Source organism: Parabacteroides sp. Y3-G-102 (assembly GCF_023656845.1).
GTDB classification, from domain to species: Bacteria; Bacteroidota; Bacteroidia; order Bacteroidales; family Tannerellaceae; genus Parabacteroides; species Parabacteroides distasonis.
The window spans coordinates 57,672-115,342 of record NZ_JAMOKU010000011.1; the positions used below are offsets into that span (position 1 = coordinate 57,672).

55 protein-coding genes and 1 pseudogene (2 of these 56 cut by a window edge) are annotated in these 57,671 nt (G+C 45.6%); 18 read left to right on the forward strand and 38 right to left on the reverse strand.

The features are described from left to right. From NBH16_RS07285 to NBH16_RS07435, 31 genes and pseudogenes are all read right to left on the reverse strand, one after another. On the reverse strand, positions 1–895 hold the 5' portion of the coding sequence (locus tag NBH16_RS07285; protein WP_250788303.1) for a dipeptidase. It extends 188 nt beyond the left edge of the window; the window shows 895 of its 1,083 coding nt (coding positions 1–895); it begins with the start codon at positions 893–895; its stop codon lies beyond the left edge, outside the window. Between the two features lie 47 nt (positions 896–942). After that, on the reverse strand, positions 943–2,046 hold the full coding sequence (locus NBH16_RS07290; protein ID WP_250788305.1) for a D-TA family PLP-dependent enzyme: 1,104 nt from the start codon (positions 2,044–2,046) through the stop codon (positions 943–945). Positions 2,047–2,049: 3 nt separating this feature from the next. Beyond that, on the reverse strand, positions 2,050–2,523 hold the full coding sequence (locus tag NBH16_RS07295) for a RidA family protein (RefSeq protein WP_005868303.1): 474 nt from the start codon (positions 2,521–2,523) through the stop codon (positions 2,050–2,052). Positions 2,524–2,563: 40 nt separating this feature from the next. After that, positions 2,564–3,085 carry a DUF4833 domain-containing protein gene (locus NBH16_RS07300; RefSeq protein ID WP_005856451.1) on the reverse strand — a complete coding sequence of 174 codons (522 nt, stop codon included), beginning with the start codon at positions 3,083–3,085 and terminating at the stop codon, positions 2,564–2,566. A gap of 18 nt (positions 3,086–3,103) precedes the next feature. Further along, complete coding sequence (locus tag NBH16_RS07305; protein WP_048927393.1) at positions 3,104–4,423, reverse strand: gluconate:H+ symporter; 1,320 nt, start codon at positions 4,421–4,423, stop codon at positions 3,104–3,106. Positions 4,424–4,486: 63 nt separating this feature from the next. Next, on the reverse strand, positions 4,487–5,578 hold the full coding sequence (locus NBH16_RS07310) for an ABC transporter permease (protein WP_250788307.1): 1,092 nt from the start codon (positions 5,576–5,578) through the stop codon (positions 4,487–4,489). A 3-nt stretch (positions 5,579–5,581) separates the two neighbouring features. Beyond that, the gene (locus tag NBH16_RS07315) at positions 5,582–6,667 is read right to left on the reverse strand and encodes an ABC transporter permease (protein WP_057326352.1); all 1,086 of its coding nucleotides are present in this window, start codon (positions 6,665–6,667) and stop codon (positions 5,582–5,584) included. Between the two features lie 3 nt (positions 6,668–6,670). After that, positions 6,671–7,405 carry an ABC transporter ATP-binding protein gene (locus tag NBH16_RS07320; RefSeq protein WP_005868299.1) on the reverse strand — a complete coding sequence of 245 codons (735 nt, stop codon included), beginning with the start codon at positions 7,403–7,405 and terminating at the stop codon, positions 6,671–6,673. A 268-nt stretch (positions 7,406–7,673) separates the two neighbouring features. After that, complete coding sequence (locus NBH16_RS07325) at positions 7,674–8,594, reverse strand: ABC transporter ATP-binding protein (RefSeq protein ID WP_008771941.1); 921 nt, start codon at positions 8,592–8,594, stop codon at positions 7,674–7,676. Next, positions 8,572–9,462 carry an HlyD family secretion protein gene (locus NBH16_RS07330; protein ID WP_005856439.1) on the reverse strand — a complete coding sequence of 297 codons (891 nt, stop codon included), beginning with the start codon at positions 9,460–9,462 and terminating at the stop codon, positions 8,572–8,574. Before NBH16_RS07330 ends, NBH16_RS07325 begins: the two co-directional genes overlap by 23 nt. A 27-nt stretch (positions 9,463–9,489) precedes the next feature. Next, positions 9,490–10,776, reverse strand: coding sequence for a TolC family protein (locus tag NBH16_RS07335; protein WP_122382958.1), 1,287 nt, complete (start codon positions 10,774–10,776; stop codon positions 9,490–9,492). 37 nt (positions 10,777–10,813) lie between these two features. Then, positions 10,814–11,443 (reverse strand): TetR/AcrR family transcriptional regulator, encoded by a 630-nt coding sequence (locus tag NBH16_RS07340; RefSeq protein ID WP_005856435.1) that lies wholly within the window; start codon positions 11,441–11,443, stop codon positions 10,814–10,816. Positions 11,444–11,575: 132 nt separating this feature from the next. After that, entirely contained in the window at positions 11,576–12,580 is a 1,005-nt protein-coding gene (locus NBH16_RS07345) for a glycoside hydrolase family 43 protein (protein WP_036614350.1), read from the reverse strand. 39 nt (positions 12,581–12,619) lie between these two features. Further along, positions 12,620–13,831: an L-serine ammonia-lyase gene (locus NBH16_RS07350; RefSeq protein WP_008771936.1), complete on the reverse strand. Its 1,212-nt coding sequence runs from the start codon at positions 13,829–13,831 to the stop codon at positions 12,620–12,622. A gap of 27 nt (positions 13,832–13,858) precedes the next feature. Then, the gene (locus NBH16_RS07355; RefSeq protein ID WP_195471104.1) at positions 13,859–14,995 is read right to left on the reverse strand and encodes an acyltransferase family protein; all 1,137 of its coding nucleotides are present in this window, start codon (positions 14,993–14,995) and stop codon (positions 13,859–13,861) included. Between the two features lie 7 nt (positions 14,996–15,002). Further along, a complete protein-coding gene (locus NBH16_RS07360; RefSeq protein WP_008780481.1) occupies positions 15,003–16,121 on the reverse strand; it encodes an acyltransferase family protein in 1,119 nt (372 codons plus the stop codon). Between the two features lie 185 nt (positions 16,122–16,306). Beyond that, positions 16,307–16,486, reverse strand: a pseudogene (locus tag NBH16_RS07365) (AAA family ATPase); the annotation flags it as partial. Positions 16,487–16,716: 230 nt separating this feature from the next. Further along, on the reverse strand, positions 16,717–17,469 hold the full coding sequence (locus NBH16_RS07370; RefSeq protein ID WP_121960909.1) for a glycosyltransferase family 2 protein: 753 nt from the start codon (positions 17,467–17,469) through the stop codon (positions 16,717–16,719). A 27-nt stretch (positions 17,470–17,496) separates the two neighbouring features. Beyond that, complete coding sequence (locus NBH16_RS07375) at positions 17,497–18,498, reverse strand: glycosyltransferase family 4 protein (protein ID WP_158556946.1); 1,002 nt, start codon at positions 18,496–18,498, stop codon at positions 17,497–17,499. A 95-nt stretch (positions 18,499–18,593) separates the two neighbouring features. Continuing rightward, entirely contained in the window at positions 18,594–19,685 is a 1,092-nt protein-coding gene (locus tag NBH16_RS07380) for a glycosyltransferase family 4 protein (protein WP_121960907.1), read from the reverse strand. A 22-nt stretch (positions 19,686–19,707) separates the two neighbouring features. Next, positions 19,708–20,967 carry an EpsG family protein gene (locus tag NBH16_RS07385; protein ID WP_121960906.1) on the reverse strand — a complete coding sequence of 420 codons (1,260 nt, stop codon included), beginning with the start codon at positions 20,965–20,967 and terminating at the stop codon, positions 19,708–19,710. A gap of 37 nt (positions 20,968–21,004) precedes the next feature. Next, positions 21,005–22,159: a glycosyltransferase gene (locus NBH16_RS07390; RefSeq protein ID WP_121960905.1), complete on the reverse strand. Its 1,155-nt coding sequence runs from the start codon at positions 22,157–22,159 to the stop codon at positions 21,005–21,007. Next, positions 22,156–23,169: a polysaccharide pyruvyl transferase family protein gene (locus NBH16_RS07395; RefSeq protein ID WP_121960904.1), complete on the reverse strand. Its 1,014-nt coding sequence runs from the start codon at positions 23,167–23,169 to the stop codon at positions 22,156–22,158. Before NBH16_RS07395 ends, NBH16_RS07390 begins: the two co-directional genes overlap by 4 nt. Then, entirely contained in the window at positions 23,169–24,359 is a 1,191-nt protein-coding gene (locus NBH16_RS07400; RefSeq protein ID WP_121960903.1) for a Coenzyme F420 hydrogenase/dehydrogenase, beta subunit C-terminal domain, read from the reverse strand. Before NBH16_RS07400 ends, NBH16_RS07395 begins: the two co-directional genes overlap by 1 nt. After that, the gene (locus tag NBH16_RS07405) at positions 24,356–25,891 is read right to left on the reverse strand and encodes an MATE family efflux transporter (RefSeq protein WP_121960902.1); all 1,536 of its coding nucleotides are present in this window, start codon (positions 25,889–25,891) and stop codon (positions 24,356–24,358) included. The genes NBH16_RS07400 and NBH16_RS07405 overlap by 4 nt, the downstream gene beginning before the upstream one ends. A gap of 158 nt (positions 25,892–26,049) precedes the next feature. Then, complete coding sequence (locus tag NBH16_RS07410; RefSeq protein WP_121960901.1) at positions 26,050–26,811, reverse strand: DNA-binding domain-containing protein; 762 nt, start codon at positions 26,809–26,811, stop codon at positions 26,050–26,052. 56 nt (positions 26,812–26,867) lie between these two features. Then, complete coding sequence (locus NBH16_RS07415) at positions 26,868–27,512, reverse strand: sugar transferase (protein ID WP_009276054.1); 645 nt, start codon at positions 27,510–27,512, stop codon at positions 26,868–26,870. Between the two features lie 72 nt (positions 27,513–27,584). After that, positions 27,585–27,731 carry a hypothetical protein gene (locus NBH16_RS07420; RefSeq protein ID WP_005856415.1) on the reverse strand — a complete coding sequence of 49 codons (147 nt, stop codon included), beginning with the start codon at positions 27,729–27,731 and terminating at the stop codon, positions 27,585–27,587. A 537-nt stretch (positions 27,732–28,268) separates the two neighbouring features. Then, positions 28,269–28,658, reverse strand: coding sequence for a hypothetical protein (locus NBH16_RS07425; protein ID WP_250788309.1), 390 nt, complete (start codon positions 28,656–28,658; stop codon positions 28,269–28,271). Positions 28,659–28,712: 54 nt separating this feature from the next. Next, positions 28,713–29,825, reverse strand: a complete 1,113-nt coding sequence (nusG, locus tag NBH16_RS07430) for a transcription termination/antitermination protein NusG (protein ID WP_250788311.1) — start codon at positions 29,823–29,825, stop codon at positions 28,713–28,715. A gap of 525 nt (positions 29,826–30,350) precedes the next feature. Next, positions 30,351–31,286 carry a tyrosine-type recombinase/integrase gene (locus NBH16_RS07435; RefSeq protein WP_250788313.1) on the reverse strand — a complete coding sequence of 312 codons (936 nt, stop codon included), beginning with the start codon at positions 31,284–31,286 and terminating at the stop codon, positions 30,351–30,353. A 66-nt stretch (positions 31,287–31,352) separates the two neighbouring features. On the opposite strand from NBH16_RS07435, the gene NBH16_RS07440 reads away from it, so the two are divergent. The 3 genes from NBH16_RS07440 to NBH16_RS07450 all read left to right on the forward strand — a co-directional run bounded on the left by NBH16_RS07440 (position 31,353) and on the right by NBH16_RS07450 (position 34,788). Further along, positions 31,353–32,843 (forward strand): cobyric acid synthase, encoded by a 1,491-nt coding sequence (locus NBH16_RS07440; protein WP_057328523.1) that lies wholly within the window; start codon positions 31,353–31,355, stop codon positions 32,841–32,843. A gap of 4 nt (positions 32,844–32,847) precedes the next feature. Beyond that, complete coding sequence (locus NBH16_RS07445; protein WP_008771916.1) at positions 32,848–34,170, forward strand: Gfo/Idh/MocA family protein; 1,323 nt, start codon at positions 32,848–32,850, stop codon at positions 34,168–34,170. Positions 34,171–34,278: 108 nt separating this feature from the next. After that, the gene (locus NBH16_RS07450) at positions 34,279–34,788 is read left to right on the forward strand and encodes a ferritin-like domain-containing protein (protein ID WP_005856408.1); all 510 of its coding nucleotides are present in this window, start codon (positions 34,279–34,281) and stop codon (positions 34,786–34,788) included. An 88-nt stretch (positions 34,789–34,876) separates the two neighbouring features. On the opposite strand, the gene NBH16_RS07455 is transcribed toward NBH16_RS07450, so the two are convergent. Further along, positions 34,877–35,449: a DJ-1 family glyoxalase III gene (locus NBH16_RS07455; RefSeq protein ID WP_005868262.1), complete on the reverse strand. Its 573-nt coding sequence runs from the start codon at positions 35,447–35,449 to the stop codon at positions 34,877–34,879. Between the two features lie 11 nt (positions 35,450–35,460). Then, positions 35,461–36,732, reverse strand: a complete 1,272-nt coding sequence (locus NBH16_RS07460; protein ID WP_005856401.1) for a PAS domain-containing sensor histidine kinase — start codon at positions 36,730–36,732, stop codon at positions 35,461–35,463. A 198-nt stretch (positions 36,733–36,930) separates the two neighbouring features. Between NBH16_RS07460 and NBH16_RS07465 the strand changes: the two genes are divergently transcribed. The 6 genes from NBH16_RS07465 to NBH16_RS07485 all read left to right on the forward strand — a co-directional run bounded on the left by NBH16_RS07465 (position 36,931) and on the right by NBH16_RS07485 (position 42,822). After that, positions 36,931–38,232 carry a phenylacetate--CoA ligase family protein gene (locus NBH16_RS07465; protein WP_005856399.1) on the forward strand — a complete coding sequence of 434 codons (1,302 nt, stop codon included), beginning with the start codon at positions 36,931–36,933 and terminating at the stop codon, positions 38,230–38,232. A gap of 23 nt (positions 38,233–38,255) precedes the next feature. Then, positions 38,256–38,681 carry an ACT domain-containing protein gene (locus tag NBH16_RS07470; RefSeq protein ID WP_005856397.1) on the forward strand — a complete coding sequence of 142 codons (426 nt, stop codon included), beginning with the start codon at positions 38,256–38,258 and terminating at the stop codon, positions 38,679–38,681. A gap of 13 nt (positions 38,682–38,694) precedes the next feature. After that, positions 38,695–38,838, forward strand: a complete 144-nt coding sequence (locus NBH16_RS23385) for a symporter small accessory protein (RefSeq protein ID WP_333558132.1) — start codon at positions 38,695–38,697, stop codon at positions 38,836–38,838. Beyond that, complete coding sequence (locus NBH16_RS07475) at positions 38,835–40,388, forward strand: sodium:solute symporter family protein (RefSeq protein ID WP_008780467.1); 1,554 nt, start codon at positions 38,835–38,837, stop codon at positions 40,386–40,388. Before NBH16_RS23385 ends, NBH16_RS07475 begins: the two co-directional genes overlap by 4 nt. A gap of 170 nt (positions 40,389–40,558) precedes the next feature. Then, on the forward strand, positions 40,559–41,467 hold the full coding sequence (locus NBH16_RS07480; RefSeq protein WP_008778290.1) for a substrate-binding domain-containing protein: 909 nt from the start codon (positions 40,559–40,561) through the stop codon (positions 41,465–41,467). Beyond that, positions 41,464–42,822, forward strand: a complete 1,359-nt coding sequence (locus NBH16_RS07485) for an ATP-binding cassette domain-containing protein (protein ID WP_250788315.1) — start codon at positions 41,464–41,466, stop codon at positions 42,820–42,822. The genes NBH16_RS07480 and NBH16_RS07485 overlap by 4 nt, the downstream gene beginning before the upstream one ends. A gap of 22 nt (positions 42,823–42,844) precedes the next feature. Here NBH16_RS07485 and NBH16_RS07490 read toward each other — a convergent pair whose 3' ends face one another. Next, positions 42,845–44,353, reverse strand: a complete 1,509-nt coding sequence (locus tag NBH16_RS07490; RefSeq protein ID WP_250788316.1) for a sensor histidine kinase — start codon at positions 44,351–44,353, stop codon at positions 42,845–42,847. A 152-nt stretch (positions 44,354–44,505) separates the two neighbouring features. On the opposite strand from NBH16_RS07490, the gene NBH16_RS07495 reads away from it, so the two are divergent. Then, positions 44,506–46,632 (forward strand): Tex family protein, encoded by a 2,127-nt coding sequence (locus NBH16_RS07495; RefSeq protein WP_009017877.1) that lies wholly within the window; start codon positions 44,506–44,508, stop codon positions 46,630–46,632. 3 nt (positions 46,633–46,635) lie between these two features. Beyond that, positions 46,636–47,118 (forward strand): Cys-tRNA(Pro) deacylase, encoded by a 483-nt coding sequence (gene ybaK / locus NBH16_RS07500; RefSeq protein WP_005856380.1) that lies wholly within the window; start codon positions 46,636–46,638, stop codon positions 47,116–47,118. Between the two features lie 124 nt (positions 47,119–47,242). On the opposite strand, the gene NBH16_RS07505 is transcribed toward ybaK, so the two are convergent. Next, the gene (locus tag NBH16_RS07505; protein ID WP_008771908.1) at positions 47,243–47,647 is read right to left on the reverse strand and encodes a lipocalin-like domain-containing protein; all 405 of its coding nucleotides are present in this window, start codon (positions 47,645–47,647) and stop codon (positions 47,243–47,245) included. A 159-nt stretch (positions 47,648–47,806) separates the two neighbouring features. On the opposite strand from NBH16_RS07505, the gene NBH16_RS07510 reads away from it, so the two are divergent. The 6 genes from NBH16_RS07510 to NBH16_RS07535 all read left to right on the forward strand — a co-directional run bounded on the left by NBH16_RS07510 (position 47,807) and on the right by NBH16_RS07535 (position 53,481). Continuing rightward, the gene (locus NBH16_RS07510; protein WP_005856375.1) at positions 47,807–48,388 is read left to right on the forward strand and encodes an HdeD family acid-resistance protein; all 582 of its coding nucleotides are present in this window, start codon (positions 47,807–47,809) and stop codon (positions 48,386–48,388) included. A gap of 95 nt (positions 48,389–48,483) precedes the next feature. Further along, positions 48,484–49,320, forward strand: a complete 837-nt coding sequence (locus NBH16_RS07515; RefSeq protein ID WP_005868251.1) for a helix-turn-helix domain-containing protein — start codon at positions 48,484–48,486, stop codon at positions 49,318–49,320. A 275-nt stretch (positions 49,321–49,595) separates the two neighbouring features. Then, positions 49,596–50,441 carry a prephenate dehydratase gene (locus tag NBH16_RS07520; protein ID WP_008771907.1) on the forward strand — a complete coding sequence of 282 codons (846 nt, stop codon included), beginning with the start codon at positions 49,596–49,598 and terminating at the stop codon, positions 50,439–50,441. After that, positions 50,416–51,594: a pyridoxal phosphate-dependent aminotransferase gene (locus tag NBH16_RS07525; protein ID WP_009017874.1), complete on the forward strand. Its 1,179-nt coding sequence runs from the start codon at positions 50,416–50,418 to the stop codon at positions 51,592–51,594. Before NBH16_RS07520 ends, NBH16_RS07525 begins: the two co-directional genes overlap by 26 nt. Positions 51,595–51,628: 34 nt before the next feature. Next, the gene (locus NBH16_RS07530; protein ID WP_005868246.1) at positions 51,629–52,699 is read left to right on the forward strand and encodes a bifunctional 3-deoxy-7-phosphoheptulonate synthase/chorismate mutase type II; all 1,071 of its coding nucleotides are present in this window, start codon (positions 51,629–51,631) and stop codon (positions 52,697–52,699) included. An 8-nt stretch (positions 52,700–52,707) separates the two neighbouring features. Next, positions 52,708–53,481, forward strand: a complete 774-nt coding sequence (locus tag NBH16_RS07535; RefSeq protein WP_005868245.1) for a prephenate dehydrogenase — start codon at positions 52,708–52,710, stop codon at positions 53,479–53,481. A gap of 22 nt (positions 53,482–53,503) precedes the next feature. On the opposite strand, the gene NBH16_RS07540 is transcribed toward NBH16_RS07535, so the two are convergent. Together NBH16_RS07540 and NBH16_RS07545 are read right to left on the reverse strand one after the other, a co-directional pair. Then, the gene (locus NBH16_RS07540) at positions 53,504–54,883 is read right to left on the reverse strand and encodes an MATE family efflux transporter (RefSeq protein ID WP_034527476.1); all 1,380 of its coding nucleotides are present in this window, start codon (positions 54,881–54,883) and stop codon (positions 53,504–53,506) included. Between the two features lie 85 nt (positions 54,884–54,968). Continuing rightward, positions 54,969–55,532 (reverse strand): Crp/Fnr family transcriptional regulator, encoded by a 564-nt coding sequence (locus NBH16_RS07545; RefSeq protein WP_010182830.1) that lies wholly within the window; start codon positions 55,530–55,532, stop codon positions 54,969–54,971. A gap of 319 nt (positions 55,533–55,851) precedes the next feature. Here NBH16_RS07545 and NBH16_RS07550 point away from each other — a divergent pair, with 319 nt between their 5' ends. Next, positions 55,852–57,198, forward strand: coding sequence for an MATE family efflux transporter (locus NBH16_RS07550; RefSeq protein ID WP_005856341.1), 1,347 nt, complete (start codon positions 55,852–55,854; stop codon positions 57,196–57,198). A gap of 5 nt (positions 57,199–57,203) precedes the next feature. On the opposite strand, the gene NBH16_RS07555 is transcribed toward NBH16_RS07550, so the two are convergent. Next, positions 57,204–57,671: the 3' end of an MFS transporter gene (locus tag NBH16_RS07555; RefSeq protein ID WP_005856339.1), read on the reverse strand. The gene runs 930 nt beyond the window's last position; the window shows 468 of its 1,398 coding nt (coding positions 931–1,398); its start codon lies off the right edge, out of view; the stop codon is at positions 57,204–57,206.

The window sequence follows — 57,671 nt, forward strand, 5'->3', positions numbered from 1 at the left end:
GGTTCGCGTTTCCGGCCAATTGGCAGACATGATCGATATTGTTCGCCATAATCTCCATTCCACAGTTCATGCCTCTTGGAGTAGACTCGCCTCGCACCCAGTTCGGTACCATCATCCAAGCGTCTAGGGCGATACCGATCACGGCGCCACGCTCTATCAACGCCTTGATCATCTCGTCGCTAAACTGGCGGTTGTGATCTACGAAGGCCCGACAGTTGTTATGGCTCGCCCAAATCGGTCCCTTATACAAATCCAACGCATCCCAGAAAGCCTCATCACATAAATGGGTCACGTCAAGAATCATACCCAAGCGATCCATGGTACGCAACAACTCTTTCCCCATGGCATTCAGATGACCGGTAGAATCCGTACCGTTGGCATATCTTCCGGGGCCGTAATGTGCCGGGCCAACCGCCCTCAAGCCATAAGCATACGCCCTTTCCATATGATTCACCGTGATGAACGAGTCGGCTCCCTCGATACTTAATACATAACCGATCGGCTTCTTGTCGGCGGGTTCACCGTCTTTCCAAAGAGCCAGATGCGTATCCAAGGCCTTCTTATCCCGGATCATAACCATCTGGCCCTCCTCTTCCATCGCCTTATACCAAGCAAGTTGGCCTTGGGTCTGCGCCCAAGCTTGTTCCGGGGAATGCCAACCGGGAAGTGGATTATCCGGCCCTACATAGCGACCGATCTGGGTGGCGACTACTAACCCGACGTTTCCTTTACGCAGTTCCTCAAACGATATAGTGGCGTTTCCACGGTCGGGCTTATCGGTCATACCGATTTCTCTCCGGTTTATTTCCTTTAGGGGTTCACGCAAATCCCGATTCCACTCCAAAGCGTTCATGCTTAGGTCGAGATGGGCATCGATAATAAATGGCTTATTCATTTTATTAATTGAGAGTTGATAATTGATAATTAAAAATTTGATTACCGTTAATAGGTGATACGGCGTGAACGGGCAATGATAGGCCATTCGCCGATCGCCTCACGATCCCGGATCACATAAGCCTTGTCGTATAAAGCGACCGTAGGACAAATATGAACGGGAATGCCATAGAATACGGAACCTAATGGATAGAGCCGACTGTCCGGGACTTCCAAGACCAGATGCTCCTCGCTCTGGGAGATAGGTTTCGCCTCCGGATGGTTCAAGAAAAACACACGGGGCAAAGGACTTTCCGAGGCTACCGCCTTGTAACCAAGATCTACACAAACATGATGCTCATCCAGCACGGAAATGACCCGAGTTATCAATAAGGCAGCTACCTTGAACGGCATATCCGGATAAGCGTTTCCATACCCCCAATCCCAGAACACAAACGTGCCGGGACTGCATTCGCAATCCTTCCGCTTCGCGTACATCGGGAATGTAGGAGTACCTCCCATCACCTTTACCAATGGATAGGCAAACTTGCGGGATATCTCCCGGAACACACGTTCGGTCAAGGCGTACGCTGCATCCGCGCCTTGGCAACGTACCGATAGCTCCGCGTCATGTATATGTCCGTCGTAGCCATGCAACCCGATAATCTGCAGAGACTTCAGCGGCAGAATGGCATCCACCAGCGCCTCCGCTCTCTCCGGGAGGACTCCGGTACGATTCATTCCCACGTTCAGATCGATAAAGACATCCAAGGTGATATTCCCGGCCTCGCAAAGAGCCGAGATCGCACGGGCATTCTCCACTTGATCTACCAAGCAGGAGTAATGGGTGGCGGGATATGCCTTTATCAAATCTAATAAGCGGGAAATCTTCGGACCTACCGGCTGATAGGCTAATAATACATCTGGGGCATTCATATGCCCCAGCATCTCGGCCTCGGCAATCGTAGCGCACTTGAACTTCCGGATTCCGGCATCCAGCAGCATGCGGGATACCTCAGCCGCCTTATTCGTCTTCACGTGCGGACGAAGCCGGTTCGTATCGCCTATAATCCTCTTGGCCAACTCGATATTGCCGGAAATACGATCCGGATAGAACGCCAAGGCTGGCGAGTCTATCCGGTCTACATTACTTATGACGTACCAATCGTCCATGGCTTATTCGTATAATTCGAACAAAGCCTCTATCTCTACAGGAATATTATCGGGAAGAGAACCGAATCCTACGGCGCTACGGGTACCTACACCGTTATCCGGCCCCCATACGGCGGCGAACAACTCGCTACAGCCATTGATCACATAAGGATGCTTTCCGAAATCGGGCGTACAATTTACCATACCCAATACCTTGATCACTCTCTTTATCTTGTTGAAGCTACCAAGGTTCGCCTGGATGGTCGCCAACATGGTAAGTCCTACTTGCTGGGCGGCGAATTTGCCTTCATCCATCGTCAAGTCCTTACCGATACGTCCGATGATCAAGGACTTATCATTCCGCACAGGCCCGTGACCGGAAAGATACAGGTATTTGCCATCTATCACACAAGGCTTGTAAACTCCGGCCGGAGCCGGTGCGGGAGGTAAGGTCAACCCTAATTTCTCAAAATTCTCATCTGCGTTAATCATGCTCATAATTTCTTTCATTTATATGTTAGTAAAAAAATATATTGGTCTATTTCCTGACTCTTTCCGTTACCGGTTGATTCGTGGCGACAGAGATTCCTTGTAGCTCTACATACTCGACGCTTAAAGGATTCTTGGAGCTGGCTTTAACGTAGAGGGATTGGAGAATCGCCTGTTGGTTGTTGATCGTTATGTAGCATACATAGCGGGAATCACGTTTGGTAATCGTCAACTGGCGGGAGGGATAAGCGGTCAATGAGCATACACAAGCATTATCACTCGCCGAGATCAGTTTATACCCATAAGCCATTTTCCGTTGTATATAGCTCAAGCCATTGGTTTCCCCCGGATGCTTTTCCCGATTGACCCAATAAACGTTCAAGGGATCATGTGTATCCAGCTTACCATCCCTCAGATTCACATCGTAACAAACCAAGTTCTTATTCACGCTTCGTGCTATATGAAAAAGCCTCCCGACCGTTGGATAAGTACCTTCCTCCGGGTCCGCCGCAAACGAGGCGACGAAAGGGAAAAGCATAATAACGATACTAAGCAGCCATCTCTTTCTCATTGCTCAATCATTCTTTTATTATACAATCATATTTAAGATCATTACCCCGATCAATCCTACGACCGACACGATCGTCTCCATGATAGACCATGAGCAGATCGTATCCTTTATGCTTAGGTTAAAATATTCCTTGAACATCCAGAAGCCGGAATCGTTGACATGCGAGAACATCAAGCTACCCGCTCCTAAAGATAAAACCATCAAGTTCGGGTTCGCACCCGTTTGCGTAACTAAAGGCATCACCACGCCCGCCGCCGTCAACGCCGCCACCGTAGCCGATCCCACGCACAAACGGATCACGGCAGAGATCAACCAACCCAAGATCAACGGATGAACGGGCAATTGCTCCAGACTTGTCGCCAGCTCATTGCTTACCCCGCTATCCTCCATGATCTGCTTGAAGATACCGGAACCCGCGATGATCAAAAGGATCATAGAGATATCTTTCACGGCCTCCCCATAGACTGCCATAACCGACTTGATACCACGTCCCTGCCGGATGCCCAGCGTATATGTAGCGAACAACAAGGCGATCAGCATTACAATGGAAGGAGCACCAATAAAAGAGACTATCCCGCTCGCCATCTCGCCCATATCCTTAAAGCAATAAGGAATAACCGTCACGATAATCAGTAAAAAGACAGGCAACGTAGCGCTGATAAAACTATTCGCCTTGCCCGGCATGCTATATCTCCCGCTATCCTCTTTCTGCTCGAACAACGTGACCGGACCGGATTTTATATGTTTCAACCGACTGCCGAACACCGGCCCGGCGATAATGATAGCCGGAATCGCCAAACATAAACCGTAGATCAGCGTAAGGCCGATATTCGCGTTGAACTGCACCACCAAGGCTACCGGAGACGGATGCGGGGGCAGGAATCCATGCGTCACGGACAACGCCGCCAACATCGGCAACCCGATATAGACCGCCGGAAGCTTGTATTTATACACGATCGAGAAGATCAATGGCACCAACAACACAAATCCGATCCCATAAAATAACGGAATACCCACGACAAAACCTGTCACCATCAGCCCCCATTGTATATGCTTAGTACCAAAAAGCGACACCATCACGGAAGCGATCTTCTGTGCCGCTCCGCTCTCGGCCACCAACTTGCCTAGCATAGCGCCTAATACGATAATCAACGTCAACCCACCCAAGATACTCCCGATACCGTTATTCACCGAGTCCGGCAGCTTCTCCAACGGAATGCCCAAAGCGATGCCCGCCAAGATAGAGGAGATCAGAAACGCAATGAAAGCATCCACCTTAAAGTAGGATATCAAGACAATCAATAAGGCCAAACAAAGTACGACAATGATAAATGACATGTTTTTTCGCTGTATTAGTTTATAATCCGTAAACGGGATACAAAGAAAACATTTATTTCCGAACTACCCCTTTTTACGATAACTAATTACCGCTAACAGATTAAAAAAAACAGCAAATAGACAGACAATCACGAAATGTCCCCGTAAATCGGCAAAGCCGCTCCCCTTTAAATAGACCATACGCATCACCTCCACGAAATAACGCACCGGGTTCGCCAGCGTGATCTTCTGCGCCCATTCCGGCATACTGCTGATCGGCGTGAACAATCCGCTTAGCAAGGCGAAAATGATCAAGAAGAAAAACGCCGTAAGCATCGCTTGTTGCTGTGTGGACGAGAAGGAGGAGATCGCCAAGCCAAATCCCGTAAAAGCGATCAAATATACGGCGGCAAACAAATAGATCACCCCGAAACTCCCCTCCGGCACCAAGCCGTAGATCAGCCAAGCGATGAGGATCGCCACCGTCAGCAGGACAAAGCCTATCACCCAGAAAGGGATCAGCTTCGACAGCAGGAACAGGGACTTGGGTACGGGCGAGACGTTTATCTGCTCGATCGTCCCTTTCTCCTTCTCGCTCACGATATTCAAGGCGGAGATCGATCCCCCGATAATCGTCAACAAGAATACCATGATGCCGGGAACCATATAGATCTTGTAGCTCAAGTGGGGATTGAACAGGTTAATCGAAGCCACTCCCCTGCCCGATCCCATAGAGGCGAAACCTTTCTCCCTATTGAAATCCTGTATAATCGAGGAGAGGTAGGAGCTACCCAAGCCGCCCTTGGTTCCGTTCACGGCGTTAGCGGCGATCATCACGTCCGCCCTGCCCTCCTTCCCCAAGTCCCGCTCGAAATCAGAGGGGATTTCCAGAATGATATCGGACCCATTGCTCTCCACCGAGGTCAGCGCCTCGTCGTAACGATCCGACCGGTCTGTCAGGCGGAAATATCCGGAGGATAGTACCTTATCTACCAATTGCATGGAGGTGACGGAATGATCGTTGTCCACGATGCTAAGGTTAATATTTCGCATCTCGAAATTAGCGGCGAAAGGCAAGATGATCAACTGCATGATCGGGATGATGAAGATAATCTTCGGCATGAACCGGTCCCGACGGATCTGCTTGAACTCTTTCTCTAACAAATATCGTAACATAGCTTATAATCGTATTTTAAAACGTTTCACACTCAAGAATACCAGCACGACCGCCATGAACGACAGTATCCCGATCTCCTTCAAGATCGACACGGCGGGAAGCCCCTTGATCATCACGTCCTTCACGGCGATGATATACCATTTGGCCGGAACGATATGGGAGAACCATTGCAGGATATCCGGCATATTCTCTATCGGGAACATCATGCCGCTCAACAACATGATCGGAAGCATCAAGGCGATACCGCTGATCAACATAGCCGCCTGCTGGGTATCGGCTACCGTGGAGATCAGCAGGCCCAGACAGAGGGATACGATCGCATACAGGATGGACACGGAAACCAGCAACAGCAGGCTGCCTTTTATCGGAACGTCCAGCAGGAAATAGGATAGCAGCAAGATCGTAGCGATATTCACCATACTCAGCAATAGGTATGGAATCGCCTTGGCCAGAATGATGTAGATGGGTTTCAACGGGGAGACCAGCAGGACTTCCATCGTTCCCATCTCCTTCTCTTTCACGATGCCGATCGAGGTCATCATGGCACATATAAGGATCAAGATCAAACCCATCACGCCGGGCACGAAGTTGTAGGCGCCTTTCATTTGAGGGTTGTAGAGCAAAGAGGTAACCGGGGTCATGGCTTTACCCTCAACCGCCGACTCTCCTTTCAACTGCTCCGCAATGATCGCCGAGCAATAGGCGATTAGCTGCGTGGCCTCGTTCGGATCGGTAGCGTCCGCCAAGACTTGTACTTGGGCATCGGCCGTGGAAGCGTATTGAGGGGGAAAGACAACTATGACGTGTACCTTTCCTTGCCGAAACAAGGCCCCGGCGTCCTCATAGTTATCGACGGTCGTATACAGCTCGAAGTACTCGCTGGCATTCAAGCGGTCTGCCATCTTCAGTGTCAGCTCATCCCGGCTTTGGTCGAAAATAGCGATCGGCACACGCTTGATCTCGGTCGTGATGGCATATCCGAACAAGATGATCAGGATGACGGGCATGAGCAAGAGGATCATTGTCGTGCGTGCGTCCCTGAAAATGTGATAGAACTCCTTTCTAACAAAGGATATGAATTGTTTCATCGTTTATTCTCCTCTCGTTGCTTTTCGAGCCAAGGCGTGAAAGACTTGGTTCATATTCGTTGTCTTAAAATCCCGCTTCAAGGCGGAGGGACTGTCTAACGCTTCGATCTTTCCGTCTACCATGATGGAGACACGGTTACAATACTCCGCCTCATCCATATAATGGGTGGTGACGAAGATCGTAATCCCCCGGGCGGCGGCCTCATAGATCAACTCCCAGAACTGGCGGCGGGTGACGGGATCGACGCCTCCGGTAGGCTCATCCAAGAAAACGATCTTGGGCTCATGGATGATCGCCACGGAGAAGGATAGCTTCTGTTTCCAGCCCAAGGGCAGGGAATCGACCAAGGTGTTCCGCTCCTTTTCCAGCCCGAGGATATCCAGCAACTCATCCGTTTTCTGGGACAGCTGCCGTTTAGACAAGCCGTAGATACCGCCGAAGAGACGGATATTCTCCCATACCTTTAGATCGCCGTATAGGGAGAATTTCTGGCTCATGTATCCGATATTCCGTTTGATGGACTCGCTCTCCCGGTAGACATCGAAACCGGCTACCCGGGCCTCGCCGGATGTCGGGACCGACAAGCCGCAGAGCATACGCATGGCGGTGGTCTTCCCTGCCCCGTTTGCCCCGAGGAAGCCGAATATCTCGCCCGGCTCCACCTCGAAACTGATATGATCGACGGCGGTGAAGGTGCCGAAACGTTTGGTCAGTTGTTTTACTTCTATCGCTTTCATTTTTTATCCTTATTTCATAATTACAATGCCGCATTTCCCCAAGATTCGACCTCGCGCCCAATGCGAGGCCCCGCATTTCCCCGAGATTCGACCTCGCGCCCGACGCGAGCCCCGCATTTTCCCGAGATTCGACCTCGCGCCCGACGCGAGCCCTCGCATTTTTCCGCAATTCGACCTCGCGCCTGACGCGAGCCCCGTATTTTTCCAAGATTCGACTTCGCACCCGACGCGAGGTCGAATCTTGGGGAAATGCGACACATCCCCTCTCTTACAAGGCCATGAAACAATCCTCAACGCTTGGCTCAAGGCGTTCGATGCTTACGTCCGCGTAACCTTTGCCTTTCAGATATTCCTGTAATCGCCTCATGACATCCTCCCCATCCCTCCTCAACGTAAGATGATGAGCATCTCCAAAAGCGAAACACGAGTTTGTATCCGGGAACTCCCGCAAGTCTCCCAACAACTTATACATCGACGCACATCGCACCGCGTATAGCCGCCTATCGAATGAGGTACGGATACCTACCGGCGTATCGATAGACAGGCATTCCCCGGAACGCACCAAAGCGATACGGTCGCAACGGGAGGCCTCATCCATATAAGGCGTAGAGACAAGTATCGTAATGCCTTGCCGTTTCAGACGATCCAGCATATCCCAGAACTCAGAGCGGGAGACAGGATCGACCCCCGTCGTAGGCTCATCCAAGAACAAGACATCCGGACGATGGATCAAGGCGCAACTCAAAGCCAGCTTCTGCTTCATACCACCGGACAGCTTCCCCGCCCGCCGATGCTTGAACGGCTCTATCTGACTATAGATATCCCGTACCAGATCGTAGTTCTCCTCGATCGTCGTATTGAAGACCGTAGCGAAGAAGTTCAAGTTCTCCTCTACTGTCAGGTCTTGGTAGAGCGAGAAGCGGCCGGGCATATATCCTACCCGCCGACGGATCTCCTTCAAGTCTTTCACCACGTCCAAGCCGCAGACAGAGGCGGTACCGCTATCGGCCAGCAACAACGTGGTCAGGATACGGAACAGGGTGGTCTTTCCCGCCCCATCCGGACCGATTAACCCGAACAACTCACCCGAGCCGATCTCCAGCGACAGATCCCGCAAGGCCTCGACATCGCCATAACGCTTGGTGATATGATTTATATGAATCTCGTTATTCATATTTAATCTCCCCATATTGTCCGATCTTCAGATAACCATCGTTGCGGACGGCGATCTTGATGGCATATACCAAATTAGCCCGTTCGTCCTTCGTCTGGATACCTTTCGGGGTAAACTCGGATTTATCGGAGATCCACGTGATCGTACCGGGGTATTCCCGGCGATCATTCCCATAGTCGGCGAAGACCTTGAGAGATTGCCCTAGTTTCAGGTGGGATAACTGATCCGCCGTCACATAGGCACGGAGATAAAGCAAGTCCGTATCGGCGATCTTGTAAAGCGGTTTGCCTGCCGCCGTCACCTCTCCCGGCTCGGCGTATTTCACCAATACCGTACCGGTCTGGGGATTGAGGATACGGCTTTTCATCAGTTGATCATCCAATTGCATGATCTGGTATTGCAGGCCCTCCGCCTCGGCGTCGGCACCTCCCGTCGTCTTGCTTAAGGAGGAGTATTGGGCATCCAGTTGTTTCTGGAGATATTTGATGTTATTCACGATATCGTCTAGTTGCTTTTGGTTACCCGCTTTCGCACGCACCAAGTTTTCCTGTCGCTGTTGCTCGGTCTTAGCCGTGGCGATTTGTTGTTCCAAGACAGCGATCTGCTTACGGATATCCGGCTTGCGAATATCTACCGAGCGAAGGCTGGCAGAGAGTTGCATCTTCCGCAGAAAAAGCTGGGTGCTATCCACGTAACCCACGATGGCGCCGGCATCCAAGCGATCGCCCTCCTCGATATTCAGTTCCATGATCTTTCCGTTGGCTTCCGAAGATACCAAGATCTCGGTTGCCTCAAAGGTACCGGAAGCGTCAAAATCATTGTCTGTATTACCGCAAGCCGTCCATAGAAGGCTGCATAAGCTGATAAAAATCAAATGTCTCATAAATCAATTGTATTTGTCATACTCTATTTAATTCGTTGTATACATATAATTATAAATGGTCATCAAGCGCTGTACACGGTGCGCCGCGGCGGTTTGCCGGGCCATGTCCTCGGCGTTGATCTCCCGGATTAGGTCCGTGACAGAAATCACGCCATTCTCCAGCTTCACCTCCGCCGCCTGCTTGATGCTTGTTCTCAGACGGATGATATCGTCATCGGCACGCATCAGGTCCGTCATTTTCTTTATCTCCGTGTTTTGCTGCAAAAGTTGCAGGCGGGTATTGAATAAGAAGGTCTCCCGTTGCACATCAATCTGGCGACGGCTTACCTCGATCTTCCTCCGGTCGTTCTTCAGCGTGTACAACTTCCCCAGATTCCAAGAAAGACGGACACCGGCCACATAATAAGGCTCGAAACTATCCTCCAGCATGTTCAAGCCCGGCCGTCCGTAACCACCTTGTACGAAAGCTCCGATACGAGGCATCAAGCCCGCCGTTACCTGCTTGTTTTGCGTCTCAATCCATTCGCTCTTAGCATCCAAGGCCCGTAATTCCGGACGGTTGATTTGCGTGGACAATGAACGCTCGGGTGACTCCGGAGTCTTCAAGACGACTTGATCCGTCAACGGTTTATTGATAAAGGTCGCCAACATCTGCCGATATACCGTGCGAGACGCTCTTAGCTCAATCTCATTTTGGCGGGCATTCAGCAGTTCCACTTCCATACTTTCCAGATCCGATTGATTCGCCACGCCATTGTCCATCATCGCCTTGATACGCTCGATATTGACCTGCAACTCCTTTTGAAGCAAAGCGTTCTGACGTATCAACTCGTCTTGCAGCAGGCAACCGAAGTAGATTTGATTCACCCGGTCGTTCAGCGCATACAACTCACTTTCCAACTGCTCCCGGTTGGCGATCGCCTCGGCACGAGTCAAGGCACGGGCCGAACGGGTGCTACCGCCGTCCCAAATCGTCTGGTCCACCTGCGCCACGACTTGATACTGATCCTTGCTCAAGCTAGGGATCTCAAAGCCGGGAAGAAGCGAGGAGATCTTATCGCCATCCAAAGGCAACTTCGTCACGTCGCTCTGATAGCTTGCCTTACCGCTTACCGAAAGCTGGGGAAGCCAAGCCTTGCCCACATTACTCAAGCTATAACGCTCCGTCTGATCGATCAAACCCATTTGATGAATCTGCGGATAATTCGCCCTCGCCCACTCGTAACATTGGGTGATCGTGACCGATTCCTGTCCGCTAACCCTTCCGGCATAACCCAACAGGCTAATTAACAATAATACATATACACCTCTCATATACTCTATGATATGTTTATTAAATTGAACAAATCCATCATCTGGCATCCGGGACCATCAGCTGGGTTATTACCTCGACGATCAAATCCCTGCGCCTATCCATATATTCCTCAAACCGCCCCATATCGTTATCCAAAAAAGCCGCCGCTAGTGGCTTGCGGATCAACAACGGGAAGACCACTAGGCTCACCAAGGTCGAAACCAAATCTATGACCGGCATCTTCCGTAGAAGCCCCTTGTCCATCTCCTCCTCTATCTGACGACGAAGACGCAAGATGGGCTGTATTTTTTTCGGATCTTTCAGCACGGTCTGGAATAAACGTTCCGGATCTCTGTTTAACTCGCCCACCACAAAATTCGGGAACATCGGGTTCGCACGAACAATTCCCATATACAGATCAACGATCACCGGCATTTTCTCCAGCATCGTACTCTTCTCATCCAAAACCCGATCGATGTTCGGCAACAATGAAGAAAGCAATTGTCCGAAAATAGCGTCGAACAGAATCTCTTTCGTCCTATAATAATAATGTAAGGCCGTCCTGCCAATACCCACTTCTGCCGCCACGTCACTCATGGTAGCCGCCTCGTACCCCTTTCGGACAAACACTCGCTTCGCCGCTTCTATGATGCGAGGCTCCATCTCATTCATGTCTTTCGCTTCCATAATTAAATGTTATTTTTTGTTTTGTCACTATCGTTTGTCATTATAGTTTGACACATGCGTCAAAAGTAGTATAAAAAAATTACATAGCAAATAAAACCTAAGTTTTCTTGCTATGTAATCCTTCTTAAATAATTATTGGATCGTGCGAGCCTCAACTCCTTCGGTCGTAATCTCCACAGGATTGATCAATCCCTCCTCGTTAAACGTCATCTTCTCAATACAAGTCTCCCGGTGGTCACGTGTCTTGACCCCGGCCGGCCGGCGATGGTACACGATGTAGTAATCTTCCGAATTCGGCACATGCATGATCGAGTGGTGACCCGCTCCGTTGGCGATATCGAAATTTTGCCGCAAGACCTCCCCGATACGATTGAACGGGCCAAAAGGAGAATCGGAGATGGCGTAAGCGACCTTGTAATCCGGTCCGGTCCAACCACCCTCACTCCACATGAAGTAATATTTACCATTCTTCTTAAACATAAACGGGCCTTCCACGTAATCCTTGGGAGTTACCTCTTTATAAATCGTTCCGTCCTCGAACGGTATAAGTCCGGTAAAGTCTTTATTCAAGCGTACCATGTTGCAGTGTTTCCAACCACCGTAATACATATAATACTCATCATTGTCAGCGTCGTGGAAAACAAACTGATCGATCGGCTGCGCCCCGTTCACGATCTCGTTGATCAGCGGCTTACCCAGCAAATCCTTATAAGGCCCTTCCGGACGATCGCTCACGGCAACACCGATGCCTCCGATCTCTCCCTCGTGCACGTCATTCGCCCCAAAGAAAAGATAATACTTACCGTCCTTGTTGATTACCGAAGGAGCCCACATAGCGATCTTCGCCCATTTCACCTCTGCCGTATCAAGAATGGCGGTATGCTTGGTCCAATTCACCAAATCCTTGGAAGAGAAGCAATCGAAGAAGGTTTGCTTCTCATATAAATCACTCGTAGTCGGGTAAATCCAATAGGTATCCCCGTAAATAATTCCCTCCGGATCGGCGTACCAACCCTCGAATACAGGATTACCACTCTTCGCTACCTCTTCGCTTGGAGCCTGTTTAGGACCGCCGCAGGACATCAAGGCACCGGCCATCAATACTGTGTAAAACAGGCTTTTCTTTCCGTTTATCATCAATAGTAGATTATTTATTAGTAAATCAAATAGTATCTTTTAATTATTCGAGTTCTCCATGTTCTTCGCCAAACCACCTTCCGAGGTCTCCTTATAAAGACTGGGCAAATCATTACCTGTCTGGCGCATCACCTCAACCACCTGATCAAAACTTACCCGGTGTTTTCCGTCGGAGAAGTTCGAGAACGTATTCGCGTCAAGCGCACGGGCAGCAGCAAAAGCGTTTCGCTCGATACAAGGGATTTGTACCAAGCCACAAACAGGATCGCAAGTCAATCCCAAGTGATGCTCCAATCCCATCTCGGCGGCATACTCGATCTGCGCGGGCGTACCACCAAACAACTGACTGGCGGCAGCGGCAGCCATAGCGCAAGCCACGCCAACCTCACCTTGGCAACCTACCTCTGCCCCCGATACGGAGGCATTCGTACGCACCACATTTCCAAACAAGCCTGCCGTAGCCAACGCACGCAATATACGGGAATCACGGAACTCACGCGTCTCCTTCAAGTGATAAAGGACCGCAGGCATTACACCGCAAGAACCACAAGTCGGAGCGGTCACGATCTTCCCACCGCACGCATTCTCCTCAGACACCGCCAAGGCATAGGCATACACCATTCCCCGGCTCTTGATACTGCTGCCATAACCTTTCGCACGGATCATATAATCGGAAGCCTTACGACGAATGCCCAAACCTCCCGGCAAGATGCCTTCCGCTTCCAGGCCACGACGAACCGCATCCTGCATCACTTCCCATACCTCAGCCAGATAATCCCAGATAGAAGGGCCTTCGTGCTGCTCGACATATTCCCAATAGGAATGGCCAGTCTTCTCACACCAAGCCTGTATCTCCTTGATCGTATGCATATCGTATACTTGCTCCGTCCTCAACTCATTGAAAGACTCGTTCGCCAAGGTTCCCCCGCCGATACTATATACGGTCCACGTATCCAGCTCCTCGCCACTCTCATTATACGACTCGAACAACATCCCGTTCGGGTGGAACGGCAAGAAAGTCTTGGGTTCCCAAGTAATATTTGTCTTTGCGACCGGCTGTAATACCTCAAGAATAGCGGCATCCGTCATATGGCCTTTTCCCGTAGCCGCCAGGCTACCATATAAGGTTACGTTAAAACGAACAGCGCCCCGGTTACGTTCCAAGAACATTTGTGCCGCACGCATCGGCCCCATAGTATGACTACTTGAAGGGCCATGACCCATCCGGTATATTTGTTTGATTGATTCCATCTTTCTTCGATCTAAGTTTTCTTGTTTCTATACTTTAAGGAAAATATTATGTTTATAAAACGCATACAAAAGTACATAAATTACCGATACATTGCACATGGCAATGAGCACCGGATAATAATTTCCTAAATATTGCTGGGTTCCGAAAAACAAGGATTCGCCGATACACCTAAAACTTACCACGTTAGTAAGCATATAAGCCAATATTGAATTCATGCCGTACACTTTCAGCCAAGTCGTATACTTTCGATGCCCTTTATAGTCGATCCAATAATAGAACAACCCCATAAGCAAGAAACAGTACCCACTGCTCACCAATACCATCGAACTGGTCCACAGTTTCTTAATAACAGGAAGCTCGATCCCCCAAAGCCATCCGGCGATAACCATACCCAGACCTATTCCGAATAACATCCGTAATTTGAGCCGCTCAGAATATAATTTGTTCTTTAGGATATATCCGGCGAACAACCCGGTCAACACGGTTACCCCGAAATTCAAGCTGCTCAGTATCCATGTATAACGATACCAAGTAGCGAAGATCACCTCCCCGTTCTCCACCGTCGCCCCATCCCGGAAACGTCCCAGTACAGTGCGGTCGATCCATTCGGCCAAATTACTATCCGGTGTGTACGAACCTCCCCCATAGTTACCGACCGTAATAAACTCCATCGTTCCCCAAAAGATTAATAAAAGAGCTGCCGCAATACCAATCTGTACCCGTATCCTTACATGCAAGAATAACAAAGAAGCAATCAAATACCCCATAGCGATCGACTGCAAAGTATTTGAATACAGATAAACCCGATCCGGGTCCAAAGCCAATAAATTACCTTGGCACATCATACCGAAGACCCAAAGCAGTACCACCCGTTTCCCGATCCGCCGATATACCGCCATCTTATCGGGCATATCCTTATAACGAGACAGAGAGAAAGGCATGGAAACTCCCGCCATGAATAAGAATAAGGGCATCACGAGATCCCACGTAGAGAATCCCTCCCATTCCACATGCGAGAATCCCCACATAAAAGAATTAAACCAAGGCATATCGATCGCATGGGCCAGCGGATGCAACACCATCTCCAACACCACTAAGCAAAAAAGGTCGAAGCCACGGAGTACGTCCAATGACTCCAACCGATTTAATTTCTTCTTCTCCATCCGTCTATTATACTTTCAAGAAAATACGTTGGCGATATAAGAAATACAAGAATCCCCAACAAACAGCGATATATGCGATAGCGCTAACCAAAGGCTGGGCGGTCTCGGGCATCAATTTCGCCAACCCTCCGAATATAGCCTCGGAAGTATAGGAGAAACGGATGAAACGCTGCGCCAAATAGATCGTAATAGAGTTCATGCCGATCACGGTAAAAAACAAAGTCCATTTACGCCACCCCAATACATCTATGATATAGAAGAACAAAGCAAACATCCAAACGGAATAAGCACCTACTACACAGACAAAAGAGCTTGTCCATAGCTTCTTATTGACCGGAAAGACCAAGCTCCATAACAAGCCGACGATCAACAATACAGCTCCCGCTCCTACTAAACAAAGCACTTTCTTTCTGTCGGTCAGCCCCTCTTTCCCTAACTTAATCCATTCACCAGTGAACATACCCAACATTGCCGTAGCAATTGCGGGGACGGTGGAGAATAAACCCTCCGGATCAAAAACAGTCTCGTGCAAACGTCCGGGAAGAAACAGGCGGTCAATATACCCCACCAAATTTCCCTCGAGCGTGAACGGCCCCGCTCCACCGGCGTCCGGCACAGGCACAAAAGCCATCACCAGCCAATAGCCAACCAAGATAAGAGCCGTTATCCCCGCACGCGCTTTCCAACCGAAACGGACAAACAACAAGGCTGCGAACATCCATCCCAACCCGATACGCGCCAGCACACTCGCACAACGCAGGTGGTCAAATTCAAACGACAATAGCCCGTTATATACCAATCCCAAGAAAACTAAGGTAATCCCCCGACGGACGATCTTCTTGTAAATCGCCCCTTCCGTCATACCTTTTCCTCGTTGCTTCTCTAGTGAGAACGGAAACGAGATACCCGCAATAAAGAGGAACAATGGGAAGATCGTGTCGTGATGCGCCAATCCGTTCCATTCCACATGTTCCATCTGCCCGGCTATCGCCTGAAAAAAAGGATTCGGAAACAATGTCGCCAAAGCGACAAATAAAGAAGCACCGCCCATAATAAAGAGCATGTCAAAACCCCTAAGGGCATCCAATGATTGCAACCGCTGGGGTTGTTGTTTTTGTTTTTCCATATAATCTATTTACATTTAAAGTCAACACAAATATACTCAAACTCACTTACATACGAATGGGGTTTGACATAAAAGACGCTCCTAATCTTTCCCCTCGCATTTAGCCTCCAGTTTTTCAGCGTACGCCTCTTTCCTCATCAGATATAGATGAATAAAAAGGAGTTATAAAGTTCAGAAAACCATAGCGCTTCTAACGTAGATATCAATAAACTTTTCCCAAAACGGCGAGGACGACTCAGAAAGTAAGGCTTACCTTTCGTCACCAATTGGTAAATCAAGGCAGTCTTATCCACATATAAATAGTTCTCATTCCGAATATTTTCGAAACTCTGTATTCCTATCGGTAATTTACGCATAGTCGTCATAACCTTTTTTCTTACTACACCTGTTGTTGAACAAAGATAGAACTTTTTTCCGGAACAAGCCTCCGATTATAGCTTTCATTCTATGAAATACTCAATTTTTTCTACACTAATAGAGGGCAATATTTTACTTTCCATAAGCTGGAAGTAGAATATCGCCCTCTATTTTACAAGACAGTTTGTCTATGAGTAAGCACTAGATCTAAGGCATACAAATATTTCACTGAGTAAGATCACCTCATAGCCTTAGCAAAAGCTCTAATCGCATAATGAATAAAATAATAAACAGCCTTATACACCGGCAAATCCATCTCATTTCTCAAAATGTTCCACTGCCAACGCATGGCTTTTAATTTATTCGAAGAGACCGAATGGTCACTAACTCGGTAAAGAGCCGTCACCGTATTTGTGTTCTGCGCTTTATACCCTTGCTTTAAGATAGAAAGCCAACATACATAGTCCTCATGGCCAATTTCCTTGAAAAACATCTTTCCCGTCAAGGCTGAATCATACATGGCTGTCAAGCATCCTATGCAATTCCCTTTCAATAACAAATGATAATCAACCTCACAAGGAGCTATTATCTCACGTCCGCTTCGCTCACCATCTAAGTTTACTTTCTCATAATTAGAGAAAACAATAGCGACCTCAGACTTTTCAAAAACTTTTAACTGATCGCTTAGCTTATTCGGTAACCACATATCATCACTATCTAAGAAGGCGATATACCGTCCTTTTGCCTCTTTTATCCCCTTATTTCGAGGCAAGGTAGGAGACCCAGAAGGCTCATCCGTCTTGAGATACCGGATACGAGAGTCTTGTTCAGCATACTTTTGAATGATTACAAGCGAATCATCACTAGAGCAATCATCTACGATAAGCATCTCCCAATTCCCAAACAATTGTGCCAATACAGACTCAATCGCTTGGGATATAAAAGAGGCGGCATTATAACACGGGGCTATAATGGAGACAAGGGGTAACATCAAAAATCAATATAAAAAACTACAATCTTATTCTAATTTATCACCCAATAAAGCATCAATTAACGTATTTGCAGATTTCTCCCAATTTGAGAACTTTTCAATTTGATGTAAACGCTTATTCTTATCAATTTCAAAATCATCTATTTTATTCATTGCCTCGGAAAAAGTATTAACATCATATGGATCAATATATAATCCATTATCACCACAAACCTCAGGTATAGATGCCACATTAGAAACTATCAATCTACAATTACAGGCCATTGCCTCTAAGATAGGTATTCCAAATCCCTCATATTTTGAAACAAATAAAAATGCCCTACATCTACAATAATATTCTATTATTTTTTCTAAAGGGATATTATATGGTAGAATTTGAATATTTTCAGGGCAATTATTATAAAATAATGAATTAGGTTTCAATCCAGCAACCTTAAGGGTAAATTTTCTATTACTTCTAAACCAATCAAAAAGAAAGTCCAAATTTTTATACCAGAACTCTCCCGAAACAGTAAAGAAAAAATCCTCCCTACAATAATTCTTATTTTTTAGTTCTATATCAATGCTTTTGATGAAATCATCTATACAATTAGGAGTAATAAGTATGTTTTTAAAATGAAATTTATTTAATATCTCCTTCTTAGAAAATTCAGAAACAGTACATACCATATCTAAATTTTTCCAACCATATCTCATTATTAGATTATAATAAGAACGTTTTAAAAAAGACAATAAAGTATTACACTTCATTCGTTTATCCATAACAACCAAATCATGCCAAGTTGCATACATTTTTACTGAAGGAATCTTTATGAGAGGGAATGTATTATGAGGAGACCACAAAATATCAATTTTATCCCTATAAAGAAAATAAGGTAACAAAATTTGTTCTCCAAACACAAAATTCCGTGTTGGCAAGACTCTATACTCTACACTATTAGGCAGCAGTTCCTTCTTGCACTTCTTATCTACATACAATATTATATCAAAAGCCGACATACGTGGAGACTTCAATAACTCATTTGTCATACTAATACAATATTTAGCCATCCCACGCATCGAATATCCTGCCAATCTATAATCTATAACCAATCTCATATCTTCAAAACAAAATCAGAAAAATCTTATCTATTCTCTTTTATATTCTCAAACAAAGTCAACCATTTTATATATACTTTATCGGGCGTATATGCTTGTATAACATTCAAACCTTTCGCTGTACAATTCGCACGAAGTTTTTCATCTCTAATCATCCGAATAATAGCTTCAGACAGCATCGTAACATCTTCAGGCGGAACTAAAAGCCCCACATTATCCTTCAATAGTTCAGCAGGTCCCTCCGGACATTGAAACGAGACAACAGGAAGCCCACAGGCCATAGCCTCTAATAATGTCATTGGAAAACCTTCATACCGAGAAGACATAACATAAAAAGATGAATTCAGATATTCTTTTTGAATATCTGTGCAAAATTCTTTAAAGAATACGTTTGACTGCAAATTTAGATCAGAAACTTGTTTCTTTAGTAATAAACCATATGCCTCATCTCCATCAGCATAAATATCAATATACCAATCAGGATATCTCTCAAAAACAGAGACCAATGCAGACAATAACAAATCATACCCTTTTTGAGGATGTAACCGACCAACGGTAATCATTCGTCTAGCATTTGCGACTCGATTAGGCTTTATACCAAATGAAGTCATATTGGGGATTACATAGGCATTTACTTTATGTAGCTTAAATCTTTTTGCATCATTGTCGGTTAATACAACCACAGTCATAAAACTCTTATAAATAAAATTACGAAAAGCCCTAAGCGCACTATTATACACCTCATACTTATAATGTTCACAAGCTATAGATCTATTTGCATTGAGCGAAAACCAGACAAAAACACTTGATAAAAAACCTTGACATATTATAATAGAATCATTATCTTTAAAAGAATAATTAAGAAGAATCTTAATAAAAGCCCTCAACAACAAAAACAAACGATTGATACGTGTTTTTAGATAATTAGGACTTGGAGTTGCTAAATAAACAAGATCTATTTTACTATCAAGTTCATATACACAATCCTTATTCTCATCAATAAGAGATACGATTGAAACATCATGTCCTTTTCTAACAAAAGTATTTGCCAATAATGCCGTCGTACGTTCAGTTCCCCCTCGTCCTGACATATCAGAAACAAAAAAATAGATTTTCATAAGTAAAATATGATAAATTCAATTAATGATCCATTGTAGAATTAACAAATATTCCATCCAAATGCAATTTTTCACGCACCCAAGTATCTGGATACTGATCCGTAAAAAAAGTACTTATGGGACAGAGTATTGCCTTATATTGTTTTCCATTAATCAAATCATCCCTCATGGCATAAGAATAAAGGATAAAAACAAATACAAAAGAAAAAGAAAGTATTTTCATCTTCATCAACTGCATGCTTATATTCTTTATATTGCAGAGGATTAAAATAAATCCAAGCATAATCGAAATATTAGAAAATCTCAATATCAAACTTAGCGAGGACAAACTAATTTCTAACAATAACAATGTAGACAAGAAAAAATTGGCCAAGAATGAATTACAGTTAAAACAACAGCAGAAGGCTATGATGAACAACAAAGGAAGAATTCGACCAAAAGTATAACACAGTCCATTAAAGCTTAGCCAGCTTAACATCTCATTTGTTCCCCAAGTTCCTTCTATATACGCATTTGCATAACCAGACATAAACTCGTTTCCCGTCATTACAGAAAACAACTCCACCGTATCAGTTAAAGCTGAAGAAATTATTGGAGTAAGCAACAATATATATAACACTTTCTTTTTAAAACTCACACGTAAACATTTCAACAAAAAAGTCACAGGAAATAATAATATCATTAATATAATAGAAAAATGCATACATAAAGCTAACAATAAAAAAGTAAAAGACTTAAATCTTTTTCGCACGAAAAAGAATAAAAAAAATGAATATATAAAAAATATACTTGCAACTGCAAAACGTATTCCATACGAAAGCGAATAAATACGAATACAAAAAAGCATGCAAACAACCAATAAAGCATAATTCTTTTTAGAAAAATAAAACCGATCTATAAAGAACAAAAATATTTGTATCCATAATACATAGCAAAACAACAGTAATACAAAACGAAAATTCTCAAACGAAAATCCCAAATAATTAAATAGACGCATCAACAAAGGCAAAAGAAAATCCTTTCCCTCCTCACTAAACAAGCGAATAGTTACGTCTGAAGTATCATAATACATTTCTCTATACCTATAGGCATCTTGAGAGGGAGGAAGAAACGATCCAAAAAGACAAAAAAATGCACCAATTATATAGATAGATCTGCGATTATAAGTCAGATTTTTAAAAGATACATAAAGAGATAGAACGGGGGAAATTAAAAAGAGTACAATATCCAAATAAAAATTTCTAAAATCCACTAAATGTAATGGAATCACTCTATTATTCATAAAACTGTCCTCCTATTTTAATTAGCAATAGAAATTATCAACTATTCAGTAAGGTCATCCAAGACTCTATAATTACAGATGGTTTAAAACGCTTACTACTATTAATCTCATTATAAGCTATTTTAGTGCGCAAATCCTCATCATCAAGAACTCTTCGAACACATCGATCCATTTCATCTAAGTCTTCATTTTTCACAATCACCCCATTATAATTATCTTGAACAATATCATGTAATGATTTATAAGTATCAATAGCAATTGGAACAACCCCCATTTGCTGTGATTCCAATAAAGTCATGCCAAATCCTTCAAATCGGGATGTCATTAAAAAGACTGACGCTTCTCTATAGAATGGTAATGGGTCTATTTTTCCAGTAAAAACTAGATTCTTCAATCCATACATCTTCGCAAACATCTTATATTTATCAAGATCTCGTCCATCTCCTATTATCACCATCTGCCAATCAGGATAATCTAAGTAAATGCGTCTCCACAAATCGATAGAGAAAAGAACTCTTTTATTATTTTCAACCATTCTGCATACAACCAATATAATCTTTCTTTTATCTTTCAAACAATTTGGATTATAAAACTCATCAAAAGAACAACTATTGGGAATAAAACAAAGCTTATGTTCATCAACAAATTTCATATCAAGTAGAGATATAAAATCTTTCTTAAAACGTTCTGAAAGCAAAACTATTTTATCAGAACAGTTGTAAGCGTAAGTCAATCTGTATCTGTCATATTGGAAAAGACACAACAAAATACGCTTCAAAATACTTCGTACTATAAGAGAAGGAAAACGATAATCTGTATAATGACTCCCATCCCTTGATGCTGTTGGACACAGATGTAGAAAAGAATATAGTTTAATATGGCATTGTAATTTCAACTTATACAATTTTTTTGTGATCCGAACATTTTCAGCCCGTTGATTAACAATGATTTCTATATCATGACTGAGAATAAAGTCTTTTAAACGTTTGATTGCCTGTTTATCTATTAAAGGTTGACATATTATTCCCTTATAAATTCCATCATAATTTTGCCCATCATCGGATTCTTTATTCCAATATGCTACATAAATATTTATATTTCTTCGGCAAAGCTCTCTTGATATATTAAACGTAACCCTTTCGACCCCACCTCCAACAGGAGAGAGTCCCATCTGATAAAATAGAATATTCATGATAACATATTTTGCAATTCGCAGATTGATTTCTGGCGTAAAATAGAAAGTCTCTCATGTACAATAGAATAATCTATAGGTGCTGAACCGAACAAGTTATTGGCATCATTCCACGAATAAACCTTTCGATGTAACATATTCAATTTTTTAAGTAAATCATCTATGCGAGAAGAACGTTTAGGATTCAACGGAAATATAACAAACTGCTTTTTAAACAAAATAGAAAAGACCATTCCATGAAAAGAGTCTGTTACAACATAACTAGCTGAGGCAATAGAATACAACCACTCTTCCACATCACAATAACCAACATTTAAATCCTTACAATTAGGTAGCGAGCTTACATATTTATATCTTAACCTATTCACTTTACAACCTAGCATCTTCCCTAACTTTCTAAGTTCCAAATCATAAAATCTATCATAACTCAATTTGTACGATACCAATATTTTTTTTGACTCTATGATTTTTCCAAAAAGAAAATCATTTCCATCTAACAAAAAGCAAGGATCTAATACACAATTCCCTTTCATATTAAACTCGTCCTTTAAAATATTTACCCCCATTTCTTCCCTAACTGTTATATACTTAAAAGCACTAAGAAAGCCTCTGATTTCATTTCTTTTAGAAGGAAAATCCCATTCATTATTTCCAAAACTTGCAGCATAAGAAACTTTTCGATTATGTAAGGCAAATGCAAGAAAGTACTTATCATAATCAGCCTGTGTTATCTCTATATTCCACACTTGATCACTCCCTACCATATAAATATCAACTTCTTCATTAAGATTAGAAGTTATAGCAGGATAATTCCTTTGTTGAAACTTATCTATAAAACCTAATTTAAACAAGCGTTTTAATTTATATATATAAGGGTGTCTCTTAGGTGAATCTACATTAAATAAAACGACCTCATGCCCCTCTCTTCGTAAATATTCAGCTAATGAATAAGCTTGCAAAATAGCTCCATAATTTGGAACATTATAAATTGTAACAATTCCTATCTTCATTATTTTCCACGAATTTTTTTTAGCTTTTGAACAACCATTACAGGTAACAAATCCAAAAGCAATCTGACAATATGCTTTTTACATGCTCCGATTTCCGCTTTCCATCCAAGAAGTCCATACTTCTTCAAGGCTCTCTCAAAGCCTAATCTTGCATAGTCCTCCTCAAAAGCGATTCGCTTTGGATGCAACACTGATGGATGGCGCAATTGGGGTTGCAAACAATCCTCTAACGGAACAGCCATACATTCCATGCTTTTCCTAGCTTGCTCAAACCATTCCTTACCTTTATCCGTATTGAGCAAAATCAGTGAACAGCCCTTGTTATCCGCACCAAGAGTAGCCGCAACCGTTTTCTCTATTCCCCAGAAATCCGCCACGGTTACATCCGATGGGCGGTTCGTGTTCGTATAAGGACACTCGCCGCATGAACGGCGGAGCATAATATGGGTATAAAATGTATAGGTGTATGTATAGGTGTATGTATTAGCGAATAAAAACGATTCTACGTGCGAACGCCAGCCAAATCTTTTCTTATCCCGAAAATTAACCGCCGTGATTCTCATGCCCTCTTTTGCCTCCAGATAATCGAGGTAATCCCGCCAAACAAATGGAGCGGGTACACCATGGCAAACTATATCCATCAAGAACAAACGATCTCTTAAACGTTTACCGATAAAAGAGGCAAGTCCCGCCGTCTGGCAAGGCGTACCGGAGAAAAGCACGAGCGATTCATCTCTAAGGTCTTCCCGCACTTGCCTAAAGATGGTATTCATATCACTCTGCACGTATTTACTCCCCCGGAACTCATCTCGTTCAGCCTTTGTCGCTGCTTTCTTATGAACTACCCGGAAATGCCCGGTATATCCAGCCCCATAGACTACCCCACCCTGCGACAAGATGATATCTGAAAGCGCAACAAACGCAGCCCCACTCTGCGAAGCTGTTATCTCCTCCGGATTCTTGTGTTTCGCAGCATAAGCCAACGGCTTTGCCAAATTCAAGCTTTTATCGTAATCCTCATGAAAAGCACAGATTTTCTCGCAAAGCCCACAATCCACACATAATGAATCATTCACTTCCGGGTAAAGAAATCCAAAAGTATCCGGAACCATATGGATAGCCTCGTGTGGACAGACACTTTCACAAGCCGTGCAACCACAACAGTCCGTCTTAACCTTATTTATTCTCATTTCAAAAACTTATTTTTCAACTGGGATATCCTTTGCCATACAAACAATCTTTCTTCTCGTGAACAACCGATAAACAATATGCTACATCCAGTAGCACAAGTACTTATCATTCCATTCAGCACAAGTCGGACAAGACCCTCCTCCATATGGCTAATAACACAAACCGGCACAACCAAAGCTAATAACATAACACGAAAAATATTCAGAAGCACCTTCGTGAAAAAAAGCCTAATAGGTAATCCGACCATACCTCGAAGCATATACAATCGTAAGAACAAGCAGCAGACAGCAATGATGATCGACAAAACAATTGTTGTTTCGGGCGCATACCCTAACTTCAACAAGATATACGCTACTGGAAAATTAAGCATCTGGCAACCTCCCACCAACAATTGATAATTGCGAATCCTGCCAGTCGCCAGCATAAGCGTTATCAATGTTTGCGAAACCGACTCACTCAACGCATATAACAATATTAAACGGACAAACGCCACGGTATGATCCGGAACAACTCCAAGCCACAGTTTCAACAACACAGGAGTTTCCAGCAAAATCGGTAAGGAGAGAAGCAACAACAAATAGAAAGAATATCGAGAGCCTTGAAAGACCAAATTCATCAGATAGACCCGATCACCAGAGGCATACGACTTGGTTATCTGTGGGTTTAATGCTATCATGAAATTATTGACAAAACTATTGACCGCCGCATTCACCTGCATCGCTATGCCACGAGCGGCATTCACGGCAGGACCACAAAAAATATTCAACAAGACATTCACTCCTTGATCTCTTAATACACCCGAAGAGGCACCTAAGAAATTCCATCCGGCAAAGCCAAAGACCTGCTTGATTAGCACCTTATCCCAAATCCATTGGAAACGACATTCCGAGAAATGTTTTTTACAATAATACGTATAAAGAAAACGTACGAAAAAAGCCAAGAGCGCCATTAAGAATGCATAGAATACCAATAGATCCCATGGAGAATAATCTAATAAAAATGCTATCACCAATGTGCCAAACGCTTGAAAAAAGCTTATATAAGCGAACGCCGACATCCGTTCATGAGCCACTATACTCGCATTATACGGAATGCTTATCAAATTGATAACAAACGTGAGTATTGAAAACTGATATACCCAGTTTGCCGCAAGTAGTCGATCCGTAGGTATATTCATCCGCATATTTAAGAACCATAGCCCTAAGGTTTCCGAAAACAAGACTATTATCCCTGAGATTAATAACTGTATAACTACCGAAACGGAAAATATCCGAGCGATCTTCTCCGTATTACCAACTCCCATCTCATACGTGATAAAACGACTGATCGCCGCAGTCAACGATCCTGAAATCACGGCGAACATGGAGACAAAGCCTCCAACCGCAGAGTAAATGCCGAAATCCTCTACCCCCAATACCCGCAGCACGACCCGGCTGGTGTACAACGTCACACCCATGATCAGGAGCATGCGCAGATAGAGGAACAGCGTGTTCTTGGCTATTCGCTTATTATTCTCTGATGTAACAGACATAAAAACAAGTACTAAAACTATCTTATTTTTTCAACTTGGCCTATTGCTCCTGCGAGATTACTCTTGGGAATCCATCATTCCTTTATAAGGGAACGTAGGCTTCCCTTATAAAGGAAGGCACTATTCCCCGATAAGGGAATAGAGACTTCCCAAATCTATCAAACCTCATCTGGACTCTCACTGTCGCCACCTCCATCGGCGGGTTTTCCACCGATCCAAATTTGCGTGCTCACGCTACGAGGAGTTTTCAGCATATGTCCCGAGTTGGCGAACTGTGTCATCACCGTCAGCGTATACTCACCCTCCGCCAAATCAGCCGGTAAGAGTAATGTAAGCGAAGAGGGGTTGTTGATGGTGATCAAGTCATCCGTCAGTTTTGTGACAGCCTTTGCCTCGTTAGTCAGCGTAACGCCTACCGACTCGTCATCGCCAACCACTTTCAGCATGGCACCGCGCACGAAGAAGTTGCGGCCCGCCGTGGCGCTGCCATCTTTCAAGCCGGTCTTCTTATCCTCGGTCTCAAGGATATACATGATATTCGACTTCTCACCTAGGATCTCCACCGCAGTCTGGGCGATCGCCTCGCGCAATGCCTTGTCCTGCGTAAAGGAGACGTAGATGGAATTCTTCTCCTTGTTCCATACGCCGCCCTCGATCACGCCAGTTAGTTGCGCAACGGCTCGGAAGAGACCCGTATTTACGCTGTAACCGTTCAAGATCAAGTCCGTCAATACCCGGTTGTAGAGTGTCACCGAGTGACGCATCGTCTCGGGACGCAGACCGGTGTCTTGCTTTTGCATCTCTTCAAGAACATCATCAAGATCCAAACTTCCCGTTGAATGTAACAGCAGGATCTTGTCCGTCTTGTTGTCGGTGGTCACCGAATTGTCGATGAGCCAGCCTTTCAATACTTTCTTCATGGTATTCTTGATTTAAAGGAGGAGTGGAATTGCTCCCCCGGATTATTACTTATACCTTAGAATTTCTTCCCAAACGCTATGTTCAAGAATGTCTTCACCAATATCTTGAAATCGAACCACCACGAGCGGTGCTCCAGATAGAACAAGTCATAGCGTAATCGGCGGAGCATCTTCTCCAACGTGTCCGTATAGCCGTTATAGAGCGTGGCGTAAGAGGTCACACCCGGACGGATCTGGTACAGGTAACGATAGCGGGGATCACGTTCCATGATCTGGTCGATGTAGAACTTTCGTTCCGGACGGGGGCCGATAAAAGACATATCACCGATGAAAACATTCCACAATTGGGGCAACTCATCCAAATGATGCTCACGCAGGAACCTGCCAACATGGGTCATGCGGGGGTCAGCACCTCCCTTGTAAAGAGCCGGACCGAATTTTTCAGCGTCCAAACGCATGCTACGGAACTTATAGATGTTGAACGGACGACCGAAACGACCGATACGCTCCTGCTTGAAAATGGCAGGACCGCCATCCTCGCGCCTTACGGCGATGTAACAGATCAAGAACAAAGGGGAGAATACGACCAAGGCGATAAAGGCCAAAAGGCAATCCCCTATACGCTTCACGTTACGCTCGAAGGCGTTCATACCATCTGAGATAAAATCAGTAGATTTTCCAAAACTCTCTTCTAAAATCATGGCTAGTTAATTAGTCGATGAAGGCAGGCACGAGGTTAAAACTTAATCTCATTTGCATAGCCCATCCTTAAATTATTTCTTTCCTCCGTTCATTTCCTCCTCTTTCTTATAATCGATATACCGTTCCAAGGCCTCACGTGCCAGACGACGGAAAAGTTCCTCGTCCGACAGATGGTCCCAAAGGAGATCTACCAATCGATAGTAAACGCTAAAATGCATGTCCTTGCCTTTTTAAAAGAATTGTAAGTGTCACTGCCCAGACCTCCGCTTATGCGGATAATGGACTTTGTCAGTCTGGTGACTTGTAAAACCGTGGCGATGTAATCGCCCAAACGGGGAAATGATTGTTTGTGATACATGTCTGGTTTGTTATTATTTTTATACAGTCCTTATGGAGACCCCAAGTAATGCAAATAATGCAAGTAATGCAGCACCTTTTTCCCACACACGTGCGTACATTATATAAAACAAGAATTTTACACTAAACGATCACAAACAAGGCATGGAACGATCCGGATGAGAAACGCTGGATAGCCGTATGAAAGTTTGATTCGACATATATAATGTACACGTGCGTGTGTGGGAAAAAGGTGCTGCATTACTTGCATTACTTGCACCTGTTTTCCCCGGCATCGGTTCCATCCCGCACGTATATCGGCATCGACTCACGCCTACGTTCGTATAGGCCTACACCGATATACGTGTGGGGCGACGTCGATATACGTGTAAAACGATGCCCTTATACGTATGCCACACTCATACGGTCTCGCTTAGCAATGGCAATCCCTCCACCTCTCTCTTATGCCAGCCTTGGTAATCAGACAGGGAAAAACCGGGGACGGTCAACTGTTTGTAATCCTTATCGTCTCTTCGCAAGATGTGCTTGCGGGCATACGAGCGGAGCGAACGATCCGTCACGGATACCATCACCACAGGAAACGGGTAGCCGAGCAAGCGCATCGGCGTAACCTCGCTATCCGGGAACGCACGGCGCAACTGATAGGCTGAGTACTCGAACGCCACCCAGTAAGGACCCGTGCAATACAGGTGGATCGAGGCAGTGTTCGTTCGCTCGCGGCCCATGATATCACCCAAATGCTCGTTCAGCAACGCCACCAAACGAACGCCAGAAGGAAGGGAAGACATTTCTTTTTGATTTATGATTTTTGATTTAAACTGTCAACTGTCACTTGTCAACTGTCAACTGATTTCGTGTTTCAGCCAGCGATCGCAATCGTCCAGCCGGCGGATCAAGGATAACTTGCTTTTCTTGGGCGAGGACTCACCCCGCCAAGGATCCACCACCTCATGCGCCATCTGCCGGTAAAGGGCGCTGTCCGTGCAACCGTAGAGCGTCACCAGCAACAAAGCACGGGATTGCGGAGCTTTCACCACCGGGAGCATACCACGCATCGTGTCATGCAAACGTGTGAACTCCTCCTCATCGCCCAACAACTTGTAGGCAGAAAGAAGCAATGAGTAGATCTTGCAACGCATCACGTCCGTCTCCGCACGGAGCGAACCGTACGATCTCAACACCTCACGGGCCAAACGAGTATCCTCCTCTGATACGCTGCCGAAGGCATGGTAACGTCCCAAGGCATCGTGCAAATCCTCCCGCAGGCGATCGTTGTCCAGATGGGTATAGGCGTGCTTGCCCTTGGTGTTCAGCTCGATCAGCTCATACTCGCCCGGCTTCACCTCCAACAAGGGGACCCACATGCAATCGAGGATACGAGCCATGACATCTTTATGCCCGCCACCCGGCTGGATCACCACCTCTGCCTCCATACCGGTAAAATAACCGGACGTGATACGCACGCGATCACCTTTCAGCAGGCGATTGCTGTCCGGCACGTACACAGGAAGCTCGTTGGAATAAGATTCCGCCACCCAACGTAAATTCCCCATCTCGTCATCCGACAGATAAGGGAAATGAGTCATGCCTCCGGAAGAGACCCGGGGTAGGAAATTGTATAGGGGAAGCGTGCGCTTCATCTGGAAGATCTCCTCCACCGAGGACCGGATAAACACGTAGTTGAACAGCAGGGGCCGCTTCGTGTTGACCATCTTGCCATCCACTTTCCTCACCTCCACATAGGAGGGGGCGAAATACTCGAACAACGTCTCCCCACGACGCTTGCGCCGGGAAAGCTCGGCATCCAAGCTTTTAGCGGGGCTGATCCTGTCGCGTCGTGCCACACCCGTAGTAGGAAGCGTGAGCACGTACCAGCGTACAGTCTTCAGGTCATGACGCTTGCCAACCCGCGCCGTACCCCGCTCCGAGCAACCGTCTCTCAAAACATTCATCATTATGATTATCTTTTCCTAAGATTATATCAAGATCTCCACTCAAGCCTCACGACAATTCAAAGCCCTACCAAGAGCGCCCTATTTACTCCTGATAAACAACACTTTATGTTTTTAAAAATGGCTTTTCTGAAAATCACCATCGCTTGAAATATTAAGCTACTCGGGAAGTAGCGTAAAAGGTAGGAGAATGGTTATTACCCAGTTGTAGAGACGGGGCGTGCCCCGTCTCCCACAGACTGGTAGTATCTTTAAATTACCCTCTTGAGGGGATGAGACGGGGCACGCCCCGTCTCTACAAGAATGTATGTTCGATTTTTGGAAGGGACGTGATGATGTAGGAAATACGAGATCATTTCGTCTCTATTGCCATGTCTATGCACTAGGAATAAGAACGAAGATTTAAGGAGAATCAAGGTCGGAGCACAAACTAATGAACAAACTAAGCCTAATGATTGCTTGTTATTTGTTATTTTTTATTACTTTTGCGCCGTGAAAGAATACGCTACTTCCCGAGTAGCAAGCCTCTTACCCCACTTTGGGTATCGGTTTACACACGCTCTCAAAACAATTCCGGTTCACTGTCGACAAACGTTCCAACGAGAAGCTCTTCAAATAGATCTGTGTTGTCTTAATAGACTTATGCCCCAACAACTCACTGATAACCTCGATCGATACATCTTGTTCCTTCAAGAACGAGGCGAATGAATGACGGATCGTATATGAGGTGACCGGAAGCGTAACGCCTGTCGATCTCGCCAACAACTTCATCTCACGGTTAAAGCGGGACAAGGTCCTGTTATATTCTTTGTAGGCCGCCTCACCGGTTCTCCTTCCACTCAAAAAAGGAAATAAATAAAAGGATTCCTTTGCCGTACAAGCGGACAACTCATCCAACAGCCGCAACGCCCCGGAGGGAATCTCCAGCTGTATGAGAGACCCGCTCTTTTGTCGGTGATACTGCAATATCCCATCCCGGATATTCTCCCATTTCAAATGCGTGAGATCCACAAACGCTATCCCGCTGAACGCGAACATCAACCGAACGGTCAACTGTACACGCCGCAAGGACGGATCCTCCAACGGGGCGTTAAACATACGCTCCAGCATCTCTCGCGGCAACGCCTTCTTCCGCTTGCTTTCAACGCCCGTGAAGACATCTTTGAACAGGTTGGGTACAAAGGGAGCCTCGTTCGCCTCCACGGCCAAGTTATAAATGTGACGAATCCGACGCATATAGGTAGACACCGTATTCAACGAACGGCCCTTGTCCAACAACCATGACTGATAGCACAAAAGCCTGTTCCTATTAATATAGGCATAAGGAATCGCCTCCATACCGCAAAAGCACTTGAACGAGTTCAAGGCATCTTGATAACTCTTCGCCGTGGAATACCGTTTTTTCTCACGCAGACAAGCCATGTAGATGGACAGGCCCATAACAAAATCTTCTTCTTTTTTCATATCTTCTCCTTAATAAAAAGGCCAAAAATACTACCTTTGTACACTGTGTAAATAAAATCTATACAGATGAAGCAACACCTACGACCGATTATGTTTGTCGGAACCTGCTCTGATGCGGGTAAAAGCGTTATCAATGCGGCGTTTTGCCGTATTTTCAAGCAAGATGGTTATCAACCGGCACCGTTCAAGGCACAAAATATGTCCCTCAATTCCTACTCTACCCCGGAAGGCGGCGAGATGGGCCGGGCGCAAGTCGTACAAGCGGAGGCCTGCGGTATTTCCCCGCATACGGATATGAACCCGATATTACTAAAGCCGACAAATGATAAAAGCTCGCAAGTCGTATTAAACGGAAAGCCAGTCGGCAATATGTCCGCCAAGGATTATTTCGGGATACAAAACCAGAAGGAGGAGCTATTTAAGGAAGCCATCGAAGCCTTCAAGCGTCTGGAAGCTCGCTATAACCCGATCGTATTGGAAGGAGCCGGAAGCATCTCCGAACTAAACCTGCGAGACCGGGATATCACCAATATGCGGATGGCGATCGCTGCCGGAGCCTCTACCTATTTAGTTGCAGATATAGACCGTGGGGGCGTATTCGGCTCTGTATATGGAACGATCGCTTTATTACGACCGGAGGAACGAGTGTTAATGAAAGGGGTTATCATCAATAAGTTCCGTGGAGACGCCTCTTTATTCGAAGAAGGACGGAACCTATTAAAGGAATTGACTGGGATTCCCGTGGTCGGCGTAATTCCATGGTTTCGGGATATCAAGATAGAGGAAGAGGATTCCGTAGCGTTGGATATGAAAAATAACACTTATAAAGACGGGAAAATCAATGTAGCTATCATCCTGCTGAAACGAATGTCTAATTTCACGGATTTTGATGTATTGGAGATGGACCCCCGTTTCAATCCGTATTATACCAACAATATCGATGAGATAGAGAAAGCCGACATCATCCTGCTCCCCGGCTCAAAGAATACGTTATCGGACTTACAAAGCCTGCGGGCCAATGGGATAGCGATGGCGATTATCCGGGCGCATAAAGCGGGTAAAAAGGTGATCGGTATTTGCGGTGGCTATCAAATGATGGGAGTCCGCTTGGAAGATCCGGAAAGTATCGAGGGAAATATCCCGGCGATTCCCGGTCTCGGTCTTCTGCCTCAATGCACGGTCATCGAGCAGGAGAAGATCACGAGACAAAGCGACTTTGCTTTCCTCCCCTCCTCGGAGAATAAGGATTGTAAAGGATACGAAATACATATGGGACGAACCACCCTATTGGGTGACGCCCCCGAACAGCCCGTAGCCCGACTGGAAGACGGACGAACGGACGGATATTACCTCAACAACCGATGCTGGGGAAGTTATATGCATGGTATCCTTGATAATCCGGCCGTATTGGACAACTTAGCTGAAGGCTTTGACACGGAAACGACTACAGGCCCTTTCGATTATGCCGCTTTTAAGGAAGAGCAGTATGATAAACTCGCCGCCCTCGTAAGGGAGCACGTGGATATGGAATATATTTATAACAGTATTAAAAACTAATATCATGAACAGACGTACTTTTATGCAAAAAACCGGACTTATCATGTCCGGACTTACTTTATCGCCGCTTATCGGTAAATCGTATTCCTCCATATACGGACAAACCGCCCCTAGCAACAAAGTAAAGGTAGCCCTCATAGGATGCCGTAGCATGGGATACGGGGATTTGAATACTTTTCTTGATTATCCGGAGACGGAATGCGTGGCTCTTTGCGATGTCGATGACGAATGGTTAAACAAACGGGCTGCCGACGTTGAGAAGAAAACAGGGAAAAAAGTACCTCACTTATATAAGGACTGGCGACGAGTAATCGATAATAAAGACGTAGATGTAGTCATTATCGGTACGCCGGACCATTGGCATTGCCTTCCGACGGTCTGGGCTTGCCAAGCGGGAAAAGACGTATATGTAGAGAAGCCGCTCTCCAATACGATCGAGGAATGTAACCTGATGGAAAAAGCCGCCCGTAAATATAACCGGATCGTACAGGTAGGCCAATGGCAACGTAGCGACCCGCATTGGGACGAGGCGGCTAATTTCTTGAAAGCCGGAAATATCGGACGGATCCGTACGGTCAAGGTCTGGGCTTACCAAGACGGCAAGCCGACACTTCCGGTTAAACCGGATTGTGACGCTCCCGCCGGTGTGGATTACGATATGTGGCTAGGCCCGGCTCCTAAACGTCCGTTCAATCCTTATCGCTTTCATTATAATTTCCGTTTCTTCTGGGACTATGCCGGAGGCTTGATGTCGGACTGGGGCGTACATTTACTGGATTATGCCCTTGAGGGAATGAACGCGGGTCTTCCCACCCGTGTATTCTCAGGCGGCGGCAAGTTCGCCTATCCGGACGACGCTATGGAGACACCCGATACTTTAATGGCGACTTATGCCTACGATGATTTTAATATCATCTGGGATCACGCTTGCGGAATCAATCACGGACTCTATAACCGTAAGGAAGGATTAGCGTTCTATGGGGAGAATGGTACGATGGTACTCGACAGGGCCGGTTGGGAAGTCATACCGGTCGTATCCAATAACGTAGCTCGCATGGAAGCCGTTCCTTTCAAGAAAGGAGAAGGCAAAGGACTTTATAATCATGTGGGAAACATGTTGAGCTGCATTAAAAGCCGTGAGCTTCCGAACGCCGATGTCGCTATCGGTGCCCGTGTAGCGAAGATGGCTCATCTGGCGAATATCTCCTGCCGGGTTCAACGGGAAGTTCATTGGGATGATAAAAACAATTTGTTTGTCGGCGATAACGAAGCTACCGCCTTGTCGAAAGCCTATTACCGGGCACCTTGGGAATTACCTAAATTGTAACAATCGCAGCATAACGTTAAAATTTTGACAAACAATAAACAATGCCCTAGTAAGCTTGTTAGAACTATAAAAAACGAACAATACGTTTAATTCTAAATTAATACAGCTATGGCAAAAGAAAGCGTCAAAATTTTAAGAGGGAAATTGGATGTCGACAATTTATTATCTCAACTAAACGCCGCGTTAGCGGAAGAATGGCTAGCATACTATCAATATTGGGTAGGAGCCTTGGTCGTTGAAGGAGCCATGCGTTCCGACGTACAAGGTGAATTCGAGGAACATGCCGAGGAAGAAAGGCATCACGCCCAATTATTGGCAGACCGGATCATCGAATTGGAAGGAGTTCCGGTACTTGATCCGAAACAATGGTTTGAATTAGCCCGATGCAAATATGATTCACCGACAGACTTTGACGTAGTAAGCCTTCTGAACCAGAATGTCGCCTCCGAGCGTTGCGCCATCTTGCGTTATCAAGAAATCGCTAAATTCACGGACGGCATCGACTTCACGACTTGTGATATCGCTAAGCATATCTTAGCTGAGGAAGAAGAACACGAGCAAGATCTGCAAGACTATTTGACAGATATCGCACGTATGAAAAAATCTTTCCAGAAATAATTTAGGAAAGGGAAAACTCTTTACAACAAAAATCCCTTGAGAGAATGTCTTAGAGACATTCTCTCAAGGGATTTTAATTTCAAGCACATTAATGCTTTGTCCCATGCAACAAAGCGTCATATAATAAGGCATCCGCCACTTCCAAAGCGATTTCCTCATCTTTCAGATTCCTCAAGATCGTCAAGCCGAACTCAAACATAAAACCCGGCCCCTTGCTTGTGATGATATTTCCATCCTGCTCTACTCCATTATCCGTAGGGGTAGCGCCTACCATTGTTGGTTCGAAGAAAGGAAAACAGGTAGCCCTTTTCCCTTTTAGCAATCCAAGACCACCTAAAACCATCGGTCCGGCACAGATAGCACCGATTAATACGCCTTCCTCCGTTTTCTCCTTGACTAATTCTTTCAAATGGGCATGCGCATTTAAATGGTTGCTTCCGGGTATTCCACCCGGCAAAATCAAGGCATCGACACAACTGAAATCCGCCTCCTCGAACAGGTAATCAGCCATTACCGGAATATCATGAGCTCCTATCACCAATCGGTCACCCGTAATAGATACCATCATAACCCGTACACCACCACGCCTCAAGACATCAATCGTACCCAAGGCCTCTATTTCCTCAAAGCCTGTCGCTAAAAAGACAACCGCATTTTTCATTTCTTTTTTATTTAATATAGTTGACATTCACTTAAAACAGAAGGATCATCCTTCTCCACAACAGCCTTATCCGTAACAACCAATGGTAAGGTGAACCAGAAAGTGGAACCTTTGCCAAGCTCAGATCGCACACCGATCTCACCACCCAACTGCTCTACAATCATCTTGCAGATAGGTAGTCCCAAACCAGCCCCTTGATAAAAATCATCCAATTTCACGAAACGCTCGAAAACAGACTCCAGCTTTTCCTCTGATATCCCGATTCCGGTATCCATGACAGAGACACGTACGAACATATCTTCCACCTCATAAAAAAGCGAGATAAAACCTTTGGAAGTAAACTTAATGGCATTAGACAAGAGATTTAACAAAACCTGTTCTACCCGGTGCGGATCGATCCACAGACGAACAGAAGGCATGGCGACCGAGTTATATAATAATGCCACATCGGAAGTCATCTTCAAGGATTGTACCACATAGGCCTCTTGGCAAATATCCCTCAACTCAACTTCCGACACGTTATAGTTTAACCGACCGGACTCGATCTTCGACAAATCCAGGATATCGTTAATCAGTTTCAACAATAAATCGCAATTCTTATTTATAATCGAAAAGTATTCCCTTTGCTCACTGGCATTAGTCGTTTCCGTCACGAGATGGGCAAAACCAACGATAGCATTCAGGGGGGTCCGTATCTCATGGCTCATATTAGCGATAAAAGCGTTTTTCATCTTATCCGCCTCTTGTACTTTCATCAGCGCCAACTGGTCTTGACGTTGCTCCGTGATATCATTCAGCATGACCAATAACAGAGGCGAGGCTCCCGGGTCCGGATTCGTGATCAGTAAACGTACGATATTTACGATTCTCACCTCTCCATTCGGTTTCTCATACTCGACCATTTCCTTTACCATACGTCCCGTCTTGATCGTATGGTAATCTTCCGTTCGGATCTCATGCGCCCGCCGGGAATCAGGGAAAAGCTCGAAATCCGTCTTCCCTAAGATATCTTCCGCCTTGACCCCCGTAAATTCCTCCGCCGCCTTATTAAAATAGATATACCGGAAACCGTTGAAAATATCTTTCACCGTGATCTCCACAAATACGTTCGACAAGATCGTATCCATCAAGATATTTAAGAAGTTGATCGTATGCTGGCTTTGGCGCATCTCAAGTTCGTTATCGCTCGCGGATGGTGTCAAAGTGGCTTTTTCCAGATCGGCTTCCAGTCTCTCAATCCTTTGAATCAACTCTTCTTTGGAAAGGTGGTCATATTTTCCCATGGCCCATACATAAAGTTAAATTGCGTAATGGACAAAAATAACTATTATTTTTTTATTTACAACGGCTTACCGCCTAATAATTCTTATTTTCAAAAGGTCATTACTAATATTTTGACACAAAAGCATGGCATTATCCAAAATAAAAGATACATTTGCAATCTAATTTCATGAATTAAACACACTCTAATTGAAAAAACGATGATGTATTGGCAGAAAGAAATAGAAACCATGGATCGTAAAGATCTGGTAAAATTCCAACTGGAACGACTGAAACAAACCATAGAACTAGCGGGCAACTCCCCTTTTTACCATAAGATATTCAAAGAGAAAGGAATTACCCCGGACAGTTTTCAGTCCTTGGAAGATTTACAAAAACTTCCGTTTACAACGAAAGATGATCTTAGAAATAACTATCCGTTCGGATTGGCAGCCATCCCGTTACAGAAATGCGTACGTATCCACTCTTCCAGTGGAACAACAGGTAATCCCACCGTTGTCTTACATTCCGCCAAGGATTTGGACCAATGGGCTAACCAAGTAGCCCGCTGCATGTATATGGTAGGGCTAAGGGATACGGACGTATTTCAGAATACATCCGGCTACGGCATGTTTACCGGTGGCCTCGGTTTCCAGTATGGAGCAGAAAAACTAGGTGCGTTGACAGTGCCTGCGGCGGCCGGTAATACCAAACGACAGATTAAGTTCATCACCGATTTCGGCACCACCTGTTTACATATCATACCGAGCTATGCCACTCGTTTGGCCGAGGTTATGTATGAGGAGGGAATAGACCCGAGAAAGGATACCAAACTACACACCGTATGTATTGGTGCCGAGCCTCACTCGGAAGAACAACGTAAACGCATCGAACAGCTTCTGGGTGTCAAGGCTTACAACTGTTTCGGTATGTCGGAGATGAACGGGCCGGGTGTAGCCTTCGAATGTACGGAGCAGAACGGCTTGCATATCTGGGAAGACAACGTGATCGTAGAGATCGTAGACCCGGTTACCTTGCAACCGGTGCCCGAGGGAGAGGTCGGAGAATTGGTATTAACCACCATCAACCGGGAGGCGATGCCTTTACTCCGTTATCGTACCCGTGACCTTACTTGTATCTTACCGGGCGATTGCCCTTGCGGACGTACCCATAAACGCCTAGCCCGTTTCAAAGGACGTAGCGACGATATGATAATTTTGAAGGGTGTGAACCTGTTCCCCATCCAAATCGAAAAGATATTGATGCAATTCAAGGAATTGGGCAGCAATTACTTGATCACCCTCGAAACGATCGGCAACAGCGACGAGATGTTGATCGAGGTAGAGTTGAGCGACCTATTCACCGATGATTATTCAGCCTTACAGCGTTTGACGAAAGGTATCACCCGTCAGTTGAAGGACGAATTATTACTTACACCACGTATCAAGCTGGTAGCCAAGGGATCTTTGCCAACCACAGATGGCAAGGCGGTACGAGTGAAAGATCATCGCAAGCTTTGTTAAATAAACAATTAAAATAACACCTTATGACAGTCAATCAAATTTCTATTTTCCTTGAAAACAAGTACGGGAAATTAAGCGAGATATTAGCGTTATTGGCGGAAGAGCGCATCCGCATCATCGCGGCCACCGTAGCCGACACCTCCGAGTATGGAATCCTTCGTATCATCGTAAGCGATCCCCAGAAGGCATACAAGATATTAAAAGAAAACAACGTCAGCGCAAACCTGACCGACGTATTAGCGATCGTAACCAGCTCATGCGCCGGAAGTTTTGCCAATACATTATCTTATTTCACGAAAGCGGGCATCAGCATAGAATATATGTATTGTTTCTCCATCCGGGAAAAAGCGATCTTGATCTTGCGTACGAACAACCGGGAAAGCGCCCGTGAGGTAATCCGCCGTCAGAATCTCGAGTATATCTGTGAAAGTGATCTAATAAAACTTTAATAGGCACGGATATATGTTCGGAATCAGCGACCCCGGTATTTGGCTGGCTTACCTTCTAGCGTTCGCCTGCCTCCTATTTTCTATTTGGTTCGGGATAACCACTTGGAATAAAGAAGACGACGAAAAAACAAACCCTACTAAAGGATCACGAAAATGAGTACGCTAACATTAGGCATTATTGTCATCATTTACATGTTTGTAATCGCTTGGTTAGGGTATCTCGGATACAGGCAGACGAAAAACGCCAGTGATTATTTATTAGGCGGACGAAAAGTAAACCCCATTATCATGGCTCTGTCTTACGGGGCGACCTTTATCTCGGCATCGGCGATCGTTGGTTTCGGTGGCGTAGCCGCTACGTTCGGCATGGGTATTCAATGGCTTTGCTTATTGAACATGTTCATGGGCGTAGTGGTAGCCTTTATCTTTTTCGGACGAAGGACCCGGAAGTTAGGCGAGGCACATAACGCACGGACTTTCCCGCAATTATTGGGATTACACTATAAGTCCCGGTCTATACAGATCTTCATCGCCTCGATCATTTTCATCGGCATGCCCCTCTACGCCGCCGTGGTGATGAAGGGAGGAGCCGTCTTCATTGAGCAGATGTTTCATATCGACCTTCATCTGGCCTTGTTGATCTTCACCTTGATCGTAGCGGCCTACGTGATTACGGGCGGAATCAAGGGAGTACTTTATACGGATGCGTTGCAAGCGGTTATCATGTTCGCTTGTATGCTATTCCTGCTATTTTGGTTTTACCATATCATGGACATGGGCTTTATCGAGGCAAACCAGAAGTTGACGGATATCGCCCCCATGGTGCCCGAACGCTTCAAGGCCTTGGGACATCAAGGATGGACAGCTATGCCCATCTCGGGCTCTCCACAATGGTATACATTGGTTACCTCATTGATCCTTGGCGTAGGAATCGGTTGCTTAGCGCAGCCACAACTAGTCGTACGCTTCATGATGGTGGAAAGTACCAAGCAACTCAACAGGGGCGTATTGATCGGCTGCGTATTCTTGATTGTCACGGTAGGGGCGATTTATCACGTGGGAGCCTTGTCTAATTTGTTTTTCCTCAAGACGGAAGGTGTAGTCGCCTCCGAGGCGGTAAAAGATATGGACAAGATCATCCCCCTATTTATCAATAAAGCGATGCCGGAGTGGTTCGGGGCGGTTTTCATGCTTTGTATTCTCTCTGCCAGTATGTCTACCCTTAGCGCGCAATTTCATACCATGGGAGCGGCTTTCGGGGCAGACGCATTCCCCAAACTAGGACGTAGCAAAAATCCGAACTCTACATTAGGTGTACGTATCGGCGTGCTATGCTCTATCTTGGTCAGCTACGTTATCTGCTATACGCTAAGCGCAAGTATTATCGCACGAGGCACCGCCTTGTTCATGGGTATTTGCGCGGCTACATTCCTACCTACCTATTTCTGCTCGTTATATTGGAAAGGGGCTACCCGGCAAGGGGCCTTGGCCAGCTTATGGGTAGGAGGCTTGGCCAGTTTATTCGCCATGTTGTTCCTTCATAAGGCGGAAGCGGCTCCGGTAGGACTTTGCAAGGCTTTATTCGGACAAGACGTCTTGATCGATGTATATCCGTGGCATGCGATAGATCCGATCTTATTTGCTTTGCCATTATCGGCGATAACGATTGTTTTGGTTAGCCTAGCGACTCAAAAGAAGGCTTTTTAGCTTTTCTTATGAACCTCAAAACACTAATTAGCATTTATTCTATTGACAGATATATAGAAAACAGTACATTTGCACTGTGGTTTTTTCATAATAGTATTAGATTTAAGGTTAACAAAGTTGGTTAGGGGTTGCCGGGAGGCAATCCTTAATTGTTTTATAGAGGTCTAGATATGATTAAATACATTTTTCTACTATTCATACTTTGTTGCTCCGGTTGCCGGCACGCACAAACGGAAGATACCGTAATCAAGGTTTCGGTACTTCGTGGTCCATCCGTTATCGCATTTGCCGATTGGCTTGAGAATCCTCCAATTATAGATAACAAGAAAGTACAAGTAAAAGTGGTAGACTCGCCCGATCTGGCGCAAGCCTTACTGATCAAGCAGGAGACCGACATAGCCGTACTCCCCATGATCAATGCGGCGAACTTGTACAATAAAGGGATCAAGATCAAACTAGCGGGGTGCCCGATCTGGGGAACCCTTTACCTCGTTGAGAAAACTCCCTTGAAAGAACCGGCATTGTATGTATTCGGCAACGGTACGACTCCCGATATCCTTACCCGGTACTATCTCGGCCGCCAGCGATCAGACTATCCGTTGAATTACGCCTTCAATACCGCCGGGGAAATCACCCAAGGCATCTTAGCCGGAAAAGTAAATCGTGCCGTGCTCGGGGAACCGTTTCTAAGCATCGCTTTACGGAAAGACAGCAGCTTACGAATAACTGCGGACTTGAATCACTTAACAGACAGCGATACCCTCGGATTCGCCCAAACAGCGGTCGTATACACCCCGACGATGGAGAAATATCGTATCGCTTTTGAGGATGCCTTACGAGCCTCCTGCCAAAAAGCCGTACGATATCCGAAAGAGACCATCCATTCTTTGGAAGAACATGGAATCTTCGCCCAAGGGGCCTTAACTCCTGAGAGTATCGAGCGGTGTAAAATCCATTATTTATCGGCTATCGAGGCGAAAAACGCCGTCATGGATTTCCTGCGTCTCATCGAACAGTATGAACCTAAGGCCGTCGGCGGGAGGCTTCCCGATGCCGGATTTATCCCCGAAAAACAATGAGATTGCGAAAAACAATCACTACAATAGTCGCTACCGCTATCCTCTTGGCGGGATGGCAACTATTCGCCGTTATAGCCAACCAACCGGAGCTGATACCTTCACTTCCCCGACTCGTACGGACACTTTGCGAATGGCTCGTCTCCGGTAGTTTCTATCAGTCGGTCGGAGCGACTATACTCCGGGGAATCTTAGGCATGTCGATCTCATTCGTTTGTGCGATAGGGATGGCCGGGTTATTCGCCCGTTTTGAGTGGGTGTATGAATTATTCAGACCTCTGCTTGCCATCATGCGCTCGATCCCGGTCATATCCTTCATACTTTTGGCGCTTATATTCCTAAATCCGGAAAGTATCCCTTTGATGATCGCCTTCCTCACCATGTTCCCGCTACTAACAGAGAATCTGACACGGGGAATCCTCGATCTACGTCCGGGTTTATCCATTATGGCACGTCAGTTCCATATCAAACGTTCCAATGTCTTATTCCAGATCATCTATCCGCAGCTAAAGCCATTCTTATATAGCGGACTTGCCTCCGCCGCCGGATTCGGCTGGCGTGCGATCATTATGGGAGAAGTCCTGTCGCAATGCGCATTCGGAATCGGAAGCGAGATGAAAAGGGCGCAAAACTTTATCGCTGTCCCTGAGCTACTCGCTTGGACAATCGTGGCGGTATTCATCAGTTTCTTTTTTGACAAAGGAATTAGCAAAGTCGCTGATATCACCCCTAAAATATCTTTCGCGAATGAGGATCAGACCATCCCGACCCCTACATTATCAGTTTTAGACACGAAAGATATAAGTTACCAATACGGCATACAGCACTTTTCCCATTCCTTTCAAAAAGGGATTATTTATGGAATTAGCGCACCTTCAGGCAAAGGAAAAACAACGTTATTAAACCTAATCGGAGGTATCTTATTGCCTACGGAAGGAGAGATACATCCCACAAGACACTTTGGAATCGCCACCATATTCCAACAACCGCAACTCCTGCCCCATCTAACCGCAGAAGAAAATATCATCCTCCCCCTCTCCTCTTTTCTCACGGAGGAGAAAGCCCGGCGAATTGCCCAAAAACACTTACAGGAAATGGAAATGGAGCCCTTCGGGAACCGATATCCTAAAGAGCTTAGTTACGGACAGCAACAACGTATCGCTATAGCTAGGGCATTGGCATACCCTTCTCCTCTCCTTTTGATGGACGAGCCGTGCAAAGGCTTGGATGAAGCCCTAAGCCATCGCATCATAGAACGAATACGAGAAATGCAAATGAAAGAAGAACGGATCATTCTTTTCACGTCACATAATCCGGATGAGATTCGGTTGTTGGCGGATGAGGTGATTTACCTATAAATCCCAACCAAACTTGAATGTCTTATTTCACTTTCATCGGTTGGCAAGGTATCGTAAACCAGAATGTAGAGCCCTTTCCCTCCTCCGACTCAACCCCGATTTTACCTTTCAACTTCTCAATTATCGTCTTGCAGATAGAAAGCCCTAATCCTGTTCCTTGCTTAAAGCTGTTCAATTTCACGAAACGATTGAATATGCTCGCTTGAGACTCCTTACTGATTCCCATACCCGTATCCGTTACGTAGACATAGATACCATCATCGGTCAAACGATAACCAAACCGTATAGAACCCGAGCTGGTGAACTTCACGGCGTTGGAAAGGAAATTGGTCAAAACCTGAGTCAAACGGGTCTTCTCCGACACAATACAATAGTCATTACCGTCCGACTCAAAGATAACCTTTACATCCGGGGCCACTCTCAAGGCGAAAGCTTGCTGCTGGGGAGCGAATATCTCACTCAAACGCAGGGTCGTATAAATAAACTCCATCTTTCCGGACTTGATCTTCGAGATATCCAAGATATCACCGATCAACTGCAACAAAAACTCATTGCTACTCTCTATGATCCTCAGATATTCCTTTTTTTCCTCCTCATCGTCACTCTCCGCCAATAAGGTAGAAAAGCCGACGATGGCATTTAAAGGGGTACGTATCTCATGGCTCATGTTAGCGATAAAAGCGGACTTCATCCGGTCGCTCTCTTCCGCCAAACGCTTGGCCTGCACATCCGCCTCGTGCCGTTTATCGACGGTCATATCCCGAAGGATTCCGATCGAGCGGATAGGTTTGCCGTCCGGATCGGCCTCATAGACCTCACCGATCTTCTCCAGCCATACATACTCATCCGAGAAATAACGACAAGGGAAACTGAATCGCATGGAATCGATCTCGCCCCGCATGAAAGCGGTTGTAATATTCTCATAGACCTTCCGGTAATCCGGATGGATCTTCTCCGTAAAACTAGCGTGGGTGATCTGCACATGCTTGATCTGGCCGTTTTCTTCCAAGGAAAGCTCCGCCGTACCGTTTACCAGATCCCAAAGCCACGGGTAGATCTTACCCGCTTGACATGCGAGCGCCAAGCGCTTATTATAGCTATGCAACTCCTCCTCGACCTGCCTTTGCTTTGTAATATCCCATGAAATCCCTACTAAATAAGGAGGCTTATCCTCACGGGGCGCTAGCAGTTTCATCGTATCCATAGTACGCAAGATACCTTTCGGATCGATCATTTGCTCCACGAAACGCTGCATCTTACCCGTTTTCACCACCTCCTCGTCCATATCCCTGAAAGATTGGGCGACGACCGGATCTAGAAATAGGTCAAAATCTGTTTTCCCGACCACATCATTATGATATCGTCCGTAAAGTTGGTTCATCAAAGGGCTGGAGTACACGTACCTGAAATTATCACCCGTATCCTTCACGAAAAAGTAGATGGGCAACGAGTCCACGATATTAGATAACAATCCTGCTAAATCCCTATAATCCTGTTCCAAAGTTTTGTTCTCCGTAGTATTAACTTCCATGTTGATTTTTTTAATCAAAGGCTTGAATATTCCGGCCGTAAAATTCTTGAAAATTAATGAAAGATACAAATAATAAGCCCAAGAAGTGAGCATCCCGACCGAAAATATAAGCAAAACCGTATATTTGTACTCCAATTCTAAGAAAACTAGATATGACAAACGTATTTCACACGCTTATAGCCCGTTTTCTACAAATTCCGGAAGGACAAGTGGAACGGACAATCGGGCTCTTGAACGAAGGCGCTACCATACCTTTTATAAGTCGTTACCGGAAAGAGGTGACCGGAGGATTAGACGAGGTGCAAATCGGTGCCATCAAAGATCAACTGGATAAACTGACGGAACTGAGCAAACGAAAGGAAACGATCCTCGCCACGATAGAAGAGCAAGAGAAACTTACTCCCGAGCTCCGGAAACGCATCGAGGAGTCTTGGGATAGCACCGAGATCGAGGATTTATATCTCCCTTACAAACCGAAACGGGTCACCAAGGCGGAGATCGCACGCCGGAAAGGACTGGAGCCCTTGGCTAAGATCGTTATGATGCAAAACGAGAATAACCTATCCGCACGCATCAAGAGTTTTATCAAGGGGGAAGTGAAAAACGCCGAAGAAGCCTTGCAAGGGGCACGGGACATTATCGCCGAATGGATCAACGAGAACGAATCGGCACGTAACACCGTACGTAACTCTTTCGCTCATACCGCCATGATCACATCCAAAGTGATCAAGGGGAAAGAAGAGGAAGGCGCCAAATACCGGGATTACTTTGATTTCAGCGAGCCTTTGAACCGGGCCAGTTCCCATCGCTTATTGGCTCTCCGACGGGGAGAGGCGGAAGGTATCCTTCGTGTAAGTATCTCTCCCGACGCAGAATCTTGTCTGGATCGCTTGAACCGGCGTTTCGTAAAAGGTCGTGGAGAGGTTTCCGAGCAAGTGGCTACAGCTGTCGACGATTCTTTCAAACGCCTGCTGAAACCCTCTATCGAGACGGAGTTCTCCAACCAGAGCAAGGCGAAAGCCGATGAGGAGGCGATCCGGGTATTTGCCGAGAACCTCCGGCAATTGCTGCTCGCTCCTCCCTTGGGACAAAAACGGGTATTAGGCGTAGACCCCGGCTACCGTACCGGATGTAAGTTGGTCTGTCTGGATGCGCAGGGGAATTTACTGCATAACGAAGCGATCTTCCCGCATCCGCCCCAGAACGAGAAGGGCAAAGCCGCCGCTAAGGTCGCCCAGTTAGTAGCCACTTACGCCATAGATGCCATTGCCATCGGTAATGGTACGGCCAGCCGTGAGACCGAGCAGTTCATCACGAATATACGATACGACCGCAAGGTACAAGTGTTCGTAGTCAGCGAAAACGGAGCCTCTATCTACTCCGCGTCCAAGATCGCTAGGGAGGAGTTTCCCGAATACGACGTCACGGTACGCGGAGCTGTCAGCATCGGTCGCCGGCTGATGGACCCTTTGGCCGAGTTGGTCAAGATCGACCCGAAGAGTATCGGTGTCGGCCAATACCAGCATGACGTAGAGCAAAACGCCTTGAAAAAGAGTCTGGATCAAACCGTGGAGAGTTGCGTGAATTTAGTAGGTGTAAACGTGAATACGGCGAGCAAGCATTTGCTGACTTACATCTCGGGATTAGGCCCTACGCTAGCGCAAAACATCGTGAATTACCGGGTGGAGCACGGACCCTTCACTTCCCGGAAAGAACTGATGAAAGTCCCCCGTATGGGAGAGAAGGCTTTCGAACAAAGCGCTGGATTTCTACGGATACCCGACGGAAAGAACCCGTTGGACAACTCGGCCGTACACCCCGAGAGCTACCCGATCGTCGAACGGATGGCCAAGGACCTAAAATGCTCGGTAGCCGACCTGATCACCGACAAAGCGCTTAAAAAGAAACTAAAACTAACGGACTACCTTACGGATAAGGTCGGGATGCCTACCTTGCTTGATATCATGGAGGAACTGGATAAACCGGGCCGTGATCCCCGCCAAACGATCCAAGTATTCGCGTTCGATCCTACGGTGAAAACGATCGAGGATTTGAAAGAAGGGCAAGTATTGCCCGGTATCGTGACCAACATCACCAACTTCGGTTGTTTCGTCGATGTAGGAATCAAGGAAAACGGGCTTGTCCATATCTCCGAGCTGGCGGATCGTTTCGTAAGCGATCCTACCCAAGTGGTCTCCATCCATCAGCATGTCAAGGTGAAGGTTCTAAGCGTAGACCTATCCAGAAAACGTGTTCAATTATCCATGAAAGGGATCTAAACGATGAAAGAGAAGATTAATAAGACAAACGTGGCGCGCCTGCTGGACAAGGCTAAGATCGCCTACCAGCTCGTGCCTTATGAAGTAGACGAGAATGATCTGAGCGCTACGCATGTAGCGGAGCAGCTAGGGGAAGATATCGCCCAAGTATTCAAGACCTTGATCTTACATGGCGATAAGAGCGGTTATTTCGTATGCGTGATCCCCGGAGCGGACGAGGTGGACTTGAAAAAGGCGGCCAAGGTATCCGGGAACAAGAAATGTGAGATGATCCCCGTGAAAGAGTTGTTACCGCTTACCGGTTATATCCGGGGAGGATGCTCGCCTATCGGCATGAAAAAGCATTTCCCTACATATATCCATCCTACGGCATCCGGCTTCGATAAGATCTATGTAAGCGCCGGACAACGAGGCTTGCAGATACAGATAGCCCCCGCCGATTTAATCAAGGTGGCACAAGCTATAGAAGCGGATTTGATCGCATGATCTAACATCGCTGAGAGTACTTCGTAAGAAGTACTCCAGTACTCCGCAAAGAGTATCGCAGTACTTCTTAGGGAGTACTGGAGTACTCCTTATGAGGGACTGAGATCAAACAGCACATGATATCTTAGAATTTCTTAAACGTATACGTTCTTCCTTCGCAGCTCATTACCAGATTCGTCACAGATGACTGCTCGATCGTGAAAGTTTGTTTAGGTGAGGTCCAATCCGTATAACGCATGAATTGTTCCAAAGGCGTACCTCCATAATTGACCAACTCCAGATCCAGTCTCGTATCTCCCTCCAACGTCTTATAACCGAAATTCGTACGATATACGTCCTTTGCCGGGTCATATAATTGGTACTCGAACAAAGAGGTCTGGAAGTTATACCAAACCGTATCCACCGTCTGGACCACCCCATTCGCCTCTACGGTTTTCAATTGCCATTTCCCTTCCAGCTTATGTTCCACCTTATTACAAGACACCAACGCCACGACAAAACAAGTTATCGCTATCAAATTTTTCATCATAATCCTCGTACTTATATACCTATATTGATTTGAAACGTCAAAGAAAAGAATTAATTTCCAAAGGACAAAGTTTTTAAGGATATCCTAGCCACAAATACCCAGAACTTTTTCTTCCTTCCCTTTGTTAATTGGATAATTACAATACAAATATTATCCAATATGAAAACATTTATTGATAAAATGGATTATGCGGTCAAGAATTGGTGGTTGTCACTATTGGTCGGACTGCTTTACATCATCGTCGCTATTTATTTAATGTTCGCGCCATTGGCGAGCTACGTAGCGCTTAGTATCTTATTCAGCGTCTCTATGTTCGTAAGCGGCTTGTTCGAGATCGCTTTCGCCTTGGCGAACAAAAAGGGTATCAGCAGTTGGGGATGGTATTTGGCCGGAGGTATTATCGACTTGATCTTAGGTATATTCTTGATGGCAAGCCCGGGACTTAGCATGGAGGTGCTTCCGTTTGTCTTGGCATTCTGGCTTATGTTCAGAGGCTTCTCGGCAACCGGTTACTCGATGGACCTGAAACGATACGGTACACGGAACTGGGGTTGGTACATGGTCTTCGGTATCTTGGCTATCCTTTGCTCCATCGGTGTTATCTGGCAACCCGCCCTAGGGGCCTTCACGTTGGTTTACATGATCGCTTACGCCTTATTAATAATAGGTATATTCCGTGTCATGCTATCCTTCGAACTGAAAAGCTTGCATAAACGGAATAAGGAAGCACAAGCGGAATAAGTCTGATTCAAGGATTAATTGGTCTATTTTTAAATTAAGAAGTGAATCAACAGCACTTTTACTACTTTTGTGTTCGATCATTAATAAAATAACGGATGAACGCAAACTTACCACAATTAGATTTGCCCCGGGATTATGTCGTAGGAAACGACATTACCGAGGCAATCTTAAACTTTTACAAGCAGACTTGCCGGTTAAAAGCAGGTATTTTCGCTTTATGCGTTGAAGGAAATTTAAGGGCATCCATCAACTTGACAGAGTACACTTTGAAACCGAATGATTTCATCACCTTGATGCCGGGAAGCATTATTCAGTTCTGTGAGCAGAAAGAGAGTTTCCGCCTTTCCTTTATAGGATTCTCATCCGAGTTCATGGACTGCGTGAACATGATAAAGTCTACGATGAGCGCCTTACCTACTATCTACGAGAATCCGATCATATCACTGAGTGAGGACCGGGCGGACTTCATTAACGATTATTTCCATTTGCTAGAGCGGGTACAAGCGAAAGAGAAATCCATAAACAGGGAGATGGTGAAACATATCCTGCTTACCATGATCCATGGGATCAGCGATTTGTATCAAGGGAAATCATGGCCTAACAAGATAACGACCCGTAGCGACGAGATCCACAAGAAATTCATCCAACTGGTGATGAAGAATTATACCTCAAAGCGGCAAACGGCTTTTTATGCCAGCCAACTAAGTATTTCTCCCCAGCACCTCTGCATGATCATCAAGCAAAAGACCGGACGTTCCGTATCCGATATCATAGCCGATATGATAATCATGGACGCAAAATCGCAATTGATGGCTACGGACTTGACTATCCAAGAGATATCTTACTCCTTGAACTTCCCGAATGTATCCTTTTTCGGTAAGTACTTTAAACGGTACGTAGGCGTATCTCCACAGAAGTTCAGAAACAGTTAAGATAAAATTTAAATGTAACAGAAAAAAAATATCACTTTTTGCTTGTAGTTTCCAAAAAAGCGTTACTTTTGCTGCGTATTTAAAAACAAACAGACAATGAATCGATTTAGCTTTACATATTACTTTTATTACTTTTACTTTAGCAGAGTAAAGGCAGGAGTTTGTATGTAAAGCGTTGATGATTGAATATAAATATCAATAAAATATAAAGTCCTGCCGGTTTCGGTGGGACTTTTTTTGTTTGTAACAGTTTAGAGTAAAAATAGAGAAACAAGATGAAAAAGAAAGTAGCAATACAGGGAATAGCCGGTTCGTATCACGACATCGCCGCCCGTAATTATCATGAAGGTGAAGAAATAGAAATCATCCCTTGCAATACGTTTCGGGATGTTATCACGACGATCAAGAAAGACCCTTCCGTACTGGGCATGATGGCCATCGAGAATACGATAGCGGGAAGCCTCCTTCAAAACCATGAGCTGATCCGTGAAAGCGGGCTGAGCGTCACCGGCGAGTATAAGCTACGTATCTCCCATTCCTTAGTAGCGCTTCCGGGAACCTCGATACACGAGGTAACAGAGGTCAACTCCCATCCGATAGCGTTGATGCAATGTACCGATTTCCTCGATACTCTGCCCAACGCCAAGGTGGTAGAGAAAGAAGATACCGCCATGAGTGCCCGGTGGATCTCGGAAAACCAACTGAAAGGACATGCGGCGATATGCGGGAAACTGGCTGCCCAGATCTACAAGATGGAAGTCCTTGCCGAGGGGATCGAGACTAACAAACGGAATTTCACCCGCTTCCTCGCTATAGCGGACCGCTGGACGGCGGATGAGATGCTTCGAGGAACCGATAAAAACAAATCCTCTCTCGTATTCGCTCTTCCCCACACCTCCGGCAGCCTTTCCAAAGTCCTCTCCGTTCTCTCTTTTTACGACATGAATCTTTCTAAAATACAGTCCTTGCCTATTATCGGGCGTGAATGGGAATACTTGTTCTACATCGACCTTACTTTCACGGATTTTACCCGTTACAAACAAGCATTGGACGCTATCAGACCGTTAACAAAAGACTTAAAAATATTAGGCGAATATGCAGAAGGAAGACAAAGTGTGTAACATTACACCCGCTAACCGTGTAGGTAGCGTACAGGAATACTACTTCTCCAAGAAACTGAAGGAAGTAGCCGAGATGAACGCCGCAGGCAAGAACGTCATTAACCTTGGCGTAGGCAGCCCCGACCTTCCACCTTCGGAACAGACCATCGAGACGTTGTGTGAACATGCCCGCAAAGCGAACGAGCACGGTTATCAGCCGTACGTGGGTATACCGGAACTGCGTAAGGGATTCGCCGACTGGTACAAGACGTGGTACGACGTAGACTTGGACCCGAAAACAGAGATCCAACCGCTCATCGGCTCCAAAGAAGGTATCTTGCATATCTCGCTGGCATTCTTGAATCCGGGGGATGGCGTACTGGTTCCGAACCCGGGATATCCGACATATAGTTCCGTCAGCAAACTGGTAGAGGCCCGTTTGATCCCTTACGAGCTGAAAGAGGAACTGGGATGGCAACCGGATTTCGAGGAACTGGAGAAAATGGATCTTTCCAACGTAAAGCTGATGTGGACCAATTACCCGAATATGCCCACCGGGGCGAACGCTAGCGTAGAGCTATACGAGAAGCTAGTGGCCTTCGGCCGGAAACACGGTATTATTATATGTAACGATAACCCGTATAGCTTCATCTTGAATGAGCATCCGCTAAGTATCTTAAGCATACCGGGAGCCAAAGAGATCTGTATAGAGATGAACTCCATGAGTAAGGCTCATAATATGCCGGGTTGGCGTATGGCGATGCTGGCTTCCAACGCCCAATTCGTCCAATGGATACTGAAGGTAAAAAGCAATATCGACTCCGGGCAGTTCAAGCCGATGCAATATGCGGCGGTAGAGGCCCTAAGCGCAAAGAAAGACTGGTACGATAACATGAATCGTGTCTACCGTAGCCGCCGGGACCTTGCCGGACAAATCATGCGTACTTTGGGATGCGAGTACGACGAGAACCAAGTAGGTATGTTCCTTTGGGGACGTATCCCCGACTCCGCCGAGAGCGGCGAGGCAATCGCCAACAAGGTGCTATACGAGGCAAACGTATTCCTTACGCCGGGATTTATCTTCGGTAGCCGTGGCGAGCGTTATATCCGTATATCCCTTTGCTGCAAGAACGAGACTTTAGAAGAAGCCTTGAAGAGAATTGAGAATTTATAACTGAAAATTGAAAATTAAAATATAGATCACAAAGATGGAAATGAAGATTGAACCGTTAGCATTACCGGGAGTTGACACACAACGTCCTATCGTAATCGCAGGCCCTTGTAGCGCCGAGACAGAAGAGCAAGTGTTAGAAACAGCCCAAGGATTAGCCTCCAGAGGCGTTAAGATATTCCGCGCGGGTATTTGGAAGCCTCGTACGAAACCGGGTGGATTCGAGGGCATCGGAGCCGAGGGATTGGCTTGGTTGAAGAAAGTGAAAAAAGAGACCGGCATGCTGGTATCTACCGAGGTAGCGACTAAAGATCATGTATTCGAGGCATTGAAAGCCGGTATCGATATCCTTTGGATCGGAGCACGTACGACGGTAAACCCATTCGCTGTCCAAGAGATCGCCGACGCGTTAAAAGGGGTTGATGTACCTGTCTTGATCAAGAACCCGGTTAACCCGGACTTGGAGTTGTGGATCGGAGCGTTCGAGCGTTTGTACGGAGCGGGCATTCATCGTTTGGGTGCTATCCATAGAGGTTTCAGCTCATACGACAAGAAGATCTACCGTAACCTTCCGTTGTGGCATATTCCTATCGAGCTTCGCCGCCGTATGCCGGACCTGCCTATTTTCTGTGATCCTAGTCACATTGGTGGTAAGCGTGAGTTGGTAGCCCCACTTTGCCAGCAAGCGATGGACTTGAGTTTCGACGGCTTAATCGTAGAGTCTCATTGTAACCCGGATTGCGCATGGAGCGACGCTTCCCAGCAAATCACCCCGGATGTATTGGATTACGTATTGAACCTATTGGTGATCCGTGACGTAAACCAGACTACCGAGAACCTGACCGCTCTTCGCCGCCAGATCGATGGTATCGACGAACAATTATTGGAACTTTTGGCTAAACGTATGCGTATCTCCAAGGAGATCGGCGTTTATAAGAAAGAGCACAATATGCCGATCTTACAGTCTCCCCGCTACAGCGAGATCTTAGAGAAACGCTCCAGCATGGGTGAACAAATGGACCTGAGCCCGGACTTTGTAAAGGAGATCTTGAAGGAGATCCATGAGGAATCCGTGCGCCAGCAAATGATTATCATGAACGAACAATAATTTATAAGATGAAAATATTGATTTTAGGCGCAGGAAAGATGGGTTCTTTCTTCACCGACCTGCTTAGTTTTGATCATGAGGTAGCCGTATTGGAGAAAGATCCGAAACGTATGCGTTTTATCTATAACGCCCTTCGCCTACAAAACCCGGAAGAGGTTAAGGATTTTAATCCCGAGTTGGTCATCAACTGCGTGACGTTAAGTTACACGATAGAGGCTTTCAAGGCCGTAATGCCTTACTTGCAACCGTATTGCATTATTTCCGATATCGCTTCCGTGAAGACTTATTTAAAGGAGTTTTATGAGACATGCGGTTTCCCGTATGTCTCCACTCACCCGATGTTCGGACCGACATTCGCTAATCTGGGACAACTGGAGAAAGAGAATACGATTATTATCTCCGAGGGCGATCATCTGGGCAAGATCTTCTTCAAGGATATTTATTCCAGCCTCCGCCTGCATATCTGCGAATACACGTTCGAGGAGCACGATAAAGTGGTAGCCTACTCACTAGGTATCCCTTTCGCCTCCACTATGGTATTTGCCGCTACGATGAAGCATCAGGATGCTCCGGGTACGACGTTCAAACGCCATATGAAAATCGCCCGCGGCCTTCTGTCCGAGGACGATTATCTATTGACCGAGATCCTTTTCAACCCCCGTACCCCTCGCCAAATCGAACGGATACAAGAGGAATTGCATATCTTGCAAGAAATCATCAAGGATAAGGATTCCGAGAAGATGAAAGAGTATCTGACGAAGATACGGAAGAATATCGAATAAGAAATTAAGAGGGTTGTGCTGATTAATTTTTCAGCACGGCCTCTTTTAAAAGTTCTCTCCTTACCAACATAAAGGAGATAAATAACGTACACAACTCCGCCACCGGTACATTATACCAAATACTTTGGATGCCGAATAAAGAAGGATAAACGATAATACCAAAGGTTACGAATACCAAGCTACGCAGCATAGAGATAACAACCGACAGCTTAGCGTTGCCGATAGCCGTGAAATAACTGGAGGCCAATATATTCAGCCCACTCATCAAGAAGGTGAAGCAATAAATCGTTATGCCGTAATTAGCGATCGCCAAAGCGTCCAAAGCCTCTCCTCCCTTAAAGAAAAAGGACGTGATCTGTTGCCCGAAAAAGAATAAGATGGCGAATAACGTTATACCTATCATAAAATTAACACGCCCTGCTAATCTCAGCACTTTCTCGATCCGGTCCAATCTTCCCGCCCCGAAATTATAACTGATAATCGGTATAATTCCATCGGATATCCCTAAAAATACCGTGGTGGCGATAAACAGGATATAGTTAATCGCCGTAAAGGCGGCGACTCCATCCTCTCCTAAATATCGCATCATCGTTATATTGAACAAAAAAATCGTGATTCCGGCAGATAGCTCGGATATTCCTTCCGAAGAGCCATTGTATAACGCATTCCAGACCAAAGGCCAACGGAAACGTCCTCTTTGTACCGCTACGACTTGCCCTCGCTGGAACATCCGGGGAATATTGAACAGCGCTCCCAAGGTAAAGGCCAAGCCTGTAGCCAATCCCGCCCCCTTAATCCCTAAACCCATTACCGGGATAAACAAAAGATCCAGACCGATATTAATCAACACCGTACTTCCCATTACGATCATGGCATAAAGCGGATGCCCCATCGCCTTAATCATATAATCTCCTAAGAACATCAATGATAATAAAGGGAAAAACGGGACAAGGGAACGAATATAGTCCACGGCTCCCGTAACCAATACGTCATTCGCACCTAACATACGGGCGATATCTCCGGCGAATATATAAATCAACCCGCTAATCAAAACGGATATTCCTCCAAGAAACAAGAACGAAGTAGTTATAGCGTTATTCGCCTCTTGCCGATCCGAACGTCCGAGGTTTATACCGATCAAGGTCTGACACCCTACTCCTATCACGATAGACAAAGCCGTCATCAAACTATAGCAAGGTAAGATCAGATTCACGCTGGCCAAAGCGTTCGCCCCGACAAACCGCCCTAATATCACACCATCGATCACCGACTGAATCCCGAGGAATAATAGGCCGGCTACTCCCGGTATCGTATATTTCAGAAATAGTCTTGAAATCTTTTGGGTTAGTAAACCACGCTCCAACTCTTGGCGATGGATCGCCTTTTCTCCACTCATTTTCATATTATCCACTTCACGTTTTTAACGACGCAAAGATATGGCTATTGAAAACAAGAAAAATTACCCTATGATAAATAATGACTTTTCCCTATTTTTTTACAGAAGCACGGATACGGCTCAATGACTGTGGGGTTATCTGTAAATAAGAGGCGATATGTTTCAAGGGTAGTTTCAAGATCAAGTCCGGACGGGTTTTCAGCAATGACTCATATTGTTCACGAGCTTCCATCCAACTATCGTTTATAAAATAGTTCTCATATTCCCGAAGATAGTAATCTTGTATTTTCAACCCCCAATTGGCCAACTCAAGGGAGCTCCGGCATAGGTAATCCAATTTCGTTTTCGGTATTCTCAATAATGTCGTATTCTCCACCATTTGAACATTATAGGCGGAGATATCCCGATAAACAAAATTGATCACCTCGCTATCTGAGGCGAACCATAACGAGATATCTTTCCCCTCACGCTCCACGAAAGCCCGGACCAATCCGGTTTTCACGAACCAAACAAACGGATCTCTTTCTCCCTCCCGGATCGATAATTCTCCCTTAGCAAAAGAAACCTCTTTCATTTCTTCCAACAACTGCCCCACGATCTCATCTGATAAAGGAGACACCTGCCTTAATTGTTCTACGAACTGATCCATAATCATTCATTTATCTTATAACCGTAAAGATATAAAAAAAGTGCGATCCCAAAAACAAAGGTAATTTTGAAGGTTTGCGGATTCCAGTGATTTTACGTAATTTTGCACCGCTAAATCTAAGAAGAGGTATGAGCTGTAAATTCGAATATTATTTTTTTACGACTAAAAGCATCTTGTTCGTCCATTGGACTACGAGAGGTTCTACCGTATCCGCACCCTATTCCTTCTAATTTATCTTTACATTTTCATTTAGAACAACTCTATCGTATATCCGGTATATACGATCAAGGATTTTTACACCATCATTAATAACAGAACAATACATATGTACAATAGAATAGCGGGTTACAAACAATATTATAAATCCTTAGTAATGCTAGGGGTACCTATCATCATCGGACAATTGGGGGCTATCATCACCGGATTGGCAGACACCATCATGGTGGGACAGCACAGTACGGAGGAACTAGCGGCGGCATCGTTCGTCAATAATGTAATAAATGCGTTTATCATAATGGGAACTGGATTCTCCTATAATCTTACCCCGCTGATCGGACAGAATTTAGCGATGAATAAAAAGATCGTGATCGGAGGCTGGCTCAAAAACAGTCTGGTTGCCAATATGACTACCACCTTATTATTGATAGCCGTCTTACTGGGGATTTACCTAAACCTAGACTCTTTAGGCCAACCCGAAGAACTCTTGCCATTGATAAGACCTTATTTCGCAGTCTCATTAGTCTCGATCCTATTCGTAATGCTTTATAATTCATTCCGTCAATTCGTGGAAGGCATAGCCAACCCATCCATATCCATGTGGGTCCTATTGACAGGGAATCTGCTGAATATCATCGGCAACTATATCCTCATTTACGGAAAATGCGGAATGCCGGAACTCGGACTGCTCGGGGCAGGTATAAGCACCTTTATCTCGCGTATCATCATGCTATTGCTTTTCATCGCCGTATTCATGCTGCGAACCGACTATAAGCCTTACCGGAAAGGTTTCACCCATATTCGTATCAATAAGCAGAGTTGGAGAAGGCTGAATTCCATAGGCTGGCCGATCAGTCTACAACAAGGCTTGGAAGCGGGAACATTCTGCGTCACCGCCATCATGGTGGGTTGGCTGGGTAGCCTTGAGCTTGCCGCCCATCAAATAGCCATTACCATATCAACGATCAGTTTTACCATCTATTTAGGTCTTGGAGCCGCCGTAGCGATTCGTACCAGTTATTATAAAGGGGCGAACGACTGGTATATGGTGCGTAAGATCACCATTGCCGGGCTTCATCTAGGGCTTATTGTCGTTTGTATTGTCTGCACCACCTTATTCATGACCCAATCCTGGCTTGGATTAATATTTACGGATAATCTTCATGTCAACGCAATCGTGAAGACACTACTCCCCATATTGATGCTCTATCAAATAGGAGACAGCGCACAAATCATTTTAGCGAACTCCTTACGAGGGCTAGCCGACGTGAAAGCGATTATGTGGATCTCGTTTCTCGCTTATTTCATCATAGCCATACCTGCCGGATATCTATTGGGATTCACGTTCCATTGGGGTATCGCCGGGATTTGGATGGCTTACCCATTAGGCTTCTTATGCTCTGTATGCCTGCTGGGATACCGGGCGAAAATGCAGGTAAAATCGCATCTCGCCTAATCCGATCAAGCCTTACGATTGATCCGGGAGAAACTAATAACCGCCCCGATCAAGGCCAACACACTTCCCAGCCATAACGCCGCGGGCATGCTATGGCCGGGAAATAACTTAAACATCAAGGCTACCAGCGAAGCCCCGCAAGTTTGTCCCAGCAAACGGGCCGTACCCAACATACCACTAGCCCCTCCACTCCTACTTTCCGGAGCGGCCCCGATCATGAGGCTATTGTTAGGAGTCTGGAACAACCCGAAGCCACAACCGCAAAGCGCCATGCGCCAGATAATATCCAGATCGGAAGGATGCGCCGGTAATTCCGCCAACGAGAACAACCCTCCCGAGAAGATAATCAACCCGATACCACTCAAGACCCCGGCATTCATTTTCTCCGACAAGATCCCGGCCAAAGGGGCGCACACCATTGTCGCCAAAGGCCAAGGAGTCAATAATAAGCCGGTCGCCACCTCATCGCGTCC

Coding starts and splice junctions, on each gene's coding strand:
- NBH16_RS07375 (WP_158556946.1), bottom strand. CDS start 18,498: ATGACAAATGAGTTATTGAAGTCTCCACGTATGTCGGCTTTTGATATA.
- NBH16_RS07330 (WP_005856439.1), bottom strand. CDS start 9,462: ATGAGACATTTGATTTTTATCAGCTTATGCAGCCTTCTATGGACGGCT.
- NBH16_RS07540 (WP_034527476.1), bottom strand. CDS start 54,883: ATGAAAATGAGTGGAGAAAAGGCGATCCATCGCCAAGAGTTGGAGCGT.
- NBH16_RS07550 (WP_005856341.1), top strand. CDS start 55,852: ATGTACAATAGAATAGCGGGTTACAAACAATATTATAAATCCTTAGTA.
- NBH16_RS07525 (WP_009017874.1), top strand. CDS start 50,416: ATGCAGAAGGAAGACAAAGTGTGTAACATTACACCCGCTAACCGTGTA.
- NBH16_RS07300 (WP_005856451.1), bottom strand. CDS start 3,085: ATGAGAAAGAGATGGCTGCTTAGTATCGTTATTATGCTTTTCCCTTTC.
- NBH16_RS07480 (WP_008778290.1), top strand. CDS start 40,559: ATGATTAAATACATTTTTCTACTATTCATACTTTGTTGCTCCGGTTGC.
- NBH16_RS07370 (WP_121960909.1), bottom strand. CDS start 17,469: ATGTTACCCCTTGTCTCCATTATAGCCCCGTGTTATAATGCCGCCTCT.
- NBH16_RS07440 (WP_057328523.1), top strand. CDS start 31,353: ATGAAGCAACACCTACGACCGATTATGTTTGTCGGAACCTGCTCTGAT.
- NBH16_RS07310 (WP_250788307.1), bottom strand. CDS start 5,578: ATGTTACGATATTTGTTAGAGAAAGAGTTCAAGCAGATCCGTCGGGAC.
- NBH16_RS07475 (WP_008780467.1), top strand. CDS start 38,835: ATGAGTACGCTAACATTAGGCATTATTGTCATCATTTACATGTTTGTA.
- NBH16_RS07530 (WP_005868246.1), top strand. CDS start 51,629: ATGGAAATGAAGATTGAACCGTTAGCATTACCGGGAGTTGACACACAA.
- NBH16_RS07355 (WP_195471104.1), bottom strand. CDS start 14,995: ATGGAGAAGAAGAAATTAAATCGGTTGGAGTCATTGGACGTACTCCGT.
- NBH16_RS07385 (WP_121960906.1), bottom strand. CDS start 20,967: ATGAATAATAGAGTGATTCCATTACATTTAGTGGATTTTAGAAATTTT.
- NBH16_RS07505 (WP_008771908.1), bottom strand. CDS start 47,647: ATGATGAAAAATTTGATAGCGATAACTTGTTTTGTCGTGGCGTTGGTG.
- NBH16_RS07350 (WP_008771936.1), bottom strand. CDS start 13,831: ATGGAATCAATCAAACAAATATACCGGATGGGTCATGGCCCTTCAAGT.
- NBH16_RS07315 (WP_057326352.1), bottom strand. CDS start 6,667: ATGAAACAATTCATATCCTTTGTTAGAAAGGAGTTCTATCACATTTTC.
- NBH16_RS07320 (WP_005868299.1), bottom strand. CDS start 7,405: ATGAAAGCGATAGAAGTAAAACAACTGACCAAACGTTTCGGCACCTTC.
- nusG (WP_250788311.1), bottom strand. CDS start 29,825: ATGATGAATGTTTTGAGAGACGGTTGCTCGGAGCGGGGTACGGCGCGG.
- NBH16_RS07515 (WP_005868251.1), top strand. CDS start 48,484: ATGAACGCAAACTTACCACAATTAGATTTGCCCCGGGATTATGTCGTA.
- NBH16_RS07460 (WP_005856401.1), bottom strand. CDS start 36,732: ATGGGAAAATATGACCACCTTTCCAAAGAAGAGTTGATTCAAAGGATT.
- NBH16_RS07490 (WP_250788316.1), bottom strand. CDS start 44,353: ATGGAAGTTAATACTACGGAGAACAAAACTTTGGAACAGGATTATAGG.
- NBH16_RS07335 (WP_122382958.1), bottom strand. CDS start 10,776: ATGAGAGGTGTATATGTATTATTGTTAATTAGCCTGTTGGGTTATGCC.
- NBH16_RS07510 (WP_005856375.1), top strand. CDS start 47,807: ATGAAAACATTTATTGATAAAATGGATTATGCGGTCAAGAATTGGTGG.
- NBH16_RS07290 (WP_250788305.1), bottom strand. CDS start 2,046: ATGGACGATTGGTACGTCATAAGTAATGTAGACCGGATAGACTCGCCA.
- NBH16_RS07400 (WP_121960903.1), bottom strand. CDS start 24,359: ATGAGAATAAATAAGGTTAAGACGGACTGTTGTGGTTGCACGGCTTGT.
- ybaK (WP_005856380.1), top strand. CDS start 46,636: ATGAAAGAGAAGATTAATAAGACAAACGTGGCGCGCCTGCTGGACAAG.
- NBH16_RS07445 (WP_008771916.1), top strand. CDS start 32,848: ATGAACAGACGTACTTTTATGCAAAAAACCGGACTTATCATGTCCGGA.
- NBH16_RS23385 (WP_333558132.1), top strand. CDS start 38,695: ATGTTCGGAATCAGCGACCCCGGTATTTGGCTGGCTTACCTTCTAGCG.
- NBH16_RS07520 (WP_008771907.1), top strand. CDS start 49,596: ATGAAAAAGAAAGTAGCAATACAGGGAATAGCCGGTTCGTATCACGAC.
- NBH16_RS07325 (WP_008771941.1), bottom strand. CDS start 8,594: ATGGGGAGATTAAATATGAATAACGAGATTCATATAAATCATATCACC.
- NBH16_RS07450 (WP_005856408.1), top strand. CDS start 34,279: ATGGCAAAAGAAAGCGTCAAAATTTTAAGAGGGAAATTGGATGTCGAC.
- NBH16_RS07410 (WP_121960901.1), bottom strand. CDS start 26,811: ATGAAGAAAGTATTGAAAGGCTGGCTCATCGACAATTCGGTGACCACC.
- NBH16_RS07495 (WP_009017877.1), top strand. CDS start 44,506: ATGACAAACGTATTTCACACGCTTATAGCCCGTTTTCTACAAATTCCG.
- NBH16_RS07395 (WP_121960904.1), bottom strand. CDS start 23,169: ATGAAGATAGGAATTGTTACAATTTATAATGTTCCAAATTATGGAGCT.
- NBH16_RS07465 (WP_005856399.1), top strand. CDS start 36,931: ATGATGTATTGGCAGAAAGAAATAGAAACCATGGATCGTAAAGATCTG.
- NBH16_RS07390 (WP_121960905.1), bottom strand. CDS start 22,159: ATGAATATTCTATTTTATCAGATGGGACTCTCTCCTGTTGGAGGTGGG.
- NBH16_RS07380 (WP_121960907.1), bottom strand. CDS start 19,685: ATGAAAATCTATTTTTTTGTTTCTGATATGTCAGGACGAGGGGGAACT.
- NBH16_RS07470 (WP_005856397.1), top strand. CDS start 38,256: ATGACAGTCAATCAAATTTCTATTTTCCTTGAAAACAAGTACGGGAAA.
- NBH16_RS07435 (WP_250788313.1), bottom strand. CDS start 31,286: ATGAAAAAAGAAGAAGATTTTGTTATGGGCCTGTCCATCTACATGGCT.
- NBH16_RS07545 (WP_010182830.1), bottom strand. CDS start 55,532: ATGATTATGGATCAGTTCGTAGAACAATTAAGGCAGGTGTCTCCTTTA.
- NBH16_RS07360 (WP_008780481.1), bottom strand. CDS start 16,121: ATGGAAAAACAAAAACAACAACCCCAGCGGTTGCAATCATTGGATGCC.
- NBH16_RS07535 (WP_005868245.1), top strand. CDS start 52,708: ATGAAAATATTGATTTTAGGCGCAGGAAAGATGGGTTCTTTCTTCACC.
- NBH16_RS07485 (WP_250788315.1), top strand. CDS start 41,464: ATGAGATTGCGAAAAACAATCACTACAATAGTCGCTACCGCTATCCTC.
- NBH16_RS07420 (WP_005856415.1), bottom strand. CDS start 27,731: ATGCATTTTAGCGTTTACTATCGATTGGTAGATCTCCTTTGGGACCAT.
- NBH16_RS07295 (WP_005868303.1), bottom strand. CDS start 2,523: ATGAGCATGATTAACGCAGATGAGAATTTTGAGAAATTAGGGTTGACC.
- NBH16_RS07415 (WP_009276054.1), bottom strand. CDS start 27,512: ATGATTTTAGAAGAGAGTTTTGGAAAATCTACTGATTTTATCTCAGAT.
- NBH16_RS07340 (WP_005856435.1), bottom strand. CDS start 11,443: ATGGAAGCGAAAGACATGAATGAGATGGAGCCTCGCATCATAGAAGCG.
- NBH16_RS07405 (WP_121960902.1), bottom strand. CDS start 25,891: ATGTCTGTTACATCAGAGAATAATAAGCGAATAGCCAAGAACACGCTG.
- NBH16_RS07305 (WP_048927393.1), bottom strand. CDS start 4,423: ATGTCATTTATCATTGTCGTACTTTGTTTGGCCTTATTGATTGTCTTG.
- NBH16_RS07455 (WP_005868262.1), bottom strand. CDS start 35,449: ATGAAAAATGCGGTTGTCTTTTTAGCGACAGGCTTTGAGGAAATAGAG.
- NBH16_RS07425 (WP_250788309.1), bottom strand. CDS start 28,658: ATGTCTTCCCTTCCTTCTGGCGTTCGTTTGGTGGCGTTGCTGAACGAG.
- NBH16_RS07345 (WP_036614350.1), bottom strand. CDS start 12,580: ATGATAAACGGAAAGAAAAGCCTGTTTTACACAGTATTGATGGCCGGT.